At 60.3% G+C, this 57671-nt stretch carries 45 protein-coding genes and 1 pseudogene (2 of these 46 cut by a window edge); 14 read left to right on the top strand and 32 right to left on the bottom strand.

What is annotated here, in order from left to right:
• Positions 1-776 carry the 3' portion of a uroporphyrinogen decarboxylase gene (gene hemE, locus BLL42_RS12040; RefSeq protein ID WP_071552296.1) on the top strand. It extends 292 nt beyond the left edge of the window, so the window shows 776 of its 1068 coding nt (coding positions 293-1068); its start codon lies beyond the left edge, outside the window; it ends in the stop codon at positions 774-776.
• Between the two features lie 67 nt (positions 777-843).
• Here the strand turns inward: hemE and BLL42_RS12035 are convergent, their stop codons facing one another.
• Positions 844-2085, bottom strand: a complete 1242-nt coding sequence (locus tag BLL42_RS12035) for an MFS transporter (protein ID WP_408004027.1) — start codon at positions 2083-2085, stop codon at positions 844-846.
• Positions 2086-2237: 152 nt separating this feature from the next.
• Between BLL42_RS12035 and BLL42_RS12030 the strand changes: the two genes are divergently transcribed.
• Complete coding sequence (locus BLL42_RS12030) at positions 2238-3134, top strand: LysR family transcriptional regulator (RefSeq protein ID WP_071552294.1); 897 nt, start codon at positions 2238-2240, stop codon at positions 3132-3134.
• A gap of 134 nt (positions 3135-3268) precedes the next feature.
• Here the strand turns inward: BLL42_RS12030 and BLL42_RS12025 are convergent, their stop codons facing one another.
• From BLL42_RS12025 to BLL42_RS11930, 20 genes are all read right to left on the bottom strand, one after another.
• Positions 3269-4495, bottom strand: a complete 1227-nt coding sequence (locus tag BLL42_RS12025; RefSeq protein ID WP_071552293.1) for a beta-ketoacyl-ACP synthase — start codon at positions 4493-4495, stop codon at positions 3269-3271.
• Complete coding sequence (gene fabG, locus BLL42_RS12020; RefSeq protein WP_071552292.1) at positions 4495-5223, bottom strand: 3-oxoacyl-ACP reductase FabG; 729 nt, start codon at positions 5221-5223, stop codon at positions 4495-4497. The genes BLL42_RS12025 and fabG overlap by 1 nt, the downstream gene beginning before the upstream one ends.
• On the bottom strand, positions 5220-5699 hold the full coding sequence (locus BLL42_RS12015; RefSeq protein ID WP_071552291.1) for a hotdog family protein: 480 nt from the start codon (positions 5697-5699) through the stop codon (positions 5220-5222). Before BLL42_RS12015 ends, fabG begins: the two co-directional genes overlap by 4 nt.
• On the bottom strand, positions 5696-6892 hold the full coding sequence (locus tag BLL42_RS12010) for a beta-ketoacyl-[acyl-carrier-protein] synthase family protein (RefSeq protein WP_071552290.1): 1197 nt from the start codon (positions 6890-6892) through the stop codon (positions 5696-5698). The genes BLL42_RS12015 and BLL42_RS12010 overlap by 4 nt, the downstream gene beginning before the upstream one ends.
• Positions 6889-7374 (bottom strand): hypothetical protein, encoded by a 486-nt coding sequence (locus BLL42_RS12005; protein ID WP_071555747.1) that lies wholly within the window; start codon positions 7372-7374, stop codon positions 6889-6891. Before BLL42_RS12005 ends, BLL42_RS12010 begins: the two co-directional genes overlap by 4 nt.
• Entirely contained in the window at positions 7374-8114 is a 741-nt protein-coding gene (locus BLL42_RS12000; protein WP_071552289.1) for a class I SAM-dependent methyltransferase, read from the bottom strand. The genes BLL42_RS12005 and BLL42_RS12000 overlap by 1 nt, the downstream gene beginning before the upstream one ends.
• The gene (locus BLL42_RS11995; protein ID WP_071552288.1) at positions 8111-9358 is read right to left on the bottom strand and encodes an NAD(P)/FAD-dependent oxidoreductase; all 1248 of its coding nucleotides are present in this window, start codon (positions 9356-9358) and stop codon (positions 8111-8113) included. The genes BLL42_RS12000 and BLL42_RS11995 overlap by 4 nt, the downstream gene beginning before the upstream one ends.
• The gene (locus BLL42_RS11990; RefSeq protein WP_071552287.1) at positions 9345-10505 is read right to left on the bottom strand and encodes a cation:proton antiporter; all 1161 of its coding nucleotides are present in this window, start codon (positions 10503-10505) and stop codon (positions 9345-9347) included. Before BLL42_RS11990 ends, BLL42_RS11995 begins: the two co-directional genes overlap by 14 nt.
• Positions 10502-12841: an MMPL family transporter gene (locus BLL42_RS11985; RefSeq protein ID WP_071552286.1), complete on the bottom strand. Its 2340-nt coding sequence runs from the start codon at positions 12839-12841 to the stop codon at positions 10502-10504. The genes BLL42_RS11990 and BLL42_RS11985 overlap by 4 nt, the downstream gene beginning before the upstream one ends.
• Positions 12825-13409, bottom strand: coding sequence for an outer membrane lipoprotein carrier protein LolA (locus BLL42_RS11980; protein WP_071555746.1), 585 nt, complete (start codon positions 13407-13409; stop codon positions 12825-12827). The genes BLL42_RS11985 and BLL42_RS11980 overlap by 17 nt, the downstream gene beginning before the upstream one ends.
• A gap of 161 nt (positions 13410-13570) precedes the next feature.
• Positions 13571-13996: an acyl-CoA thioesterase gene (locus tag BLL42_RS11975; RefSeq protein ID WP_071552285.1), complete on the bottom strand. Its 426-nt coding sequence runs from the start codon at positions 13994-13996 to the stop codon at positions 13571-13573.
• Complete coding sequence (locus BLL42_RS11970; protein WP_071552284.1) at positions 13989-15533, bottom strand: HAL/PAL/TAL family ammonia-lyase; 1545 nt, start codon at positions 15531-15533, stop codon at positions 13989-13991. Before BLL42_RS11970 ends, BLL42_RS11975 begins: the two co-directional genes overlap by 8 nt.
• Positions 15514-16461: a lysophospholipid acyltransferase family protein gene (locus BLL42_RS11965; RefSeq protein ID WP_071552283.1), complete on the bottom strand. Its 948-nt coding sequence runs from the start codon at positions 16459-16461 to the stop codon at positions 15514-15516. Before BLL42_RS11965 ends, BLL42_RS11970 begins: the two co-directional genes overlap by 20 nt.
• Positions 16458-17192, bottom strand: a complete 735-nt coding sequence (locus tag BLL42_RS11960; protein ID WP_071552282.1) for a glycosyltransferase family 2 protein — start codon at positions 17190-17192, stop codon at positions 16458-16460. The genes BLL42_RS11965 and BLL42_RS11960 overlap by 4 nt, the downstream gene beginning before the upstream one ends.
• A 164-nt stretch (positions 17193-17356) precedes the next feature.
• The gene (locus BLL42_RS11955) at positions 17357-19036 is read right to left on the bottom strand and encodes an acyl-CoA synthetase family protein (protein ID WP_071552281.1); all 1680 of its coding nucleotides are present in this window, start codon (positions 19034-19036) and stop codon (positions 17357-17359) included.
• Positions 19033-19578, bottom strand: coding sequence for a COG4648 family protein (locus BLL42_RS11950; RefSeq protein ID WP_071552280.1), 546 nt, complete (start codon positions 19576-19578; stop codon positions 19033-19035). Before BLL42_RS11950 ends, BLL42_RS11955 begins: the two co-directional genes overlap by 4 nt.
• Positions 19575-19829: an acyl carrier protein gene (locus BLL42_RS11945; protein WP_071552279.1), complete on the bottom strand. Its 255-nt coding sequence runs from the start codon at positions 19827-19829 to the stop codon at positions 19575-19577. The genes BLL42_RS11950 and BLL42_RS11945 overlap by 4 nt, the downstream gene beginning before the upstream one ends.
• Positions 19830-19838: 9 nt before the next feature.
• Positions 19839-20099 (bottom strand): phosphopantetheine-binding protein, encoded by a 261-nt coding sequence (locus BLL42_RS11940; protein WP_071552278.1) that lies wholly within the window; start codon positions 20097-20099, stop codon positions 19839-19841.
• Positions 20080-20889, bottom strand: a complete 810-nt coding sequence (locus BLL42_RS11935; protein WP_071552277.1) for a lysophospholipid acyltransferase family protein — start codon at positions 20887-20889, stop codon at positions 20080-20082. Before BLL42_RS11935 ends, BLL42_RS11940 begins: the two co-directional genes overlap by 20 nt.
• A complete protein-coding gene (locus BLL42_RS11930) occupies positions 20865-21584 on the bottom strand; it encodes a beta-ketoacyl synthase chain length factor (protein ID WP_071552276.1) in 720 nt (239 codons plus the stop codon). Before BLL42_RS11930 ends, BLL42_RS11935 begins: the two co-directional genes overlap by 25 nt.
• Positions 21585-21944: 360 nt before the next feature.
• Between BLL42_RS11930 and BLL42_RS11925 the strand changes: the two genes are divergently transcribed.
• On the top strand, positions 21945-22715 hold the full coding sequence (locus BLL42_RS11925; RefSeq protein ID WP_071552275.1) for a ParA family protein: 771 nt from the start codon (positions 21945-21947) through the stop codon (positions 22713-22715).
• A gap of 161 nt (positions 22716-22876) precedes the next feature.
• Here the strand turns inward: BLL42_RS11925 and trxC are convergent, their stop codons facing one another.
• On the bottom strand, positions 22877-23311 hold the full coding sequence (gene trxC / locus BLL42_RS11920; protein WP_071552274.1) for a thioredoxin TrxC: 435 nt from the start codon (positions 23309-23311) through the stop codon (positions 22877-22879).
• Between the two features lie 161 nt (positions 23312-23472).
• Positions 23473-23991, bottom strand: a complete 519-nt coding sequence (locus BLL42_RS11915; protein ID WP_071552273.1) for an Hcp family type VI secretion system effector — start codon at positions 23989-23991, stop codon at positions 23473-23475.
• 517 nt (positions 23992-24508) lie between these two features.
• On the opposite strand from BLL42_RS11915, the gene BLL42_RS11910 reads away from it, so the two are divergent.
• Positions 24509-24910 (top strand): helix-turn-helix domain-containing protein, encoded by a 402-nt coding sequence (locus tag BLL42_RS11910; RefSeq protein WP_071552272.1) that lies wholly within the window; start codon positions 24509-24511, stop codon positions 24908-24910.
• Between the two features lie 6 nt (positions 24911-24916).
• On the opposite strand, the gene selO is transcribed toward BLL42_RS11910, so the two are convergent.
• From selO to BLL42_RS31245, 4 genes are all read right to left on the bottom strand, one after another.
• Positions 24917-26380 (bottom strand): protein adenylyltransferase SelO, encoded by a 1464-nt coding sequence (gene selO / locus BLL42_RS11905; protein WP_071552271.1) that lies wholly within the window; start codon positions 26378-26380, stop codon positions 24917-24919.
• A gap of 58 nt (positions 26381-26438) precedes the next feature.
• A complete protein-coding gene (mscK, locus tag BLL42_RS11900) occupies positions 26439-29786 on the bottom strand; it encodes a mechanosensitive channel MscK (RefSeq protein ID WP_071552270.1) in 3348 nt (1115 codons plus the stop codon).
• A 34-nt stretch (positions 29787-29820) separates the two neighbouring features.
• Entirely contained in the window at positions 29821-31563 is a 1743-nt protein-coding gene (locus BLL42_RS11895; RefSeq protein ID WP_071552269.1) for a potassium/proton antiporter, read from the bottom strand.
• Positions 31564-31756: 193 nt separating this feature from the next.
• Positions 31757-33382 carry a methyl-accepting chemotaxis protein gene (locus tag BLL42_RS31245; RefSeq protein ID WP_071552268.1) on the bottom strand — a complete coding sequence of 542 codons (1626 nt, stop codon included), beginning with the start codon at positions 33380-33382 and terminating at the stop codon, positions 31757-31759.
• A gap of 279 nt (positions 33383-33661) precedes the next feature.
• Between BLL42_RS31245 and BLL42_RS11885 the strand changes: the two genes are divergently transcribed.
• From BLL42_RS11885 to BLL42_RS31020, 4 genes and pseudogenes are all read left to right on the top strand, one after another.
• Entirely contained in the window at positions 33662-33892 is a 231-nt protein-coding gene (locus tag BLL42_RS11885) for a hypothetical protein (RefSeq protein WP_019691434.1), read from the top strand.
• Entirely contained in the window at positions 33889-34191 is a 303-nt protein-coding gene (locus BLL42_RS11880) for a cell division protein ZapA (protein ID WP_071552267.1), read from the top strand. The genes BLL42_RS11885 and BLL42_RS11880 overlap by 4 nt, the downstream gene beginning before the upstream one ends.
• Before the next feature lie 99 nt (positions 34192-34290).
• A pseudogene (locus BLL42_RS31025) lies at positions 34291-35361 on the top strand (HAMP domain-containing protein); the annotation flags it as partial.
• A gap of 21 nt (positions 35362-35382) precedes the next feature.
• Positions 35383-36228 (top strand): methyl-accepting chemotaxis protein, encoded by an 846-nt coding sequence (locus tag BLL42_RS31020; RefSeq protein ID WP_408004025.1) that lies wholly within the window; start codon positions 35383-35385, stop codon positions 36226-36228.
• Between the two features lie 51 nt (positions 36229-36279).
• Here the strand turns inward: BLL42_RS31020 and BLL42_RS11870 are convergent, their stop codons facing one another.
• Together BLL42_RS11870 and putA are read right to left on the bottom strand one after the other, a co-directional pair.
• Entirely contained in the window at positions 36280-38082 is a 1803-nt protein-coding gene (locus BLL42_RS11870; protein ID WP_071552265.1) for an acyl-CoA dehydrogenase, read from the bottom strand.
• A 140-nt stretch (positions 38083-38222) separates the two neighbouring features.
• Positions 38223-42176: a trifunctional transcriptional regulator/proline dehydrogenase/L-glutamate gamma-semialdehyde dehydrogenase gene (gene putA / locus BLL42_RS11865; RefSeq protein ID WP_071552264.1), complete on the bottom strand. Its 3954-nt coding sequence runs from the start codon at positions 42174-42176 to the stop codon at positions 38223-38225.
• 460 nt (positions 42177-42636) lie between these two features.
• Here putA and putP point away from each other — a divergent pair, with 460 nt between their 5' ends.
• The 6 genes from putP to BLL42_RS11835 all read left to right on the top strand — a co-directional run bounded on the left by putP (position 42637) and on the right by BLL42_RS11835 (position 53404).
• A complete protein-coding gene (gene putP, locus BLL42_RS11860) occupies positions 42637-44121 on the top strand; it encodes a sodium/proline symporter PutP (protein WP_071552263.1) in 1485 nt (494 codons plus the stop codon).
• A 257-nt stretch (positions 44122-44378) separates the two neighbouring features.
• On the top strand, positions 44379-46388 hold the full coding sequence (locus tag BLL42_RS11855; protein WP_071552262.1) for a type VI secretion system Vgr family protein: 2010 nt from the start codon (positions 44379-44381) through the stop codon (positions 46386-46388).
• Entirely contained in the window at positions 46378-47115 is a 738-nt protein-coding gene (locus BLL42_RS11850) for a DUF4123 domain-containing protein (RefSeq protein ID WP_071552261.1), read from the top strand. Before BLL42_RS11855 ends, BLL42_RS11850 begins: the two co-directional genes overlap by 11 nt.
• Positions 47115-51905, top strand: coding sequence for an RHS repeat-associated core domain-containing protein (locus tag BLL42_RS30870; protein WP_071552260.1), 4791 nt, complete (start codon positions 47115-47117; stop codon positions 51903-51905). Before BLL42_RS11850 ends, BLL42_RS30870 begins: the two co-directional genes overlap by 1 nt.
• Before the next feature lie 10 nt (positions 51906-51915).
• Positions 51916-52332 (top strand): hypothetical protein, encoded by a 417-nt coding sequence (locus BLL42_RS11840; protein WP_071552259.1) that lies wholly within the window; start codon positions 51916-51918, stop codon positions 52330-52332.
• A 235-nt stretch (positions 52333-52567) separates the two neighbouring features.
• Positions 52568-53404: a 23S rRNA (adenine(2030)-N(6))-methyltransferase RlmJ gene (locus BLL42_RS11835; protein WP_071552258.1), complete on the top strand. Its 837-nt coding sequence runs from the start codon at positions 52568-52570 to the stop codon at positions 53402-53404.
• A 104-nt stretch (positions 53405-53508) separates the two neighbouring features.
• Here BLL42_RS11835 and msrA read toward each other — a convergent pair whose 3' ends face one another.
• From msrA to BLL42_RS11820, 3 genes are all read right to left on the bottom strand, one after another.
• Positions 53509-54156 carry a peptide-methionine (S)-S-oxide reductase MsrA gene (msrA, locus tag BLL42_RS11830; protein ID WP_071552257.1) on the bottom strand — a complete coding sequence of 216 codons (648 nt, stop codon included), beginning with the start codon at positions 54154-54156 and terminating at the stop codon, positions 53509-53511.
• 77 nt (positions 54157-54233) lie between these two features.
• Positions 54234-56927, bottom strand: coding sequence for a sensor domain-containing phosphodiesterase (locus BLL42_RS11825; protein WP_071552256.1), 2694 nt, complete (start codon positions 56925-56927; stop codon positions 54234-54236).
• Positions 56928-57197: 270 nt separating this feature from the next.
• Positions 57198-57671 carry the end of an alkaline phosphatase D family protein gene (locus BLL42_RS11820; RefSeq protein WP_071552255.1) on the bottom strand. Its footprint extends 921 nt past the window's final position, so 474 of the gene's 1395 nt are visible here — the last part of the coding sequence; its start codon lies beyond the right edge, outside the window; its stop codon occupies positions 57198-57200.

Here is a 57671-nt window from a genome sequence, read left to right as displayed (position 1 = left end):
CGCGCTTCAAAAAAGTCATCAGCACGATGGCGGACATCGAAGCCCTGCCGATTCCTGACCCACACAAAGACCTCGGCTACGTCATGGACGCGGTCAGCACCATTCGCCGCGAGCTGAACGGCCGCGTGCCGCTGATCGGCTTCTCCGGCAGCCCATGGACCCTGGCCACCTACATGGTTGAAGGCGGCTCGTCGAAAGACTTCCGCAAGACCAAGGCCATGCTCTACGACAACCCGCAAGCCATGCACCTGCTGCTGGATAAGCTCGCGCAGTCGGTCACCTCATACCTCAATGGCCAGATCATGGCCGGCGCGCAAGCGGTGCAGATCTTCGATACGTGGGGCGGTAACCTCTCGGCTGCGGCGTACCAGGAGTTCTCCCTGGCCTACATGCGCAAAATCGTCAGCGGTCTGATCCGCGAACACGAGGGCCGCAAAGTGCCGGTCATCCTGTTCACCAAAAACGGCGGGCTGTGGCTGGAAAGCATCGCCGATGCCGGTGCAGATGCCCTGGGTCTGGACTGGACCTGTGACATTGGCGAAGCCCGCCAACGTGTCGGCAACAAAGTCGCCCTGCAAGGCAACATGGACCCTACCGTGCTCTACGCCAAGCCAGAAGCCATTCGTGCCGAAGTCGGCCGGATCCTCGCCAGCTACGGCAAAGGCAGCGGCCACGTGTTCAACCTCGGCCATGGCATCACCCCGGAAGTCGACCCGGAACACGCCGGCGCCTTCCTGCGCGCGGTGCATGAGTTGTCGGCGCAGTATCACGAATAACGTTCGCGCTTAAACAAAAACGCCCGGCTTATGCCGGGCGTTTTTGCATCAGGAAGATCTTTTGCTTCTAAGCTTCCACATTCTCCAACGGCGGTAACTTCGCCAGTTTCAATGCCACCAGCAGCGCAATCACCAGCAATCCGCCGATGAACAGGCCGATCCCGTTCCAGCCGCCCAGGTGCCAGAACACCCCGCCCGCCGTGCCGGCGATACTCGATCCGGCGTAGTAGCTGAACAGATAAAGCGACGAGGCCTGGCCCTTGGCCTTGGTCGCGCGGCGGCCGATCCAGCTGCTGGCCACCGAGTGCGCGCCGAAGAAGCCAAAGGTGAAGATCAGCATACCGATAATCACCAGCGGAAACGGCGTGAGCAGGGTCAGCGCCAGGCCTGCAAGCATCAGCACGATGGTCGCCCAGAGGACTTTGCGGCGGCCGAGTTTGTCGGCCAATGCGCCGATTTTTGCCGAACTGTAGATACCCGACAGGTAGACCACCGAGAGCAAGCCTACGAAGGCCTGATCCATGTGGTAGGGCTCGGCCAGCAGGCGATAGCCGATGTAGTTGAACAGCGTGACGAATGCGCCCATCAGCACGAACGCTTCGAGGAACAACCACGGCAGGCCGGCGTCGCGAAAGTGCATGGTGAAACCGTCGAGCAAGCTGCGCGGATGCATCGAGCGGGAGCGGAAGTTGCGCGACTCGGGGAGGATTTTCCAGAACACCGTTGCGGCAATCAGCGCCAGACCACCGATCACCAGCATCGCCGTATGCCAGTTAATGAAATCGATCAATACGCCGACGATCAGCCGACCGCACATCCCGCCAATCGCGTTGCCACCGATGTACAGCCCCATCGCCAGGCCAATGTGCTGCGGATGAATCTCTTCGCTCAAGTAAGTCATGGCCACCGCCGCCAGCCCGCTGAGAGACAGCCCGACCAGCGCACGCGTCACCAGCACCCCCTGCCAGCTCGGCATCATCGCACTCGCAATCGTGCACAACGCTGCCGCGAACAGCGCCGCAACCATCACCGGTTTGCGGCCGATGCGGTCGGAGATCGGGCCGGTGATCAGCAAGCCAATGGCGAGCATCCCGGTGGCCACCGACAGGATCAGGCTGCTCTGCGCCGCGTTGATCGAAAACTCACGGGAGAACAACGGCATCATCGGCTGCACGCAGTAGAGCAGGGCGAAAGTCGCGAAACCGCCCGAGAACAGCGCCAGCACCGTGCGCATGAACATTGGCGTGCCTTTTTCGATGTACACGTCATTCAGTTGAGCGACCACATCGTCCAGCGCGGTAGGCGGCAATTCATGGGCGAGCGGGGCGACAGCAGTTTTCACGGGGGACCTCGGGAGAGCACGGCCAGGCAGGCAATGGAAAAATCATATAGCTGGCTAATGTTTCTATCCAATATATTGTTCGACCTGTTTGATAGGTTTAACGACCTAATGGAGTTTTCATGGAATTGCGCCATCTGCGTTACTTCATCGCCGTCGCCGAAGAACTGCACTTCGGCCGCGCCGCACAGGTGCTGGGCATCTCCCAACCGCCGCTGAGCCAACAGATTCAGGTGCTGGAACAGGAAGTCGGGGCACGCTTGTTCGAACGTACCAATCGTCGGGTCGAGCTCAGTGAAGCCGGTCGGCTGTTCCTCGAAGAGGCTCGGCTGGTGCTGGCCCAGGTCGACAAAGCCGCCGACGTCGCCCGTCGCGCCCAACTCGGCGAGCTGGGGGAGTTGAAGATCGGCTTCACTTCATCGGCGCCGTTCAACTCGACCATCCCGCAGGCGATCTTCTCGTTTCGTCAGCGCTTCCCTGCCGTGCATTTGAACCTGCGGGAGATGAGCAGCACCCAGGTCGCCGAGGCACTGGTGGATGAGTCGATTCAGGTCGGAATCATGCGGCCATTACCGCTGCCGGATTCGCTTGAGGTGGTTGAGTTGACGCGTGAGCCGTTGGTGGCGGTGCTCAGCTCCAAGGATCCGCTGGTGGTGGGCAGCGAGGACGGGTTGTTTCTGTCAGCGCTGGCCCACGAGCCCTTCGTGTTCTTTCCGCGCAGCTACGGCAGCGGTCTATACGCGCAACTGCTGAGTCTGGCGCGCGACGCGGGGTTCAGCCCGCACTTCGCCCAAGAGGCTGGCGAGGCCATGACCATCATCGGCCTGGTGGCGGCAGGGCTCGGGGTCTCGGTGTTGCCAGCGTCCTATCAGCGGATGCGCATCGACGGCGTGGTCTATCGCCCTTTGCTCGACCCGCTGGCGATGTCAGCCGTGTGGCTGGTGCAGCGCAAGGATCAGAAATCGCCGATGGCCAAGGCGTTTGTCGAGTTGCTGACGCGTAAGGTTGAGGCGACTTAGCAGATACGGCGCGATGACAAGCCGACATGTTAGTCAAGCGTTGGCGGCCCCAAAGATCGCAGCCTGCGGCAGCTCCTACGCCGATCTTTGTAGGAGCTGCCGCAGGCTGCGATCTTTTGATCTTGATGTGGCGCTTACGACCAGCGGCGGAAAATCAGCGAAGTATTAACCCCACCAAAAGCAAAATTGTTGTTCATCACGTACTGGTTGCTCATCCGGCGGAACTCGCCGCGCAGGTAATCCAGTTCGCCGCAGTGCGGGTCGACGTTGTCGAGGTTGAAGGTGTGCGCGTACTGGTCGCTGTTCATCATTTCTATGCTGAACCAGGACTCCAGTGCACCGCAGGCGCCCAGGGTATGACCGAGAAAGCTCTTCTGCGAGCTGATCGGCATGTGGCTGCCGAACAGGCTGCTGGTGGCCAGGGTTTCCGCGATGTCGCCTTGTTCGGTGGCGGTGCCGTGACCGTTCACGTAGCCAATAGCCGAAGGCTCCAGACCTGCATCTTCCAGCGCCAGTTCCATGGCCCGACGCATGGTGGTTTGCTCCGGGCGGGTGGCGTGCTGGCCGTCGGCGTTACTGCCGAAACCAACGATTTCGGCGTGAATGTGTGCACCACGGGCCAGCGCGTGTTCGAGTTCTTCGAGCACCAGCATGCCGCCGCCTTCACCAATCACCAGGCCATCGCGCGCACTGTCATAAGGCCGTGGGCTGGTTTGCGGCGCGTCGTTTTTCAGGCTGGTGGCGTAGAGCGCGTCGAACACCATGGCTTCGGTCGGGCACAGTTCTTCGGCACCGCCGGCGAGCATCAGCGGCAGGCGGCCGAACTTGATCGCCTCGTAGGCATAACCGATGCCCTGGCTGCCACTGGTGCAGGCGCTGGAGGTCGGGATCAGCCGCCCGGTGAGGCCAAAGAAAATGCTGATGTTGGCGGCAGTGGTGTGCGGCATCATTCGCACGTAGGAGTTGGCGTTCAGGCCTTCAGCCACAGAATTGAGCAGCATCTTGCCAAAGGCTTTGATCTCGTCGGTGCTGCCGGTGGATGAGCCGCAAGACACGCCCATGCGGCCGTCTTTGATCGACTCGTCACCGAGCAGTCCGGCATCGGCCAGCGCCCGTTCTGCCGCGCCGACCGCCAGCCGGGAAACCCGGCCCATGCTGCGCAACTGCTTGCGGGTCCAGTGGCTCGGGACGCTGAAGTCGTCGATGGGACCTGCCAGGCGTGTGTTCAGCTCGGTGAAGCGATCCCACTCATCCATGCGGCGGATGCCACTGCGATTGGCCTTGAAGTTAGCGCAGATGGTCTTCCAGTCGCTGCCCAACGAGGTGATGCCGGCCATGCCGGTGACGACGACGCGCTTCATCAGCACAGGCCTCCGTTGACGGCCAGAACCTGCCGAGTGATATAGCCTGCCTCTGCGGACATCAGGAAGTTCACTGCACTGGCCACCTCTTCAGGGGTGCCCATGCGTTGTGCGGGGATCATTTTCAGCAGTTCTTCCACGGGTACGTTTTCGTCGAGCATCGCGGTGTCGATCAGACCCGGAGCGACGCAGTTGACGGTGATCTTGCGTTTGCCGAGTTCGATCGCCAGGGCCTTGGCGGCGCCAATCAGCCCGGCCTTGGAGGCGCTGTAGTTGACCTGCCCACGGTTGCCGATCAACCCGGACACCGAGGTGATGCAAACGATCCGTCCGGCGGCGCGACGACGAATCATTGGCATCATGACCGGGTGCAATACGTTATAAAAACCGTCGAGGTTGGTGCGCATCACCACATCCCAGTCGTCCTCGCTCAGGGCCGGGAAGGCACCGTCGCGCGTCAGGCCGGCGTTGAGCACCACGCCGTAATAGGCGCCGAGGGTTTCCACGTCAGCTTCAAGGATCGCCTTGCAGCTGGCGCGATCCGATACGTCGAATTGCAGGATGCGCGCGCGGCGTCCCAATGCTTCGATTTCGGCCTGAACGGCTTCGGCGTCGCTGCGACCGCTACGGCAATGCAGCACCAGATCAAAGCCGGCCTGGGCCAGGCGTAGTGCGATGGCGCGGCCGATACCGCGGCTGGAACCGGTGACCAGTACGGATTCAGTCAAGACTGGGCTCCAGTAGTGCTAGAAGAAGAGTGGGATTCGTGTAGATAGTGAGCCGCCTGAGGTGGGCAGAACACATTCAGACGGGCCATGGCATGGATGCCGGGACCTGTCAGATGGCACTCGAAGACGCCCATGCCGTTGTCGTCTTCGAGCGAACGCAGGGCGTGGATCGTCAGTTCGCTGCCGACCGGAAAGTGTTCCACATTACATTCAAATTTACGCGTGCCGAGCAGGAATCCAAGCTCAACTGCATTGCCTCGCTCACGTGCGCGACAGCCGGCGTACGCTGCCACACTTTGTGCCATCAGCTCGATGCCGACCCAGGCCGGCAAACTGCCGTCGGGCTGGTTGAACAGGCCACCGGGTTTGACGGTGAGGCGGGTGTGAATCTGTTCTTCGTCGAACGACAGCACATGATCGATAAGGATCATGTCACCCGCATGGGGCAGCAGTTCGGCGAGAGGCCAATCAATCATTGGGCGTCTCCGATAATCAGGCTGACGTTGTTGCCACCAAAGGCAAAAGAGTTACTCATCAGGCAACGTGTAGCGCTCTGTTCCAGGCGATCAGCGGTGGTCACAAAACTCAGCGCTGGCAGCTGCGGGTCGGGCTGGCCGTCCCAGACTTGGGGTGGCAGCGCGTGTCGGGTATTTTCGCGGCTCAGGCTCAACCAGCAGAACGCCGCTTCCAGTGCCCCGGCCGCGCCGAGGGTGTGGCCGGTCATGGGTTTGGTCGACGAGCAGGGCACGCCTGCCGGGAACAGTGTGTTGACCGCCAGGCTTTCCATGGCGTCGTTGTGTTGGGTGGCGGTGCCGTGCAGGTTCAGGTAGTTGATTCGCTCAGGCGCTAAACCGGCGTTGTGCAGGGCCTTGTTCATCGCTTGCAGGGCGCCGCGCCCGCTGGGCTCCGGGGCGGAAATATGGTGTGCATCGGAGCTGGCGCCACTGCCCAGGAGCGCAATCGGTTGGCTGCTGCCGAGGTGTTTGCTCATCAAGAAAAGTACCGCCGCTTCACCGATGTTGATGCCGTTGCGATTGATCGAAAACGGATTGCAGCGCTGTTCGGAAACCGCATCCAGCGCCGAAAAACCGTTGAGGGTCAGTTTGCACAAACTGTCGACGCCGCCGCACAGGACGACATCACACACGCCGAGGTCGAGTAATCGCTGAGCACTCAACAATGCACGGGCGCTGGAGGTGCAGGCCGTGGAAATCACGTAGGCCGGACCGCTCAGTTGCAGCCAGTCAGCGAGGAAATTCGCCGGGGCACCGAGTTCCTGTTGTTGGTAGTCGTAGCCCGGTGGGAACTGACCGTTGCGAATGTACTGGGCAATCCCGCGACTGGCTTCGTCGATGCCCGAAGTGCTGGTGCCCAGGACGATGCCGATGCGTCCACGGCCATAGGTTTGAATGGCGTGTTCGATGTCTTCGCGGATTTGCAGCGCGGCTTCCAGCAGCAACTGATTGTTGCGGGTGTTGTGCTGGTTCAGTGCCGCCGGGATCACGGCCAACTCACCGTGTACCGCCGCGACCGGTAGCGAACGCTCAGGCACCCAGCCGGCCTCGACGCGCATTCCCGAGCAATCGCCGGCAAACAGCTTGCGGGCCACTTCGTGTTTGTTGCGGCCCAGGCTGCAGATCAACCCGAGGGTGTTCAGGTAGGCCGTCATGGTGCAATCTCGGCGGTCAGCGGGGTAACGTGATAGTACAACTGTTCGGGCAGTGTCAGAACGAAGTCCGACGGGGTTCGATACAGCACCTGCCAATGCGGCGTCAGTGAGCGTAAGGCGGCGTGATGCCGGGCCGCAGGATAATTATCGAGCAACTCGGCCTCCGGTGTCAGGGCGAACAGCAACGCCGCAAACAACTGGCGTGCTTCGGGATTGGGCGGTAGCAAGCCGTCGGCCTGCCACTGGTTGTCGACCAGACGCTGGCGAGCCACAGGAATACCCAGAGGGTCAATCAACGACCAGCGAATGCCGGCTCCTTCGCGCTGGATCACCAGCAGCCAGTCCTGACGCTGATCGGCCCGTTGCCGTTCGACATGCAATTGCAATGGCAAGGCCAGCGTCGGGTTGCGCTCGGGCAGCGGCGGCTGGCTGGCGCAAGCGCTCAGCAGCAGGGCACAGCACACGAGCAGGAGGCGAATCATCAGCACTGACCTTCGAGCGGTTTACGGGCAACCACGTTGACCAGGGTTTCTTCCCGTTGGCCAACCGGTTTTGGGCGGCGCAGTCCAAAGCGTTCGAGCAGACCGAAATCCTTCGCGCGACTCCACCACAGATAAGGGTAAGACACGTTTTGCGGGCCGAATTCAAACCCCTGCTGACGAATCATCTGCAAATAACCGTCGGCGCTCTTTTGCACGTGCATCGGGTGGCGAAACAACCAGCGAATCACCCAGGTGTCGATGTAGGCTTCGGTGGACTCGGCAAACAGCAAATAGCCGCCCGGCTTGAGCACCCGATAGAACTCGGCGAGGGCTTTCTCCTGTTCCACCAGGTGGTGGAAGGTCTGGTGGCAGAACAGCAGGTCGACGCTGGCGTCCGGCACCGTGAGGGTCGCGCAGTCGCTGGCGATCAGCTCGACATCGATGTTCTGGCGCTGCGCCTCTTCGCCGCTGAGCATGAGGCTGTGCGGGTCAGCGTCCAGACCGATCAGCCGTTGCGGGGCAAACACTCGATGCAAGTACTGGAACGACTTGCCCTGACCGCAACCGGCATCCAGCAGCACTGGATGGCTCGGCAGCGCTTCGCTGAACACGTGGCGCAGGTCATTGATTGCCACCCGCAGCACGTGGTGCTGCCAGGTGTAGCTGCGCAGGAACCAGAAACCGAAGCGGGTTTCCTCGACGTAGCTATCGCTGAGGTACTGTTGTCCGGTGCCACTCACGTTGCATCACTCGCACAAATCTCCGACAGCATGCGCAACCGGCGCTTGGGTTCGCTGACGAACGGATTGCGTTCGTCCCAAGCGTAACCGGCGAGGATCGCGCTGATCATCCGACGGATCTCCGGTGTGCCACCCTGATGGTAGATCACATCCTGAAAGGTCCCGGTGTACCAGCCTTCAACGTAGCAGCGGAACGTGTCGACGCCACGCTTCAGAGGCTCGGCAAACTCGCGCTGCCAGTCCACACTTTCGCCTTGCAGTTGGCGATGCAGAACGCCGGCGGCCATACTCGCCGAACGCATGGCGATGGTCACACCGGAGGAAAATACCGGATCGAGGAATTCTGCCGCATTGCCGAGCAAGGCGAAGCCTGGACCGTGCAAGGTTTTGACGTTGGCCGAGTAGCCGCCGATGGTTCGCGCGGGCGTGTCCCAATGGGCGCTTTTCAGCACCTTGGCCAAGCTCGGCGTTTCGGCGATGAAGCCGCGCAGGCACGCGTCGAGATCGTCGCCGCGGCCTTCGAAGTGTTCGGCCGCGGCGACCACGCCCACCGAGCAGCGACCATTGCTGAAGGGGATGGTCCAGAACCAGATATCGCGCTGGGTCGGGTGAGTGGTGATGAGGATCTTTTCACGGTCGAAGTGCGGGCTGTCAATGTGGTCTTCGACGTGGGTGAACACCGCTTGGCGCATCGGGAAATTCGACGGTGCTTCAAGGTCGAGCAGGCGCGGCAACACGCGGCCGTAGCCGCTGGCATCGAGCACAAAGTCGGCTTCGATAGAGTATTCGCTGCCGTCTTCACGGCGAGCACTGAGCTGGGGCTTCGCCAGCTCGAAGTTGGCACTGATGATCGTCTCGCCGTAACGGATTTCCACTCCTTGCAGCGCCGCCTGATCGGCCAGCAGTTTGTCGAAATCAGCGCGCTGGACCTGGAAAGTGGTCGGTTTGCCGTGGCTGAAGGTGTCACCGAAATCGAACGTGCTGTAGCGCTCGCCCCAGGCGAACGCCGCGCCGTTCTTCAGCTGAAAACCGGCGGCTTGTACCGCTTCAAGCATGCCGGCTTCTTCGACGAAATCCAGGCAGTGCGAGAGCAGGCTTTCACCGATGGAAAACCGTGGGAAGTGCTGACGTTCAATGATCAACACGTCATGGCCGTTACGCTTGAGCAGCGCGGCGGCGATGGCGCCCGATGGGCCGGCACCGATAACGATGACCTGGCGACGTTCCGTATCAACTGTTGGCACTGGAGCTCCTTGCCGGGGCGGCGACCTGTGAGGGAATTCGGTGCACACCGGCGAGTGCCGGCAGCAGCGTTGCGATCAAACCCATCAACATCAGCGCGAAGTACAGCGCCGGGCTGATCAGCTGTTGTTGCAGTAGCAGGTTGAGAAAGACGATCTCGCTCAAGCCACGAATGTTCAACAGCAGACTTTCGCGCCAGCGGCTGGCGCCGATAAACGATGCGCCGGCCCAACCGAGGCCGAGCCAGTTACCCAACAGTTTGCTGGCGATGGGAAACACCAGCAGCGCACCGAGTTGCGCCCAGCTAAGGCTGTCCATGACGCTGTGCACGTTGATCTGCACTATGCCGAAGGTCAGGATCAGCGGTATCGCGATGCCGTTCTGCAAGTGGCTCATCCAGGCGGCCTGTAACGGTAGCACCAGCGGCAGCTTGAGGGCGGCCATGCACAACAGATAACCGATGCCGAAAATCAGCGCATTGAGTTTGAAGTGTTCCGCCACCACCAGCAGCGCGAAGAAGCCCAGGCTGTGCAGCAGCGGTTGACGCAGCCCGAGCACGCGCAGCAGCAACGGCAGGCAGGCGCCGGCCAGCGGCAGCAACAGGCTGCTCAGGTGCAGGCTGCCTTGGGCGAAGGCGAACAGGCTCCAGCAGGTCAGGTCGATGAGGATCGCGGTCTGCACCAGTCGGCGAGTAGCGGCGGGTGGATAGTTGATGTGCCGCAAGTACAGATACAACACCGGAATCGCCGTGATCGCGAACAACAGGCCGACCGCCAGCGAGCTCAACCATGGCTGATCCGGCAGCAGCCAAATGGCTGTCGCCAGACCGCAGACGAACGGAATGCCGAAACTCGGCAGGGCGATTTTCAGGCTCTGGCGATCCAGCTTCAGGTCGATCACGTCGCTGAGGATATGCCCCAGCAGCAGTGCAAAACTCAGGCTGTAGAGGTTTTTCAGCCAGCTCGGCGAGACCAGCTCGGCGCCGCTCAACTGCCAGTACGGTTCAATCCAGACATACATCAACAGCGGCAGGCCAAAGGTCGCCAGCAGCAACTGGCTGACAATCGGGATCAACCCAAAATGACGCCCGATGCGAGTCGCCACGGCGAACAGCACCACGGCCAGCAGCCAGAACAGCACGATCATCATGCTGCCGGCTCCGCAACGGGCGCGGTGTGCGCCGAAGGTTTGGCCCACGGTGCGAGGATGAAGCTGAAGGCCAGCCCAAGGCTCACCGAAAGGCCGAAGTTGCTCACCGCCGGGGTGCTGGAAATCGCCAGCAGACCAAACGACAGCCATGTAGTCGCTGCTGCCAGCAGCGTGCCCAGCAGGCTCACGGCAGCACCGCCGATCTGCTCGCGCATGAGGATCGCGTAATCGACACTGATCGCTGTCACCAGCAGCAACCCGAACACGCTGAACAGTGTCAGCGGCTGCCCCAGCCAACCGAGGCTGGCCAGGCTGCACAATGCCGCCAGTAATGGCAGCGCGACGAGCCGCAGGGCGCCGCCAAAACCGAAGGGCAGAATCAGCAGCAACACGATCAATACGCAGGACATCAGTTTCAGTTCAGCGGCGCTGATCTGGGTAGCGGCGAAGACTTTGTTCAGGTCGTCCAGACGATCCACCAACTGCACACCCGGCAAGTCCAGCGCTTGCACCCGCAGTAACGCGGCATCATTCAAGCCTTGCAGGCTGACCATGGCCGCCACGCCGTCATCCGAGGCGCCCAGCCACAGCGGGCGCCACGGTTCGGCCAAGGGGCCGACCAGCGCTGCGTCAACGTCTTCGACCGGCAATGCCTGCAACTGCGCCAGTTCGGTTTGCAGTGCGGTGACCGGGATACCGAGGTTGAGCAACGGTTGCCAGAATGCCGGGAGTTTGTTCAGGGCTTCGCGAACCTGTTGCTGCTCGGAAGGCAGGCTGACCAGTTGGCTCAGCGCCAGGTAGCCTTTGAGCTTGTCCAGATTGACCAACTGTTCGAGCCGTTCGCTGAGGGCTTTCTGACGTTCGAACAGTTGCTGCTGATTGGCCGCACGTACCAGGAAAAACTGGCTGGTGGGTTGATAGCCGGTGATCCGTGCAATGGTCTGCGCTTCATCCATCAACTGCGGCGGCGCACTGACCCACTGACGGATGTCGTTTTTCGTGGTCAGGTGCCACAGGCCTCCGGCACAAAAGGCCAGGACCAACACCAGCAGGACCGAACTGCGCACGCGTTTGAGCAGCGCTACACGCATGCTCACTAAAAACTCGGCCACCTGCAGCGGCCACTGTGCTGGTCGCAGATCCGTGCCCTTGAGCAGCGCCGGCAACCAGCAAACCGCCGACAGGTACGCGCCGAGCAAGCCGGCGGCGGAGAACACGGCAATCTGGGTCAGCGCCGGGAACGGCGTCCAGGCCAGTGCCAGATAGCCGATGCAACTGGTGGCCAGGCTCAGGGTCAGTCCCGGCAAGGTCAGACGCAGCGCAGGCCAGCTGTGCCAGGGTTTCAGGCTCCAGCTCTTGGACAGGTAATGCAGCGGGTAATCGACGGCGACGCCGATCAGGCTCGACCCCAGTACCAGGGTCATCACGTGCATATGGCCAAACAGCGCAACGCAGGCCACCGAGCCAAACAGCATGCCGACCAAAACGGGGATGAAGGCCAGTAACACCCGAAGCCTGCGGAACGCCAACAACAGCAGCAACAGGATACCGACGGTTGCACCACCGCCGACCCAGGTGATTTCGCGGGTCGCCTGCTGTTGACCGTTGGCGGCGTACAGCAGGCCGCTGGCGGCGAGTAGTTGCACATCGGCCTGCGCCGCTTCTTCACGACTGTGCTTGAGCAGTTCGGCGACTCTCAGTGGCAGGCGCATGTCGAACGCGTTACCGCTGGTGCGGGCTCGCAGCAATACCCAGCTTTTGCCGTCGGCGTCGGCGACCAATGCGCCGCTGCCAATGTCCAGTTGCACTGAACCGTGCTGCGGCTGGCTGTTTTGAATGCGTCCGGTCAGGCCCAGCCAGTCATCCTGGCTCGGCACCAGGCTGAAACCGGTAAAGGGGTCGAACAGCGCTTGCACGCGCTGCTGGATAAAGGCTTGCGGTTGTTCGATCAGTTGTTGCCGATCCGTCGCCGAGAGCATCGCCAGCCGACCCTGCAGCAGCTGTGTGCGCAGCGCCGGCAGGTCGGCTTGCAGGTTCCATTGGACCTTTTCGAACACGCCGCTGGCCAGCCACTGTTCGCCGAGTTTCTGTGTCATGGCGATGGCTTGCTGGCGATCGGTGTGGCCGACCAGCACCAGCATTTCGCGGTTCAGCGGTTCTTGCATGCGCTGTTCGGCCTTGAGCTCCAGCGCATCTGGCGCGGTGCCCGGTACCAGATCCATCAGGTTGGCCGACAGCGGTGCGCCGTCGTGCCATTGCCAGCCGGCAAGTGCGAGCACTGCCAGCAGCAGGGTCAGAAATAGCCGTGGGAGCCTCCGTTCACTCGGCAAAGTCATGTTGCTCCGCATCGCTCAGTGGGTTGGCGCTGGTGGTGTCCTGCATGCGCAAAACGGTGCTGTCGCCCTGGGTTTCCAGCAACTCGATGCGCTGCACCAGTTCGCCGCCGTCGATGTTGATCTGGTTGAACACTTGCTTGAGCAGCATCGAACGCGGGGTCAGCGTGAGCGTCCAGTGCTGCGCTTCGCCGCTCAGCGACAGCTCGAAATCCCGTTGCAGTCCGCTGCTGTCACCTTGCAGTACCGCGAGGAAGATACGGTTCTGCTCGGCACCGGCGCTTTTGCCCGGCAGCATTTGCCACGCGCTGCCATCACGCCGGGCAATACCTTTGGCGCTGATCCGGTAATCCTGTTGCAGCGGAGTCTTGAGCAACCACAGCAAACCGTGATCCCTGGCCAGCACGAACGTGCCCTTGCTGGTCAGCGGTTGTGGCAGGGCACGCAGGTGTTTTTCCTGAATGAAGTTGCCGTGGATCACGCTCGGCTTGGCCAGTTGATCGCTCAGTTGTTGCAGGTCGAAAGCGTTTGCCAGCGATGAAAAGCCAAGCAACACGAGGCTTGCGACCATCGCGTAGCAGCTGGCGAAGCCTGCGTTCGGCCGCGAAGCGGTCGTAATCCGGGCTACTCGGTTTTCCTGCAAGATCGCGGTTTCAGGTTTTACGACCGCTTCGCGGCCGAACGCAGCCTGGCGGCAGCTGCTACGAAGGCACGGCGTCAGCCTCCAGAAACTCATGGCAACATCCTCTCGACCGCATCGACAAACACCTTCGGCGACGCCAGCTGCATCTCGCGGCTGGCGACGTGCACGGCGACCTGCACCGAGCTGGCGCGGGTCAGGCGTTCACCGGTGGCGAGATCGCTGATCAGGTAGCTGATCTTCAGACGGTTTTCCCATTCCACCAGGCTGGCGCGTACGTTGAGCGTCTGGCCGAACACCGCGCCACGCACGTAACGCAGTTGCAGGTCGATCACTGGCCACGCATAGCCGGATTCCAGCATGGCGGTGTAGTTGTGGCCGAGCATGTCGAGCAGGGTGCAGCGGGCGACTTCCAGGTATTTCACGTAATGGCCGTGCCAGACCACGTTCATGGAGTCGACGTCAAAGAACGGCACGAGAATTTGCGTATCGGCGTGAAGCACTCCCTTGCTACGCATGCAGCCTCCAGTGTTGTTCGGCAATGCGTTGCAGACACAGACGTAATTCACCTTCCAGGGCGCGGTCCTCGATGACCGGCGCGAAGTCCTTGGCGAGCTCTTCGTGCATCGCCGCCAACGCTGGCGGCAATGGTCGGGCGTCTTCGGCCTGGCCGCGCAACCAGACACCTTGATTGGCCGCCAGCAGCGTCGCGGCAGCAACTTGTTCGGTCAGCTCCAGCACGCGGATCGCATCGCGGGCGGCGATGGTGCCCATGCTCACTTTGTCCTGGTTGTGGCATTCGGTGGAGCGCGAGAACACGCTGGCCGGCATGGTGTTTTTCAGCGCTTCGGCAGTCCAGGCGCTGGTGCCGATCTGCACCGCTTTAAAGCCGTGGTTGAGCATTGCTCGCTCGGCGCTGGCGCCCGACAGGTTGCTTGGCAAGCCGTGGTTGTAGCGTTCGTCCACCAGCAGCGCGAGCTGACGGTCGAGCAGGTCGGCGACGTTGGCCACGAGGTTCTTCAAACTGTCCATGGCGAAGGCGATATGGCCGCCGTAGAAGTGCCCGCCGTGCAGCACGCGTTCGGCTTCGGCGTCGATGATCGGGTTGTCGTTGGCGCTGTTGAGTTCGATCTCAATGAACGAACGCAGCCAGTTCAGGCTGTCGGCCAACACGCCGAGCACATGCGGTGCGCAGCGCAGCGAGTAGCGGTCTTGCAGGCGATGCAGTGGCGCGGTCGGTGCGTCGATCGCCAGATCCTTGCGCAACCACGCGGCAACCTGCATTTGCCCCGGATGCGGCTTGGTGGCGAACAGGCGTTCGTCGAAGTGCTCCGGGTTGCCTTGCAGGGCGACCACGTTCAGCGCGGTGATGCGCGTGGCCAGTTGCAGCAGGTAGTCAGCACGGGCGAAGGCCAGGCAGGCGAGGCCGGTCATGACCGCCGTACCATTCATCAACGCCAGCGCTTCCTTGGGTCGCAGCACCAGCGGCTCCCAGCCGAGTTCGCGGTGTACGTCGGCAGCCTGCCGGCGTTCGCCCTTGAACAGCACTTCGCGCTCGCCGGACAAGGTTGCAGCCACGTAAGACAGCGGCGTCAGATCACCGCTGGCGCCCACCGAACCTTCTTCCGGGATCAGCGGCAGAATGTCGTGTTCGAGGAAGGCGTGCAGGCGTTCCAGCAGCTCCACACGAACCCCGGACACGCCGTGGCACAGCGACTGCAAACGCGCCGCGAGGACCGCGCGGGTGGCCTGGGCATCGAGCAGTTTGCCCAAGCCGCAACCGTGGAAGGTGTAGAGATGACGGGGCAGCGCTTCGACGTGATGCAGCGGCACCGCAACCACGCAGGAATCGCCGTAACCGGTGGTCACGCCGTAGATCACGCCTTCCTTGTCCAGCAACGAATCCAGAAACCGTGCGCCTTTGGCGATGCGCTCACGGTATTCACTGTCGTTTTGCAGTTGCACGGGCGCCTGACGATTGGCCAGGGCCAGCACGTCTTCGATGCGCAAAGGGAGTTCGCCGAAGGTTACCGGCTCAAGCAGATGCGTTGTCATCGGTCTTCCAGAATGGGTAGAAATTGAACCATTGTTGAGGCGCCTCGAGACAGCATTGAGCGAGGCGTTCGGCGTAGCGCGTGGCCCATTGGTGAATCACTTGCTCGCGGTCGCTGCGCTTCCACACCACCGCGTCGGTGAAGGGCTCGATGATCAGTCGATAGTCGCCCGTTTGTTTCTTCAGGCACAGCAGAAAATTGACCGGACACTTCAACAGGCCGGCCAGCAGCCACGGGCCTTGGGGAAACGCAGCCGGATGACCGAGGAAGTCCACCGTCACGCTGCGCCCGCCATGCAGCGGCACGCGGTCGCCGGCAATCGCCAGCCACTCGCCACGCTCCAGGCGCTCGTGCAGTTGCAGCATGATCACCGGGTCCAGTTCGCTGACCTGGATCAGCCGCAGATTGGTCGCACCGGCTTCGCCCAGCAGGCGATTGAAACGCTCGGCGTGCTTGGTGTGTACCAGCACGTTCATGGTGACCCTTTCACCGAGTTCGGCGAGGGCTCGGCAGACTTCGAGGTTGCCCAGGTGAGCGCCCACCAGCATCTGCCCGCGTTCGCCGCGCAACTGATTGCGCAACAGTGCCGGGTCGATGATTTCTATTTGCTCGATGCTCAGCTTGCCGTTCCACACGTCGAGCTTGTCGAGCATGGAGTCGGCGAAAGCCATGAACTGACCAAACACCCGCCAATGGGTCGGACGCAATTCGTTGCGGCCGCTCCAGTCGGCGAGGCGCTGCTGGTACTGCCAGGCACTGTGGCGGGCGCTGCGACCGAACATGAAAAAATACAAAACGATGCCATACAGCAGCGGGCTCAACAGCCGACGTCCCAGCACTTTTGCGCAGAGTGCGGTGAATTTCATCAGCCAGAAACTGCCGCGTTCCTTGTGATCGGCCCAGTGCTCTTTGTCTGCATTGATGCTCATGCTCGCCACCGTCGCCAGAGAATGACCGGTGCCCGAAGCAGCATGCCGAAGAATAAGCGGGTGTGCATACTCGATATCAGCACGTTGTCGTGGAACAGGCGAAAATGTGAGACGCCATCCAGGGGGTAGTGAACCTTGGTGTGCAGCCAGCGCATCGGCAGATTGCGCCAGGCCAGGCGCACAATGATGTCTGTGTCGAAGTCCATGCGAATGCCGATCTTCACCGAGTTGATCAGCGCCAGTGTCGGCGGCAATGGATAGAGGCGAAAACCGCACATGGAATCGCGAATCTGCAACGAAAGGGTGTTGATCCAGACCATGACGTGAGTCAGATAGCGGGCGTACAAACGGCCCTTCGGCACGCTGGCGTCGTAGAGCGGGTAGCCGCAGATCAATGCGTCGGGGTGGGCGCGTGACTGCTCAATGAAGGTCCGAACGTCACTCAGATCGTGCTGGCCATCGGCGTCCACCTGCAAAGCATGGCTGAACCCCAGCCGCGAAGCTTCGCGAAACCCGGTCATGACGGCGCCGCCCTTGCCCTGATTGACGGCGAGTTTGATCAGGAAAACCTGGTCACGTCGGGCCAGTAGTTCAAGCACCGCCGCACAAGTCGGGCTACTGGCGTCATCCACCAGAATGCACGGCAAGCCGCTTGCGAGCAGCGCGTCGACCACGTGGGTGATGGCGGTTTCGTGGTTGTAGACCGGGATCACGGCGCAGGGGTTATGCATGTTGGCAGTTCTCCCGAACCCGTAGCAGCTGGCGAAGCCTGCGTTCGGCCGCGAAGCGGTCGTAAAACCGGTGATCGCGGTTTTCCAGGTGTATTGAGGTCATCAAACTGCGAGCGCTGCGCACTCGAACGCAGCCTTCGGCAGCTGCTACGGGGAACGTCGAGTTATCCACAGGCGCTCTCCAGGAGTATTCGTCCACTGGAGCAGGTAGCCATCTCATTGCGGTAGGTGAAATACAACTTGTTGCGCAGTGGGTCGAAGCGCAGGTGCAGCTGGATTTCGTCGCCGGGGCGTACCAGTTGCTGGAACTTCAGCACTTCCATGCCGGCAAATTTTACCGGCAGTTCCATCAATTGTTGGCCCAGGTTCAGCGCCCACTCGACTTGCACCACTCCCGGCAACACGGGGGTTTGCGGGAAGTGGCCGCTGAAATAAGCCAGGTCCGGCGGCACCGCCAGTTGCAGGCTCCACTCGCCGTTGGCTTCGGCCTGTTCCAACACGTGCGGCGCCTTTGGGCGGGGCGCCAGCAGCAGGGCTTCAACTTCGGCTTGCGGCAGCTTGCCCTGGGCGTTCAGCGGCAGTTGGCGCAGCAATCGCCAGCGGCGCGGCAGGGCCAGGGTTTCGCAATGTTGGCTCAAGTGCTGACGCAGTTCCTGGGTCAGCGTACGCCGGCCCTGATTGCGCAACGCATGCAGACCTTGTTCGCTCAGCACCAGCAAGGCACCCAGCGACGCACGATTTTCCTGAACCACGCCCAGGCGCGCGTCGGCGACCCAGTCGTGGGCCATCAGCGCCTGTTCCAGCATGGGCAGCGAGATACGCTTTTCTTCCAGTTTGACGATCCGGTCCAGCCGTCCGAGCAGCTCGAAACGACCGTCAGCGGCAATCCGGGCGGCGTCGGCCGTATGTTCGATGTGGTCGATCGGCAAGTACGGCGAGGCGATGAGCAGGGCTCCGTCACTGTCTTGGCTCAGCATGACATCGGCGAAGGGCTGCCAGAGATCGTCGTCCTGACGCCAGGCAATGCCACCGGTTTCCGAGCTGCCGAGAATCTCCGTTGGCCATTGTTGCAGGCGTTCGTGCAAGCTTTTCGCGGCCTCGGCCGGCAAGGCGCCACCGGAGGAAAACACCTGGCGGACCGCGCTCAAGGCCGGCCAGTCGAGGTTGTCGCCCATGCGCTTGAGCAGCGCTGGGCTGGCGACCCAGGCAAAGGCCGGGTGTTCGCGGCTGGCGCGCTGCAAGTCTTCCGGGAAAGCCAATTGTCGGCGAACGAACGGACGCCCGGCGCACAGCGGCCACAGCACCCGGAACAGCAAGCCGTAAATGTGCTGGGTGCCGACGCTGCCGATGATGCAGGCGTTGCCCAGGTCCGCGCCCCACAAGTGCTCCAGCGCCTGAACTTCATTGGCCAATTGCCGCAGGGTTTTCTCGATGCGCTTGGGTTCGCCGCTGGAGCCGGAAGTGCACAGGCTCAGGTGACAGTGATCGAGATCCAGTTCGGTGGCAGACAACGGCGCCTGCTGGAAATCGGCCAGGTGTGCGTCGTCCGCCAGATCGGTCAGCCACAGATCGACTGCCGTCGACCAGCGCAGGCGGGTCTGGGGTTGCAAATCGGCGGGCAGCAGCACGCTGACCCCGGCACGCCAGGCGCCGAGCAGGGCGATGGCCAGTTCAGCAGCGTCTTCCAGGTGCACGGCGATACGCGTGACACCGTGTGCTTGCAGACCAGCGGCGAGGCGCAGGGCCTGCTCACACAGGTCGGCGTGATTAAGCGCCGGAGCCGCCGTAACGGCGCGTTCCGGTTGAGCCTTGAGCAGCAGCTGCTCAAGTTTTATCCAATTCATGGGTGGCCTCGTACCCGTTGTCGTATGAGCCATTCAATGGCAAACAGCAAACCCATCAACCCGTAGGAGATCAGGCCGGTGTACAACATCCACCAACTCAGCGGCGCCCAGAGGGTCAGGGCGGCGGCGAGCAAACCGTTACAGAGGAAAAACACACTCCAGGCGATCGTCACCTGGCGGGTATAAACAATCGCCTTGTCCGGCAGATGCGGTTCGCGCAAACGCGCCAGCCGCTCGATTATCGGCTGCCCGAACTTCAGGCTCAGGCCAAACAGCGCCAGCATGAAGCCGCTCATCAGCACCGGATACCAGCGCAGCAGCAAGGGGCTATCGAACAGCGCCAGCAGCAGGCAAAAAACAATGGCGACCACCGCCATCCAGACGCTGCCTGGACGCCGCTCGCCCAGCAGTGCGCGGGCCAGCCACAGTCCGCCCAGCAACAAACCGAACTGCCATGGCGCGAAGTGCTCCATGCCGAAATACACCGCAAAGGGGTACAGCAGGCCCGCCAGCAGCAGGCCGAGGCCGATCAGTCGGCTCATGCGGCCGGTTGAACCAGGCGGAAGACCGCCTCGACCACGTCGCTGACGGTACGCACCGACTTGAACTCTTCAGCGGCGATTTTCTTGCCGGTCTGGCGCTTGATGTGATCGATCAGGTCGACGGCATCAATGCTGTCGATTTCCAGGTCCTGATACAGGTTGGCGTCCAGGGTCACGCGTTCGGGTTCCAGCTCAAAGAGTTCGACCAGGGCATCGCGCAGGGTGTTGAAAATGTCGTCACGAGTTTGCATGGTCCGGTCTCAAGCTGCCTTTTTTGCAGTGACGAACGCCGCAAGGCTCGCCACATTGGTGAAGTGACCGCGGGTGTCATTGGCTTCGGCGTCAATCTTGATGCCGTACTTTTTCTGAATCGCCAGGCCAAGCTCCAGAGCGTCGACCGAGTCCAGGCCCAGGCCTTCGCCGAACAGCGTCTGGTCGTCGCCGATGTCGTCCACGCCGATGTCTTCGAGGCCCAGGGCGTCGATGATCAGCAGTTTTATCTCACGCTTCAGATCGCTCATCTTCGGCGAGCTCCTTAATAAAGTAATGGTGGAAATAATCGTTGAGCTTGCGCGAGGCCTGAGGTGCCGGGCCTAGCGCCGCAAAGGCTTGTGGGTCTATATCGGCCCCTACACGGAAACTGAAGTGCACGCGGCGTTTCGGGATCCGATACCAAGGCTCGGCCTTGGTCAGGGTAGTCGGGCTGACCTTGATGATCACCGGGGTGACAATTCTCGCACCGCGCAGGGCGATTGCCGCAGCACCCCGATGAAAGGCCGGCGGTTGGCCGGGTTGGGTGCGGGTGCCTTCGGGAAAGATGATCAGGGTCTGACCGCTGTTCAGCGCGTCGGCAGCGGCATCGAGCATGTCCATGCTGCCATCGTTGCTGATGTACCCGGTGCGGCGCAGCGGGCCGCGGGTGAAGGGATTCTCCCAGAGGCTTTTCTTGACCACGCAATTGGCGTGGGGCACCAGACCGATCAGGAACACCACATCGATCAACGATGGATGATTGGCGATGATCATCTGCCCCGGGCGCCCGAGTTTTTCCGCACCCTGGATGTCGTAGGTCAGCACGCCTGTGCGGGCCATGAAGCGGACAAAAAACCAGAATATCCGGCTGACAATATACCGCGTCCGTTGCCGGTGGGCCTGGGCATCGCCCGGCAGGCAACTCAATAGCGGTAAAACCACCAATCGCAGGCACAGCCCGCCCAACCCGAAGAGGGTGAAGCTCAAGGCAGTGGCCAGCAGGCGCCAGTAGTAGGCGTCGCGGTTTTTATCGGTTACAGGTTGCGTTGCCAAGTCCATACACGATTTTTCCAGGCATGTTGGCAGGTGGTCTGCTGGCCGAGCAGCGTACTCAACAGATTCAGCGCATGGGGCCAGTGGGGTTTGGACAACGTATCCGAGGTGCTGTTCAGAGACAGCTGCCACTGATTTCCGGGCGTGATCAACAGGCCGACCGCGTATGGAAACGGCACATCGTCGATCCAGGTCGAGTAGGCTTCGGGCGGCTGCTCTTCGGTAATCACCAGCAACACCGCAGGCGCGCCTTCCTCAAGCAGTGCGGCAGCCTCTAGCATGCCGTGTTCGAGACCATCGCCAGCCGCCGCGAGTGCGGTCATTTCGCTGGTTTCACCCCGCATGATCGACCACAGGCCGATAACGGCGTTGTGCACCGACAGACTGAACTGGGTTGGCGACAGCGGCTGATCGGCTGCCAGATCGTTGAGAATCTCGAAGGTACGCGGGGTTTCGCCGTGACGAGAAATAAAGACCAACGGCAGCTGTTCGCGCCCCTCGGCCAACGGCCAGCCAACACTAAAGGCCATCCGCGCCAGACGACTGAGTCGCCGACGCTGCATGGCCGGCAAAAACGATACGTCGGGGGCGGCATCGCTGCTCTCGAGCACAACCGGTTGTCGGCTCCAGGCTTGCCAATCGTCCACGCTTTCGAGCCCAGGAGCCCAGGCGCGCCATTGGGCGATATTGAATTTGATCACTGAAAATTCATCCCGCCCCTGCGGGCTTCCTTGACGCGGTGAGTCGATTGACCAGCGACTGACCCGACATGGCGCTACGGCCGAGTGGCGCGCATTATCCCGGTGCAGCTGGCTTGTAGCAAATACTGGCTACATTTTGTTCGGCGTGCCATGTCGTTCATCGGCAAAAAAAGCTGTCATTTGGCCATTATTCGGTTTTTTACAGATGTGTCTGCCAGATGATTCATCGATCAAAGAGTGAAGCCGGTCGGTTTTTTGCAGAGATTGCAGCTGACTGCGTAGTCCGATTGCCAGCGAGGTAGCGAAGCAGCGGTGTCGGCTACTACACTCGGTCATTCTTTGATACACGGAGGTTTTGACATGCGGCGCGTGGTGTTCAATCAGAAAGGTGGCGTGGGCAAATCCAGTATTGCCTGCAATCTGGCGGCGGTCAGCGCCAGCGAGGGCTATCGCACGCTGCTGGTGGATCTCGATGCTCAGGCCAACTCGACTCAGTACCTGACGGGCCTGACCGGCAACGACATCCCGATGGGTATCGCCGACTTCTTCAAGCAGACCCTGTCGTCGGGACCGTTCTCGAAGAAAAACCAGGTCGATATCTACGAAACCCCATTCGACAACCTGCATGTGGTCACGGCCACGGCCGAGCTGGCCGACCTGCAGCCCAAGCTTGAGGCCAAACACAAGATCAATAAACTGCGCAAACTGCTCGACGAGCTGGCCGAAGACTACGACCGGATCTACCTCGACACCCCGCCAGCGTTGAACTTCTACGCGGTATCCGCGTTGATCGCCGCCGATCGCGTGCTGATTCCCTTCGACTGCGACAGCTTCTCCCGTCAGGCGCTGTACGGACTGCTGGCAGAAATCGAAGAGTTGAAGGAAGACCACAACGAAGACCTGCAAGTCGAAGGCATCGTGGTCAACCAGTTCCAGGCCCGCGCGAGCCTGCCGCAGCAGATGCTCGACGAGTTGATCGCCGAAGGCCTGCCGGTGCTACCGGTGTACCTGGGCAGCTCGGTGCGCATGCGCGAATCCCACCAGGCCAACATGCCGCTGATCCACCTCGACCCCCGGCACAAACTGACCCAACAATTCGTCGAACTGCACAACCTGCTGGAAAATGCCTGACAGCCCAGGCTGATGCAGGGCGTAGGAGCTGCCGAAGGTTGCGATCGTTTGATCTTGATTTTCGGCATTCCCGGCACCGCCAAAAGATCGCAGGCTGCGCCAACTCCTACAGGCCCAGCTCAGACCACCGCGTTTAAGGCGCAAGGGTTAAAGCGCTAGCCTCAAACCCCCTGACTGCGTAACCAGTTCATCAACTGCGGCAGCGGAAACGCCCCGCTCTGACGCGCCACTTCCCGGCCGTTCTTGAACAGAATCAAACTCGGAATCGAGCGAATCCCCAGTTGCGCCGACAACTGCTGATTCGCCTCACTGTCGAGCTTGGCCAACCGACACTTGCCCGCCAACTGCGCCGCCGCCTGCTCGAACACCGGCGCAAACGACTTGCACGGCCCACACCAATCCGCCCACACATCCACCAGCAACGGCAGATCGCCTTTGATCTGACTGGCGTAATCGCCTTGCGTCAGCTCAAAGGGTTTGCTCAGCAGGACTTCGGATTTGCAGCGACCGCACTTGGGGTGATCGCCCAAGCGCTCGGCGGGGATGCGGTTGAGGCCGTTGCAGTGGGGGCAGGGGATCAACAGGGGTTCAGACATGGAGGGGCTCCGGACATTGGGCAATGAAACCAATCTGGAGCCGAGGGCGTGGATTATCAAGGTGTGCAGAGGTGACCCAAGGTCCTTATGACGAAAACTTCGTGGGCGTAAACAACATCGACCAGCATAGCTGGCCGATGTTTTGTAACGGTCGGCCAGACTTAGCCAGCGACCGGGGAGCGCCAGTCATCGGAACCCGAAGTACCGCATACTTCGTGGGTCCAGGTGATTTTTCGGTAGGTGAACTCGACGTCTTCCAGATGAGTGAAGTGCGAGTTCGCGGGGTCCTGGCAGTTGTGCATGTAGTCTTTGATGTCGACGATGATCGCGTCTTCAAGCTTGGTGGTGAAGTAGTGCTCCTGGGTGCCGGCAGCCGAAGTGCGGTACCACTGGATTTCGATAGAAGTCAGACGCTCGCCGGAAGTCAGAGCTGCCAGCAGCAGTGGCGAGGACTTGTCGAACACTTTGGTGATTTTTACTGGCTTGTGTACGCGCTGGCCGGTGGGTTGGCCGGACTGCGGGTCACGCGGGATGATCACTTCGTGTTGGAAACCCTGAACCATGACCTGGTTTTCGTGACCTTCCTGGTAGGTGTTGCCAACCGAATCAGCGGTGAATGCATCGGCAGTGATCAGGCCTTGTTTGGTGCCGGTGATGGACATATACGCGGGTGTAGCCATGGATGCTCTCCTTGCTGAATAAATGAGGGTGCCCGGGAGGCGAAATCGCTCGGTGGGTACCTGAGTGTTATCAAGGCGCGTGCCAGGTTGTATCAGGCCCTTTAAAATCAGTGGGTTGGCTATTTTTCGAGGAGAGGCAAGGGGGTATTCAGGGAGGATTCAAGGAAAAGGTGCGCAAGAAGTTGCGCAGTGCTGCGCAACTTCTTGCGCGCTTGGCTACAGGCCTTGTGTGACATGGCCTGTAGCAGAATAGGGCAGTGTTTTCAGGGTAGTGAGCGCGCAACTTCTTGCGCATCATGGCCATGTGACTGCTTGTGGTGCATGGCTTCAGAGCTGTCGTGAGCGACAGGGTGGAAAAGAATGCTCACATTTTCGCCAATGCCAAAGGGGCGCGCGTATCTAGGCTGATAGAACGCATCGAACTGTGTACCGCCGGTCTATCCGCGTGTATAGCAAGTTGCGATATCAAGGGTGTGGGTTTAACCTCCATAGCAAGATGCGATATGGAGGAGCGTCGATGAGCGTTCTGATCAAGCAAGCCGCTGAGCATTGGCACTTTGTGTCGCCGTTGCTGCGCAAACCGAAAAACCAGGCTGATTACGATGTGCTGGTAAAGGCGCTCGATGAGTTGCTGGACCTGATTGGCGAAGATGAATCAAGCCCGTTGATGAGTCTGGTGGACATCATCAGTGACTGGATCGAGGCTTACGACCAGCAACACCGGCCAATGCCTGTAGCCAGTGGTGTTGATGTGCTGCGCTACATGATGCGCGAACACGGCTTGAGTCAGAGCGACCTGCCGGGTGTGGGCGCGCAATCGGTGGTATCGGAAATCCTGAGTGGCAAGCGTCAGCTCAACCTGCGGCAGATCCGCTGGTTGGCCGAGCGCTTCGCCGTGTCTGTGGAAACCTTCATCTGACTGTCCTCACGACGAACAGCTGATCTCCAGATGCTTGCCCCACTCAGGCGGGCGCTCGGCGTAGCTGTCCATGCCAGGCTGTTCTTCGAACGGTTTGCTCAGTACCGCGTGCAGGCGGCGAACCTCTGCATAGTCACCGTTTTCTGCCGCATCGATGGCTTTCTGCGCCAGGTAGTTGCGCAGGATGTAGAGCGGATTGATCGCGTGCATGCGGGTGCGGCGCTGTGCTTGATCATTGTTGCCGTCGCGTGCGACGCGTGCGCAATAGAGCTCGGCCCAGGCATCGAAACCCTTGATGTCGACGAAGTCGTCACGCAAGCGAGCGACGGCGAGCTCGGCAGTTTCATCGCCCAAGCGGCGGAAAAACAGGCTGTAGTCGACGCTGCTGTTCTGCATCAGTTGCAGCAGTTTTTCGACCAGTTTCTGGTCGTCTTCTTCGCCAGTGGTCAAGCCTAGGCGACGGCGCATCAGGTCCAGGTAATGAGCCTGATACAGCGGGAAGTACAAGCCGAGGGTTTCGCGCAGGGCGTCGACGCTGATAAACGGTGTCAGGGCCTGGGCCAGTGCGCTGAGGTTCCATTGGCCGATCGGCACTTGATTGCTGAACGAGTAGCGACCTTGATCATCGGAATGGTTGCAGATGAAGTTGGCGTCAAAGTCGTCGAGGAAGGCAAACGGGCCGAAGTCGAAAGTGACGCCGAGGATCGACATGTTGTCGGTGTTCATCACCCCGTGGCAGAAGCCATAGGCCTGCCATTTGGCGATCAGCTCGGCATTGCGCTCGACGACTTCGCGGAACATTGCCAAGTACGGTTCCGGCTGTTCCAGGCACTCGGGGAAGTGCATCGCCAATACGTGCTCGCCGAGGGCTTTCTGCTGTTCGGGCCGCTGGGTGTAGTAGAAATATTCGAAGTGCCCGAAGCGCACATGGCTCGCCGCCAGACGCAGGACCATTGCCGCTCGTTCCTGTTTTTCGCGCCAGACCGGAGTGTTTGAACCAATAACGCACAATGCGCGGGTGGTCGGGATGCCCAGTGCGTGCAACGCTTCAGACGCCAGAAACTCACGAATCGACGAACGCAGCACCGCGCGGCCATCGCCCATGCGCGAGTACGGCGTTTGCCCGGCACCTTTGAGGTGCAAGTCCCAGTGTTCGCCGGCCTCGTTGTAGACCTCGCCCAGCAGCAGCCCGCGACCATCGCCCAATTGCGGGTTGTAGGAGCCGAACTGGTGCCCGGAATAGACCATCGCCCGCGGCTCGGCTTCTGCCCACAGCTTGTGACCGCCGAACAGTTCGGCGAACAGCGGCGTCTCGGCAACGCTCGGGTCGAGGTCCAGCAGGGCCATGGCCGCAGGGCTGGCAACCACCAGTCGTGGTTCGCCGATGGGCTCAGGCAATACATGAGTTGAGAGCGCGTCGCCCAGGCGGGCAAAGCGGTTGTCGAAGGTCAGTTCGTCGAGGGCTTTCAACGGCCATCTCCAGCAGAATGTCCGAGCATTCTGCTGGGGAATGGCGCGTGGCGTCCAGTCAGTCGAGTCGCACCGATGGCGGCTCGGGTGGGGCCTTGCCTGCATCGGGAGATGTGGCGGGTTTGACCGCATCGCTGGCCAGCACCAGCTGTTCCTGGCCTGTCAGGTTTTTCAGGTGTATATCCACCTGACGGAAAGCAATGCTGATGTTGTGCGCCTTGAACTCGCTGTTGATGAACCGGTTGATTTCATCGAGTGCCGGGTTACGGTCGCCGAGGTCACGGACATGAATACGCAGCTCGTGTTCCAGGGTGCTTTCACCAAAGTTCAGGAAGAACACCGAGGGCGAAGGGTCTTTAAGCACGCGGGGGTTTTCCATGGCGGCTCTGAGCAGCAGAGTTCGCACCAGCTCCAGATCCGAGTCGTAGCCGACGCCCAGCTTGAGGGTCACCCGGGTCACGGTGTCGGTCAGCGACCAGTTGATCAGTTGCCCGGTGATGAACGTCTTGTTCGGGACAATGATGTCCTTGCGGTCGAAGTCGGTGATGGTGGTGGCGCGGATACGGATCTTGCTCACCGTGCCCGATAAGGTGCCAATGGTGATGGTGTCGCCGATTCGTACCGGACGTTCGAACAGGATCATGATCCCGGAGATGAAGTTGGCGAAGATCTCCTGCATGCCGAAACCCAGGCCGACCGAGAGCGCGGCCACCAGCCATTGCAGTTTGTCCCAGCTCACACCGAGGGTCGACAGAGTGGAAACAAAACCCACACCGGCAATCGCATAGGTCAGCAGGGTGGTTGTGGCGTAGGCGCTGCCCTGGGCCAGGTCGAGCTTGGACAGCACCAGCACCTCGAGCAACCCCGGCAGGTTTCGCGCCAGGGCTACGGTAATTCCGATGATGATCAGTGCGCCGAGCATGTCACCGATGCTGATCGGTACCATGCTCATGTTGGCGCCGGTGCCGCTGGTGTATTCGTACAGGGTGACGTTGTCGAGGTACGAGAACACCGTGATCAAGTCTTTCCAGACCCAATACAGCGCAGCGATGAAGCCGCCGAGCAGGGCCAGGCGGATCAGGCGCAGGGACTGTTCGTTGACCTTCTCGATGTCCAGCGTCGGCTCTTCGACGATCGCTTCACCGTCTCCTGCCTCTTTGGCGGCCTGGCGTTTGCTCAGGGCGCGCTGGTAGGCCAGGCGCCGCGCCGCAACGGCCAGGCCGCGGACGAAGGTGGCTTCGATCACCAGCCAGAACATCAGCAGGTAAAGGGTGTTGATTAACCGGTCGCTGAGTTTCAGTGCGGTATAGAAGTAGCCAAAGCACACGGCGATAAACAAAGCGATCGGCAGCACAGTGAATAGAACGCCGACAGCTTTGCGAAACAGTGAGGCGCTGTTGTGCGTCGGGCTATTGATCAGCAGGCGGCTGAGTAACCAGGCCATCAAGGCGTAGCAGGTCAGCACCACGGCGATGCCGAGTACATCGTCTGCCAGGGCCGCCGGTTGCAATTCGGCAACCGCCACCACGGCGACCAGCGCCAGTACGACCAGGCCAAGACGACGGATCCAGCCGCGGAGGAACTCCACCTGGGGTCTTTCCCAGCGAAAGTGCAGCTCCGCCACGCCACCCGGCGCAAGGATCCGGTACGCGGTATAGAACACCAGCCACGCCTGGGCGATTTGCAACAGGGCAGCGCCGAGGTTGGCGTTTTGCCCGCGGGCGTCGATTTGCAAGGCGAAGCCGCACAGGGCCAGCGCCAGTGACACCGGCATCGCCAGCAACACATTGATCAGAATCGCCTGCGGCGTGTGCCACTGGCTGTCCCGTTTGAAGTGCCCGATGTCCTGGTGCACCTTGTTCAATCGCGCATAGAGGTATTTGCGGCGCCACACCAGGAAGCCGATCAGCAGCACCAACGGCAGGAACAGCAGGGGCCGCTGGGTCAGGCCATCGGCCAGCTCACTCACGCTTGAAGCCCACGGCAGGGTGGTGACCTGTTTCACCAGGCGGTCCGGCACGCCGCGCATCCACTCGAAATCCAGCGGCTTGTTGCTGGGAATCCAGAACATCTGTTCGTCGAGGGTCGCGCGCAGGTTCTGAGCGGTGGTGAGCAGTTGCTTCTGGTTCAGTTGCAGAGTGATGGATTCGTTGAGCAGCGCACTCAGTTCGCGGCTCAGGCGCTCCAGCAGGTCGGCGCGAGTGACGGCCAGGTCCAGCAGGGTTTTGCGCAGTTGCGGGGTGACCTGATCGGGCGGCTGGCTCGCCAGCAAGTTATCCACATAGGCCCCGGGGGTGCTGATCAGTTCGCGTTGTTGATTGACCTCGAACTGGTACAGGCGAATGTCGGCGATGTCATTGGCCAGGTCCCGATCAAGCTTGAGGCGTGGCAGGGCCTGCTTTTGTTTGTAGAGGATCTTGGACAGCAACAGACTGCCCTTGAGCACGCTGATCTGCTCGTCCAGCGCGGCGTCGCTTTGGGTCACGCTGTCAAGTTGCTGCTTGGTTTGCAGGTTCTGCTGGGTCAGTTCGTTGAGACGGTCGGTGCTTTTGAGCAAGTAGTCGGAGAGCTTGAGATTGGCAGCGCTTTCCGTGGCCAGCAGATTGCTGCCGCCAGCCTTTTGCGCTTCGATCGATTGCTGAGTCACCGTCTGTTGAGACTGGGCCAGGCGCTTCTGGTTGATCAGGGTTTGCAGGTCCTGGATCTCCCGTTCCATGCGCGCGGTTTTTTCCTGCAGCAAGTCGTGTTGGCTGCTGCCCAGGTCCTGCAGTTGGCTGTTGCCGGCCAGTTCCTGACGGCGCAGCGGGATCAGCGCGTTCAATGCGGCCAGTTCGGCGTTGAGTGCGTCGCGTTGCTCGTTCGTCAGGGCTTTGCCGTTGTCTTTGCCCAGCTTGAGGGTGCCGTTGATTTGCAGGATGCGTGTCTGGCTGGCGCTGATCTCGGCCTGGGCGCGCTCGGGGCGGGTCTGGGCGGTGATGGTCAGACTGTTGGCATCGGCCAGGGCTTTTTGCAGATCGCTTTGCTGGGTACTGCGTTCAGTCAGCATCTGCTCGAGTTGTGGCACCGACAGGTTGGCGTAACGTTGTTCGATCGGTACGACTTTACTGGCCTTGAGGCGCTCCAGCTCGCGCTGGTTTTCAATGTTTTGCTTGGGCGCAGTGCTCAGTTGCTGCTTGAGGTCGTCCAGGCGCTTTTCGTAATCGTCCCTGTTGGACAGTTGGGTCAGCGTCTGTTGCAGCACCATTTGCAGGGCTTTTTGATCGGCCTCGGGCAGTTTGCGCTCGGCGATCTTGTCCAGACTCTTCTGGACGGTCTCGGCGGACGGCGGTTCGGCCGCTTGCAGAGTGCCGACGGAGAGACTGAGCCCGAGCAGGGCAATTGCAAAAAATGAGCGCAGAGTTGGCATAGAGACCGATCGAAAACGTAACGAAAAAAGGAGTTTAGAGGAACAACCCGGGGCCCGGGCGACTTCCTTCGGGGAATCTGACGCCCACTTTGGCAATCTTGTTCCCGTCCATGACCGCGACTGTCCAAATGGTGTTGTTCCATTCCACCTGGTCACCGACCACCGGAGCGCCACCGACTTTCTGGGTAATGAAGCGACCGAGCGGCATGTCCGGATCGACGCCTTCGAGTTGCAGCCCATACAGCGCTGAAACCGCCCCCAGCTGGGCGTCGCCTTCCAGAACGAAGTCGCCGAAGAAGCGCAGATCGAGGCCGCGTTGGGGTGCCTGACTGAAGAGTTTTCCGAGCGCCGGCAGGTTGTGTTCATGGCCGATAACGCAGAGCAAATCGCCGACTTCGAGCACCGTACTACCCGACGGATGGAGCAGTTGCTGGCCGCGAAACAGCGCCGCGATACGCGTGCCTTCGGGCATTTTCAGCTCGCGAAGAGCGGCGCCGATGCACCATTTCTCCGCGCCAAGACGATAAACGAACAACTCCCACTCGCTGGTGACATGCACTTCGAGGGCGGCCCGGGAGATCGGCGCGGGTTCTGGCGGGACGGTCACCTTCAGCAGCTTGGCGACCCACGGCAGGCTGGTGCCCTGCACCAGCAGCGAAACCAGAACGATAAAGAACGCAAGGTTGAAATACAGCTGGGCATTCGGCAGCCCGGCCATCAACGGGAACACCGCCAGAATGATCGGTACCGCACCGCGCAGGCCAACCCAGGAGATAAAGGCCTTTTCGCGCCCATGGAAGGCCTTGAACGGCAGCAGGCCAACCATCACCGAGAGCGGTCGCGCAAACAGAATCATCCACAGCGCCAGACCGAGGGCGGGCAGGGCAATGGGCAGCAAATCATGGGGTGTCACCAGCAGCCCCAACACCAGGAACATGCCGATCTGCGCCAGCCAGGCCATGCCGTCGAGCATGTGCAGAATGCCGTGGCGGCTGCGCACCGGACGGTTGCCGATCACCAGGCCGCACAGGTACACCGCGAGAAAACCGCTGCCATGCAGGGCGTTGGTCAGGGCGAACACCACCAGACCGCCGGCGATCACCAGAATCGGATACAGGCCGGCGGCCAGGTGGATTCGATTGACCATTTGCAGCATCAGCCAGCCGCCACCCAGACCGATGATCGCGCCGATGCCGAACTCACGAAACAGGTGCCCGAGCAGGCTCCAGTGCAGACCGGTCTGGCCGCTGGCGAGCATGTCGATCAGGGTGACGGTGAGAAACACCGCCATCGGGTCGTTACTGCCGGATTCGATTTCCAGGCTGGCGGTCACCCGCTCGTTCAGGCCTTTGCCACCCAGCAGCGAGAACACCGCCGCGGCGTCGGTGGAGCCGACGATGGCGCCGATCAGCAGGCACTGGATCAGGTTCAGGTTGAACAGCCAGGCGGCGGCCATGCCAGTCAGCCCGGTGGTGATCAGCACTCCGACCGTGGCCAGCGACAGCGCCGGCCACAACGCCACGCGGAAACTCGCAACCCGGGTGCGCAACCCGCCGTCGAGCAGGATCACGGCCAGCGCGAGGTTGCCGACCAGGTAGGCGGTTGGGTAGTTATCGAAGATGATGCCGCCGCCGTCGACGCCGGCAGACATGCCCACGGCGAGGATGATCACCAGAATCGGGATCCCGAGGCGGGACGAAAGTGAGCTCACCAGAATGCTCGCACCTACCAGCAACGCGCCGATCAAGAACAGGCTGTTGATGGTCGTCGCATTCAATGGCAGTACTCCGGAAAGCTTAAAGACGGGCGCAAACTGACCATGCAGTCTGCGTGCCAGCGATTCTAACCTGTTGAAATGTGATGCTGTCAAAAAGCTTTTGAAGATCAAAAGATCGCAGCCTGCGGCAGCTCCTACACCAATCCTCCGTAGGCGCTGCCGCAGGCTGCGATCTTTTCCGGGTTACGCGTAATTAAAGGCTAAACCGTCCAACCATATTGTTCAGGTCCAGCGCCAAACGCGACAGCTCATTGCTGGCGGCGCTGGTCTGGTTGGCACCGGTGGCCGATTGCACCGACAGGTCGCGGATGTTCACCAGGTTGCGGTCGACTTCACGGGCCACCTGGGCCTGCTCTTCGGCGGCGCTGGCGATCACCAGGTTGCGCTCGTTGATTTCGACGATGGCGCTGTTGATGGTGTCCAGCGACAGGCCGGCACCACGGGCGATGTTCAGAGTCGATTCAGCGCGTTCGGTGCTGTTGCGCATCGAGTCGACGGCGTGTTCGGTACCGCTCTGGATGCTGCCGATCATGCGCTCGATTTCGCTGGTCGATTGCTGTGTGCGATGCGCCAGGGCGCGAACTTCGTCGGCCACCACGGCAAAACCGCGACCGGCTTCACCGGCACGCGCAGCCTCGATGGCGGCGTTCAGTGCCAGCAGGTTGGTCTGGTCAGCCAGGCCGCGAATCACGTCCAGCACCTTGCCGATGTCTCGCGACTCGTTGGCCAGGTCGCCGATCAGCGTGGCAGTGCTCTGCACATCGGCACTCATGCGTTCGATGGCGCTGACGGTTTCCTGCACCAGGTCGCGGCCGTCACCGGCAGAAGTGGTCGCATTTTTCGAGGCTTCGGAGGTGCTCACTGCGTTGCGCGCAACTTCTTCCACGGCGCTGGTCATTTCATTGACCGCCGTCGCGGCTTGCTCGATTTCGTTGTTTTGCTGAGTAAGGCCACGGGCGCTTTCGTCGGTGACGCTGTTCAGCTCTTCGGCGGCTGAGGCCAGCTGAGTCGCCGAACCCGAGATCCGTTGCAGGGTGTCGCGCAGTTTCTCCTGCATCTTCAACATGGCCTGCAACAGGCGTCCAGCTTCGTCGCTGCCGTCGACGATGATCGGCCGGGTCAGATTACCCTCGGCGATTTCTTCAGCGGCGCTCAGTGCCTTGGCGATTGGCTGAGTGATGCTGTTGGTCAGCAACCAGGCGAAGAGCAGGGTCAGGCCAGTGGCGATCACCAGCAACGTCACCACCAGGTCGAAGGCCGAGGAGTACTGGTCAGCGGCTTTCTGGTTGGAGTCGGTGGCTTGATCGTTGTTGATCTGCATCAGCCGGTTGAGCACGCTGTTGATCGCCTCGGAGTTGGTCAGCAGCTCGGTGTTGAGCAGCGTGCGCAACTCATCGACCTGGTTGTTGCGCGACAGGCTCTTAATGCGGTCTTCCAGCTGACGGTATTGTCCCTGCAGCTGCACGTACTCATCATAGGCCGCACGTTCTTGCGGGCTGTTGATGACTTTTTCGTAATCGGACTGGGCTGCGCGAGTTTGCTGGCTGCGTTGATCGAACAGCGCGAGGGTCTTTTGCTGTACGTCCGGCTCACGGTTGGTCAGCAAGCGGTAAGACAGCACCCGCTGGCGCAAGGCGAGCTGGGTGAATTCGTCCAGGGCCTTGATGCTCGGTACGCTGTTTTGAACGATGTCTTCACCGGAAGCGCGAATTTTGCTCATTTGGTTCAAGGCGAACACACCCAGAATCAACATCAGTGCGCCAATCAGGGTGAAACCGGTGAACGCCCTGGGGGCGATATTCATATTACGAAGGGACATGGTGTCTACCTGGGAGAAGAGCGCGATCCGTGCGACTTTGAGACTGGGTATGCATGACTTATCGGTCGTACAACTAAAGTCTTGAGCCGTTGTGCGCTTTTGCCGCAGATCAGTCGTACTGACGAGCTGTCAGGAACCAGAGCGGACAATCGCAGTCTTTAAAACTCGCAAGCAAGGTCGCCGCCAGGTAAATCAAGGCTCTGCGCCCGAATATCCCTGGCGCCTGTGGTGACTTTTCTTTATCGTACGCGCCCTTTGAAAATGCCCGGAAAATCAAAAATGTTGGAAGCATCCCTAAGCCAATTGGAACAACTGGTCAGCGACCTGGTGCAACAGAACCAGGAACTGCTCGGCACGAACGCAACATTGAGCGCAGAACTGGCCCAGGCCAAGGATGAGAACGAAAGCCTGCAACTGAGCCTGATGGAACAGGAAGAGAAGCAGGGCGCCACTGTCGCGCGCATTCAAGCGCTGGTTGAGCGCGTGAGCGCAGGACCTGTGAACGCATGAGACACGGTGCCGACGGGATAAAAGTCGTCTCGATTCTCGGGGAAGACTATTCGATCAAGGCGCCGGCCGGGGAAGAGCAGACCCTGCTGGACGCCGCATTAATGTTGAAAGCGGTGCTGGCCGAGACCAAAAAGAAATACCCGACCCTGATCGGGGACAAACTGCTGGTGCTGACAGCGATGAACCTGTGTTCGCAGCAGCTCGACATGCAGAAGCGTCATCAGCAGGAACTCAACCGTTACCAAGAGCAAGTCAGCGCCACGGTTGAAGTGATTTCGAAGACGATCAATCAGGCCTGATCAGCTTGCGCACAACCAAAGAGTAGATTGTCGATTTAGTTGTATACAATCGGCACGGCTGTTGCAGTAGTTTTGCCTCTTACTCTTTGGGGGTGCTTCATGCAGTTCTGGCGACGCAGTATTCAATGGCAGTTGATCCTGAGCATGGGCACCGCCCTGCTGGTCAGTATTCTGATCGTGGTCGGCATTTATACCTTGGTGGTCAACCGTCTCGCCCAGCGCTATCTGGTCGAGCAAGCGCTGCCGTCAAGCATCGAAGCGATGCGCAACGACATCGAACGGATTCTGGTCCAGCCGCTCACTGCGGCCAAGGACATCGCCAGCAACAGCATGGTGCGCGAGTGGTTGGCCGACGGTGAAAACGCTGACCGGGCCAACGGCTTCGTCAGCTACCTGGAAGGCATCCGCGCCGAGCACAAAGCCTTTACCGCGCTGATCGCAGGCACTGAGTCAGGCCATTACTACACCGAAAAAGGGCTTGATCGGACCCTCAGCCGATCCAGTCCTGCAGACGCCTGGTTCTACGCCTTCCTCGACAGCAACCAGCCGCGCACCCTCAATATCGACAAAGATACGGCGACCGGCGAGTTGGCCTTGTTCATCGACCTCAAGGTCTCGCAGGGTGGCAAAGTTGTGGGCATTGCCGGGTTGGGCCTGAGCATGAGGGAGCTCTCGGAGCTGATTCACAATTTCAGCTTCGGTGAGCGCGGGAAGGTCTATCTGGTGCGCTCCGACGGATTGATCCAGGTTCATCCCGAAGCCGAGTTCAGCAACAAACGCCAGTTGGCCGAGCAGATCGGTGGCCCGGCGGCGCAAGCGGTGATGGGCCATCAAGGCCCGACCAGCAGCGGTTTTGTGCGCGATGGCGAAGACTACCTGGCCCTGAGCCTGCCATTGCGCGATCTGGGCTGGACCCTGGTGGCCGAAGTGCCGCAATCGCAAATTTACGCCGAGGCCCGACACGCGATGTGGCTGACCAGCGCCATCGGTTTGGGCGTTGCGCTGGTGTGCCTGTTATTGGTGGTGTTGCTGGCCCGCGGCCTGGTTCGGCCGATCCGGCAGGTAACAGCGGCACTGGTAGCGATTGGTAGCGGTGGTGGCGATTTGACCCACAGGTTAGATTCCAGTCGTGCCGATGAGCTGGGCGACCTGGCTCGAGGCTTCAACCGTTTCCTTGAAAATCAACGCAACATGATCGGCGAAGTGCTGGCCACCAGCGAGCGTTTGCGCACTGCCGTCGGGCAGGTTGCGCGAGTGGTGGAGAACACCGCCGAGCGTTCCGGTCGACAGCAGGAAATGACCGACATGGTCGCCACCGCCGTGCACGAGATGGGCCTCACGGTGCAGGAAATCGCGCAGAACGCCGGCAACGCGGCGGTCGCCTCGCAAACGGCCCGCGATGAAGCGTTGCAGGCGCGTGAGGTGGTCGGCGGTTCAATCCGGCATATCGAAAGCATGTCCGATGAAATCGGTATTGCTGCCAGTGCCGTCGGCGAGCTGGCGACTCAGGTAGCGTCCATCGATCAGGTGCTGGCGGTGATTCGCGGGATCTCCGAGCAGACCAATTTGCTGGCATTGAACGCAGCAATTGAAGCCGCGCGCGCCGGAGACATGGGCCGGGGCTTTGCGGTGGTGGCGGATGAAGTGCGGACACTGGCGCGCCGTACGCAATCGTCCACCGATGAAATCCAGCAGATGATCGGCAGCCTCAAGCAGGGCGCGGAAAACGCGGTGTCGTCGATGCACTCCGGGCAAGCGGCAACCGGTACAGGCGTCGAGTCGAGCCAGCGCACCGGGGCGTCGTTGACGGCGATTACCGGTCAGGTCGAACGCATCAGCGACATGAACCATCAAGTGGCAACGGCGACCGAAGAGCAGTCGGCAGTGACTGAAGAAATCAACCGCAACGTGCAGGGGATTTCCGATCTGGCGCGGGCCACGGCGGGCGAGGTGAGGGCGTGTCGTGAGGATTGCCAGACGTTGCAGCGGTTGGCCGATGACCTGGCGCGCCAGATGGGTGGGTTTCGGTTGAAGTAGCAGGAATCAAAAGATCGCAGCCTGCCGCAGGCTGCGATCTTTTTTTATCGGTCAGAACCACTCATCCTGCATGTTCAGGCATGTATCATCCCGCGCTTCAAGAATCGTCAGTTCATGATGGCAACCCGGCACTTCCCACGTCAGGAAATACCGCGCCGCTTGCAGCTTGCCTTTATAGAAGCCGACATCCGCCGCATTGCCCTTGGCCAACCCTTCTTCAGCGCGGATCGCTTGCTCCAGCCAGCGCCAGCCGATCACCGTGTGACCGAATGCCTTGAGATACAGCGCCGAGTTGGCGAGGCTGCTGTTGACCTTGCCTTGGGCCAAGTCGGTGAGCAGGCCGATGGTCACGGTTTGCAGCCGCGCTACCAGGGCCTCCAGTGGTTGGCGCAATGGAGTGAGCGCCTCAAACGCTTGCGCACGTTCGGCAGTCTCGGCGATCAAGCGAATCAACTGTTTGAGCCCGGCGCCACCGTTTTGTGCCAGTTTGCGGCCCAGCAGGTCCAGCGATTGAATGCCGTGGGTGCCTTCGTGGATCGGGTTCAGGCGGTTGTCGCGGTAATACTGCTCCACCGGGTATTCGCGGGTGTAACCGTGGCCGCCGAGGATCTGGATCGCCAGTTCGTTGGCCTTCAAACAGAATTCCGACGGCCAGGATTTGACGATCGGCGTCAGCAAGTCGAGCAGTTCATGAGCCTGTTTGCGCGCCGCTTCGGTCTCAAGGGTGGTGGTGTCGTCGAACAGTCGCGCCGCATACAAACCGAGGTCGAAGGCGCCTTCGACGTAAGCCTTCTGGGTCAGCAGCATGCGTTTGACGTCAGCGTGCTGAATGATCGAGACCGGCGCAGTGTTCGGGTCCTTGCTGTCTGGCAGGCGACCTTGCGGACGCTCGCGAGCGTACTCCAGCGAGTACAGGTAACCGGCGTAACCGAGCATCACCGCGCCCATGCCCACACCGATCCGCGCTTCGTTCATCATCTGGAACATGCAGCTCAGGCCTTGGTGCGGCTTGCCCACCAGATAGCCGACACACTCGCCGTTATCGCCGAAGTTCAGTGCCGTGGAGGTGGTGCCGCGCCAGCCCATCTTGTGGAACAACCCGGCCAGCAGCACGTCGTTGCGCTTGCCCAGGCTGCCGTCATCGTTGACCAGGAATTTAGGCACGATAAACAGCGAAATGCCTTTCACGCCCGCAGGCGCGTCCGGCAGTTTGGCCAGCACCATGTGCACGATGTTTTCCGAGAGCGGATGGTCGCCGCCGGAGATGAAGATCTTGTTGCCCTTGAGTCGATACGTGCCATCGGCGGCGGGCTCGGCGCGGGTGCGGATGTCCGACAGCGAGGAGCCGGCGTGAGGCTCAGTCAACGCCATGGTGCCGAAGAAGCGGCCGTCGATCATCGGTTGCAGGAAGCGCCGCTTCTGATCGTCGGTGCCGAAACTTTCAATCAGGTTGGCCGCGCCCATGGTCAGGAACGGGTAGGACGTCGTCGCGGCGTTGGCGGACTGGAAGTGCGCAAAACAAGCTTGTGACAGCAGGGTCGGCAACTGCATGCCGCCGGCCTCGAAACTGCGTGCGGCGTTGAGAAAGCCTGCTTCGAGGAATGCATCCACCGCAGGTTTTACTTCCGGAATCAGGATTGCCTTGCCGTCTTCATAACGTGGTTCGTTCTCGTCACCTTTGCGGTTGTGCGGGGCAAAGAACTTCTCGGCAATGCTGCGCGCGGTACCAATGGCGGCGTCGAACGTCTCGCGGTTGTGCTCGGCGAAACGTTCGCGCTGAGTCAGGCCCTCGGCATCAAGAACTTCGTACAGCTCGAAAGCCAGATTGCGGGAACTGAGCAACGTCTCGGACATGGCGGCCTACCTTTATTGGAATGGACCGAGTCTAGGCGCAGGGAGGGCGGGCTGAACAGGATGATTGATGAGCGTGATGGAGAAGCAAAAGATCTTGAATCAACCAGGCACCCATTGCAGGCGCCTGGTGTTTTCGCCGTTTAACCGATAGTCATCAGACTGGCATTACCCCCCGCCGCAGCGGTGTTGACGCTCAGCGCGCGCTCAATCACCAGGCGTTCCAGCGCAATGCCGGTTTCGCCTTGCGACAGACCGTGAACCCCGACGATGGCACCGGCGCGTTTGGCCACTTGCTGGCAGACCGCACGCAACTGGTCGGAGTGGCCGTGATGCAGGACCGCATCGAAGACCACTTCGTCCTTGTTCCAGTCGGCTACCAGCTTGATGCGCGCTTGCACTTCTTTCGGCAGACGAGCCAACAGCGCTTTGCTCAGCTCACCTTCCGGCAACACCGCTGAGCCACCCACGGCCAGTACTGCGGCCAGTTGGCTCAGCAGATCACTTTCGACGTCCGCCAGGCACAGCACGTGTTCACGCGGCAGGATGGCGTAGCTGTTGCGCTCGCCCGTCGGGCCGTTCAGCGTGCGGGTGATGCCGCTTTGCGATTGCGCCGCGAACTGCACGCACAGTGCACTCAACTCGGTCTGCTTGTGGCTGTCAGCCCAGGTTTTCAGAGCGGTCAGCGGTTTGCTCATGGCGTCACGCAGACGAACATCCGGCGCACTCAGGGCATCGCCGCGAGCGAAGGATTGTTCGATCGCGTCGGTAGGGCGAGTCGACAGCAAGCGGTACAGGTACAACGGACCACCGGCTTTCGGGCCAGTCCCCGACAGGCCTTCGCCACCGAACGGCTGCACACCGACCACGGCACCGACGATGTTGCGGTTGACGTAGACGTTACCGGCGTTGACGTTGTCGATCACCTTGGCGATGGTTTCGTCGATACGGGTGTGCACACCCAGTGTCAGACCGTAGCCGGAAGCGTTGATCTGCTCGATCAGTTGATCGATGTCTTTGCGCTTGTAGCGCACCACGTGCAGCACCGGGCCAAAGATCTCCCGCTGCAGCTCGTCGAAGCTTTCCAGTTCGATCAGGGTAGGCATGACGAACGTGCCGCGCTTGCATTCTTCCATGTCCGCGATGGCGACCTGGTAGACGTTGCGACCTTTTTCACGCATGCCCTGGATGTGTTTCTCGATGCCCGCCTTGGCTTCGGCGTCAATCACCGGGCCGATGTCCACGGACAGACGCTCAGGGTTGCCAAGGCGGCATTCAGCCATGGCGCCTTTGAGCATTTCGATCACGCGGTCTGCGGAATCTTCCTGCAAGCACAGGACGCGCAGAGCCGAGCAGCGTTGACCGGCGCTGTCGAAGGCCGAGGACACCACGTCAATGACCACTTGCTCGGTCAGTGCCGAGGAGTCGACGATCATCGCGTTCTGGCCGCCGGTTTCGGCGATCAGCGGGATCGGGCGACCCTGAGCATCCAGGCGACCGGCAACGTTGCGTTGCAGCAAACGCGCGACGTCAGTGGAGCCGGTGAACATCACGCCTTTGACCCGATCATCGCCAACCAGACGGGCGCCGACCGTTTCACCACGGCCCGGCAGCAGTTGCAGCACACCTTCGGGAATCCCGGCGTCGAGCAGCAAACGTACGGCTTGAGCGGCGATCAGTGGTGTCTGTTCGGCCGGTTTGGCCAGTACCGGGTTACCGGCGGCCAGTGCGGCAGCGACTTGACCGCTGAAGATCGCCAGTGGGAAGTTCCACGGGCTGATGCACACCACCGGACCTAATGGACGGTGGGCGTCGTTGGTGAAGTCGTTGCGCGCCTGCACCGCGTAGTAACGCAGGAAATCCACGGCTTCGCGCACTTCGGCGATAGCGTTGGCGAAGGTCTTGCCGGCTTCGCGAGCCAGCAGTCCCATCAGCGGCTGAATTTCGCCCTCCATCAAATCGGCGGCACGTTCGAGGATCGCGGCGCGTTCGGCGGGCGGAGTGGCCTGCCAGATCGGTGCGGCGTTCAGTGCACACTGGATGGCGTTGTCGACGTCGGTGACGGTGGCTTCTTGCACATGACCGACCACGTCACGCAGATCCGACGGATTCAACACCAGTGCCGGCGTTTCAGCGCTTGCGGCGCAACCCAGCATCGGCGCAGCTTTCCAGTGGTTGTGAGCGGTGGCCAACAAGGCGCAGGACAGCGATGCCAAGCGATGTTCGTTGGCCAGGTCGATACCGCTGGAGTTGGCGCGCTCGCTGCCATAGAGGTCCCGCGGCAGCGGGATACGCGGGTGCGGCAGGCCGAAGCCGCCTTCCAGCGTCGCCATCTGCTCGATGCTGCTTACCGGATCGGCTACCAGCTCCTGTATCGAGATCGACTGATCGGCGATACGGTTGACGAACGAAGTGTTCGCACCGTTTTCCAGCAGGCGACGTACCAGGTACGCCAGCAGTGTTTCGTGAGTGCCGACCGGTGCGTACACACGGCACGGACGGTTCAGCTTGCCTTCGGAAACCTTGCCTACAACCTGTTCGTACAGCGGTTCGCCCATGCCGTGCAGGCATTGGAACTCGTACTGGCCCGGGTAGTAGTTCTGGCCGGCAATGTGATAAATCGCCGACAGAGTGTGCGCGTTGTGCGTGGCGAACTGCGGGTAGATGACTTCCGGCACCGACAGCAGTTTGCGTGCACAGGCGATGTAGGAAACGTCGGTGTACACCTTGCGGGTGTACACCGGGTAGCCTTCCAGGCCTTCGACCTGGGCGCGTTTGATTTCGCTGTCCCAGTAGGCGCCTTTCACCAGGCGGATCATCAGGCGATGACGGCTGCGGCGAGCCAGGTCGATCACGTAGTCGATCACGTACGGGCAGCGCTTCTGGTAGGCCTGGATCACGAAACCGATACCGTTCCAGCCGGTCAGTTGCGGCTCGAAGCACAGGCGCTCTAGCAGATCCAGCGACAGCTCAAGGCGGTCGGCCTCTTCGGCATCGATGTTCAGACCGATGTCGTACTGCTTGGCCAGCAGGGTCAGCGACAGCAGGCGCGGGTACAGTTCGTCCATCACGCGCTCGTACTGGGCACGGCTGTAACGCGGGTGCAGGGCCGAGAGCTTGATCGAGATGCCCGGGCCTTCATAAATGCCACGACCGTGGGAAGCCTTGCCGATCGAATGAATGGCTTGCTCGTAGGACGCGAGGTATTTCTGGGCGTCATGTTCGGTGAGTGCAGCTTCGCCGAGCATGTCGTAGGAGTAGCGAAAGCCCTTGGCTTCAAAGCGGCTGGCGTTGGCCAGGGCTTCGGCGATGGTTTCGCCAGTGACGAACTGCTCGCCCATCAGCCGCATGGCCATGTCGACGCCCTTGCGGATCATCGGTTCGCCACTTTTGCCAATGATACGGCTCAGGGATGAGGTCAGGCCTGTTTCGTTGTGGGTGGCGACCAGTTTGCCGGTCAGCAACAGACCCCACGTGGCGGCGTTGACGAACAGCGACGGGCTGTTGCCCAGGTGTGGCTGCCAGTTACCGGTGCTGATCTTGTCGCGGATCAGCGCATCGCGAGTGCCTTTGTCCGGGATGCGCAGCAGCGCTTCGGCCAGACACATCAGTGCCACGCCTTCCTGGGACGACAGGGAGAATTCCTGCAGCAGGCCCTGAACAATGCCTGCACGACCGCCGGCGCTCTTCTGATTGCGCAGTTTTTCGGCAATCGAGGCGGCGAGTTTGTTAGTGGCTTCGGCCATCGCAGCTGGCAGGCGAGCCTGTTCCAGCAACATCGGTACCACTTCCGGCTCCGGACGACGGTAGGCGGCAGTGATCGAGGCGCGCAGCACTGATTGCGGGAGGATGCTTTCAGCGAATTCGAGGAAGCACTGATGGGCGTGATCGCCGTGGACGTCAGCGCCTTCATCGGCTTCGGAGCGGGTCAAGCCGCTCAGCTCGGTCAGGGTTGCACCACCCTCGAGTTTTTCCAGGTAATTGAAAATCGCCTGTTTGATCAGCCAATGCGGCGTGCGATCAATCGAGGTCGCGGCAGCTTTGAGGCGCTCGCGGGTCGGGTCATCGAGTTTGACCCCAAGGGTGGTGGTAGCCATATTTTTATCCTCATGTTTGCCACGACTGCGTGGCATCAGCTGGCGGCAAGATTAGCCGTGCGCCGGAAGAGGTGCAACCGGGTGCAACCCTTTTTTGTCGGAATAATCGGCAGCTTGTCAGGAAATAAATTCTGGTAGGGGAGCCCTACTCCTGCTTGGTGCTTTTTGTAGCAGTCGCCAAAGGTTCTTGCTTCGAAAAGGAGCAAAAAACGGGGTTTAAAAGAAAATTCGTATCAGGTGCAACTTATTCCCAAAAACTGGTTGCACCTTATTTACTTTGTTGAATAGCATTCGCGCACCAAGGTGCAACCGTCAACGCTGGCGGCTCATCGGCTGGTGGCTTTCCTGGGGAAACACCAGTCATAAATGCGCGGATTACCCGGTCGTCTCTCAAACGCAAGCGTTTGGCGGCGATTCGACAGACCGCTGCTACATAAAAACAAAGCCAGGGCGTAACTCAATGAGTGCAAGCAATCCAACCTTGATCACGTTCGTGATCTATATCGCAGCGATGGTGCTGATCGGCTTCATGGCCTATCGCTCCACCAACAACCTTTCTGACTACATTCTGGGTGGCCGTAGCCTGGGCAGCGTCGTGACCGCGCTTTCCGCTGGCGCCTCCGACATGAGCGGCTGGTTGCTGATGGGCCTGCCGGGCGCCATCTACATGTCGGGTCTGTCGGAAAGCTGGATCGCCATCGGCCTGATCGTCGGTGCGTACCTGAACTGGCTGTTCGTGGCCGGTCGTCTGCGCGTGCAGACCGAACACAACGGCGACGCGCTGACGCTGCCGGATTACTTCTCCAGCCGTTTTGAAGACAAGAGCGGCTTGCTGCGCATCATCTCTGCCGTGGTGATCCTGGTGTTCTTCACCATCTATTGCGCCTCCGGCATCGTGGCCGGCGCCCGTCTGTTTGAAAGCACCTTCGGCATGTCCTACGAGACTGCGTTGTGGGCCGGTGCTGCGGCGACGATTGCCTACACCTTCGTCGGTGGTTTCCTGGCGGTGAGCTGGACTGACACCGTACAAGCCACGCTGATGATCTTCGCCCTGTTGCTGACGCCCATCATCGTGCTGCTGGCTACCGGCGGCATCGACACCACGTTCCTGGCCATCGAAGCGCAAGATCCAGGCAACTTCGACATGCTGAAAAACACCAGCTTTATCGGTATCATTTCGCTGATGGGGTGGGGTCTGGGCTACTTCGGTCAGCCGCACATCCTGGCGCGCTTCATGGCGGCGGATTCGGTCAAGTCGATTGCCAACGCCCGTCGCATCTCCATGACCTGGATGATCCTGTGCCTGGGCGGCACCGTGGCGGTGGGCTTCTTCGGTATTGCTTACTTCTCGGCGAACCCGGCCGTGGCGATGCCAGTGAGTGAAAACCACGAGCGCGTGTTCATCGAACTGGCCAAGATCCTGTTCAACCCGTGGATCGCCGGTGTGCTGCTGTCGGCCATTCTGGCTGCCGTGATGAGCACCCTGAGCTGCCAGTTGCTGGTGTGCTCGAGCGCCCTGACCGAAGACTTCTACAAATCCTTCCTGCGTAAAAACGCTTCCCAGGTTGAACTGGTCTGGGTCGGTCGCGCCATGGTGCTGGCCGTTGCCCTGATTGCCATCGCCATGGCTGCCAACCCGGAAAACCGCGTGCTGGGTCTGGTCAGCTACGCCTGGGCCGGCTTCGGTGCCGCGTTCGGTCCGGTGGTACTGATCTCGGTACTCTGGAAAGGCATGACCCGTAACGGCGCACTGGCCGGTATCGTGGTTGGCGCACTCACCGTGATTGTCTGGAAACACTTCAGCCTGTTGGGCTTGTACGAAATCATCCCGGGCTTCATCTTCGCCAGCCTAGCCATTGTGCTGGTCAGCAAAATGGGTGCGCCGTCGGCGGGTATGCTGCAGCGTTTCGCAGCGGCGGAAAAAGATTTCCACCTGAACAAGTGATGGGATGAGCTGATGCGCTGATCCTTCGCTGAATAAAAAACGGCCCGCTTCCTGTTGGAGGCGGGCCGTTTTTTTTCGTCCGTGGCGTCAGAACATTCAGCGCAGTCCGTCCGACAGGAATGTCTGTAGTAGTTAATCCTAATATCTGAAGGAAGAATCTCTAAAAAGTCAGGATAAATCTGACTTTTCTGACCGTCGATCACCCCCCTTGTCACTCATGCAGAATCGCCCGCCTTTATTCAGCAGAGAGACATCGGATGCTCGCGCCTGCCCATCAACCGCGTTTCACGTTGACCCTCGACGGCGTCCAGAATGAGCTCAAAGTGCTTGAGTTCACGGGCAAGGAAGCCATCAGCCAACCCTATCGTTTTGACCTGGAACTGGTCAGTGAACGCCCGGATCTCGATCTTGAAAGCCTGCTGCATCGACAGGCCTTTCTCGGTTTCGATACACAAGGCTCAGGCGTGCACGGCCAGGTCTATCGAGTGGCCCAAGGTGACGCCGGCAAGCGTCTGACTCGCTACCAAGTCAGCCTGGTGCCGCGGCTGGCTTATCTTGATCGGCGCATTAATCAGCGCATCTTCCAGCACAAGAACGTCCCGGCGATCATTGCGCAGGTTCTCAAAGGTCATGGTATCCAGCGTGATGCTTTCGAGTTTTGCCTTAGTAGTGATTACCCAGAGCGCGAGTACTGCGTGCAATACGCCGAGAGCGATCTGGCGTTTATCCAGCGGTTGTGCGCCGAGATCGGCATTCACTACCACTTCCAGCACAACCCGAACGGCCATCTGCTGGTGTTCGGTGACGATCAGACAGTTTTCCGCCGGCTTGCGGAGTCGACCCTTTACTTGCCAGGCAGCGGAATGGCCGCCGATCAGCCTGCGATCAAGCGTTTCAACGTACGGCTGGAAACCCGCACCACTGCCGTGACCCGTCGAGACTACGACTTCCACAAGCCCGGTCTGTTGCTGCAAAGCACTGTCGACCGCGAACAGCGCCCGGTGCTGGAGGATTACCACTACCCCGGTCAGTTCACTGATCGCGACCACGGCAAATACTTGGCGCAACGGGCTCTGGAGCGTCATGGCGCGGATTACCGTCAGGCTGAAGGTCGCAGTGATCAATCGGCGTTGCTCACCGGCCATTTTCTGAAGATCGCCGAGCACCCGCGCGCAGAATGGAATGACCTGTGGCTACTGACAGAAGTCGAGCACCACGGTCGGCAACCGCAAGTGCTGGAAGAGTCTGCTGACAGCGGTGATTTTCAGGGCTATCGCAATACCTTTCTGGTGACGCCGTGGGACGTACCCTTTCGTCCGCCATTGGTTGAAAACAAACCGCGAGTGCCGGGCTATCAGAATGCAGTCGTCACGGGGCCGAGCGACAGCGAAATTCATTGCGACGAGTTCGGGCGGGTCAAGGTGCAATTCGCCTGGGACCGCGAGGGGCAACTCAACGAGCATTCCAGTTGCTGGCTACGAGTAGCCAGTGGCTGGGCACATGACGGTTACGGCAGTGCGCTGATCCCGCGGGTGGGAATGGAAGTGCTGGTGGGGTTTGTCGATGCCGACCCGGACAAACCATTGGTCATGGCCTGCCTGCCGAATGGGGCCAACTTGGTGCCGCTCGACCTGCCAGCGGACAAAACCCGCAGCATTTTTCGCAGCCAGAGCAGTCCCGGTGGCGGTGGTTACAACGAGCTGCGCATCGAAGACCGCAAGGGCGCCGAGGAGATTTATCTGCGTGCCCAGCGCGACTGGACCCAGCACGTGTTGCGCGATTCACACCTGCAAGTGGGTAACCAGCGAAGTGTGGTAGTCGCGGGTCTCGATCGCCATGAACTGAAGGCTGACGAACAGCGCATCACTCATGGTCAGCGCCAAACCGAAGTAAAGCGGGACGATCATCTGGTGGTGGTTGGCGACCGGCACATTCGGGTGACCAGTCAGGCGCTCAATGCCAGTCAGCAGTTCCATGTCAGCGCCGGCCAGCAAGTGGTCATCGACGGCGGTGCCAGCGTGACCCTTCAGGCGGGCGGGCAGTGGATCAACATCGGCCCCGGAGGGATTTACAGCAGCGTACCGATTCAGGTGGGGGGGGCGCCGATGCCGACGATGGCTGCTGCGCCGGCCTTGCCCGATGCACCGTTGAAACGCGTAGCCGCCGCGGCAGCGCTGCTGAGTGCCGCACAGATTCTGAGCCTGAAAAGCGATGCGCCGTTCTGCGAAGAGTGCGAGCGCTGCAAGGAGGGTGTCTGTGCAGCCTGATGCCTTGTCACCTCGTGCCTGGCTGGAGCGCCATCCGCTGACACCTTCCGAGCAGCTGTTTGCGGTGTTCGGCAATGCCAGCTCCGCAGAACCCCTTAAAGCCTGGCAGCGCTCGATCACTGCGCTAGCACCGAGCCCAATCTGGGCCGACACCGCTTACGCCGAGTGGGGACCGGTGATGCCCTATGTCGGAATCGTCGCTGCTGGCAGTGAGTTTCTGGACTGGGTCGCTACCACAGAGTCTCGCGACTGGGGTTGGCTAGCGGTTTCTTCTGCCTCTCGAGAAGTGGTGGTCGACCATCTGCGCAGCCTTACGCAAGCCCTGTTACCCAACGGCAATGCGGTGTTTTTCCGCTTCTGGGACGGACGTTATTTACTGCCGATTCTTCAGTCTGCGCAGGTTGATGTTGTTCAACTGATGCCGCTGATCGGGCGCTGCCTGATCAATGGTCAGGCCTTGGAAATCGGTGGCCGCGCACTGAAAACCGCCAGGGTTTTTCCATGGTGGGAGATTCCCGATGCGCTATTGGAACACCTCGCGGCCCAGTCTGCCGCCACCCTAATCAACAACCTGCTGAAGTGGCTGAGCGAGGATCGCCCTGATCTGTACGAGGCGTTTTCCGAAAGCGTTTTGCGGCACAAAGTCGCAATCTTTCTTGAAGCGCCGGACCTGCCTCAAGCACCGAAAACTGCCTTGGCGGAGTTCCTGATGGCGGAGCTGAACTGATGGAGCAGGTCGTGCGTATCGAGCAGGAACTCGACAGCTTCAAAGACACCCTCAGTCTCTACCGCGAACAACTTAACCACTGGTTCATCAAGGCCGCCGACAAGGTTAGCCACGCTGCTGACATGCCATCGCTGATGGGCATGGAGCGGCTGATCAAATTCGGCAGCACGACCACAGCGGTGAGCACCGGTGATGACGATTTCATCTCCAGTATGGCGCAGTGTCCGGCCGACGGTTTTTTGCAAATCGAGAGCAAGTTCGAGTCGGTCTACGACATTCCGTTGGGGAATATTCAGGTCGAGGTGATCCCGGCGGAGGGTGGGCCGAGTACGCCGATTGATCTCGATAAGTTCGGCAAGGGGCGCTTCAAGGGGGATCCCGGAAAGTTCTATCAAGTGCGGGTTCACGGCGCGGTCACGTCGAAGCAAATCGATGAGCTGTTTGGCGCGTATGACGGGTTGACCGAGTCGCTGGAAACCTGGCTGCGCAGCGAGTGGAAGGGCTTCAAGCCGCAGTGGTCGCAACAGTCAGCCTCGGCCTCTCTGCTGGCGGTGGGTAACGGCTTGCTCGCCGGCAGTTGGGCGGCCATCGAGGGCGTTTGGGACAGCATTGGTCTGATTGGCGAGATTCTCAAGAACCCCGGCAAATTTCCTGAACTGCTCGGCAGCAGCGCTACGGCTCTGGCCGATCTGGCGCAAAAATCGCCGGCGGTGATGGAAAAAGCCCAACTGCTGGCCAGTGACGAAGCGGCGCTGTGTTTGTTGTTGCGTACCGCGAGCCTGTGGCTGGAAGCGTTGCCGCCGAGCCAGATCGCCGGGGCCACGGCGCAGACGGTTTCGAAGCTGGTGGTCGAGTTGGTGATCGATCTGCTGATCGGGATCGTGCTGAGCTTTTTCGGGGTGGGCGTCGCCTATCTCTCGGTGCGGCTGCTCCGGTATGGCCAATACATTGTCGATGCCGGTCTGCGCTTCGTTGCGGCGATCTTCAAGATCATCGACAGCTTCATGGGCTACGTCGACCACTACAAAAAGGTCGCTGCCCGAGGTGTCGCTGCCGGCCTGAAAAAAGGTGTGATGCAACTGCGCTGGGATGGGCGCCGCAATACCACGCTCAAGCCCAACCAACACCACGACAACGTCCCCGGTCAGGCGAAGAACCCTAACGGCGCCAGCGCCGATTCGGCAGATAAAACCGCTACCAACAAGTGCCCGGTGTCGATGGTCACTGGCGAAGAACTGCTGACCTTGATCGATGGTTCTCTGGACGGGATTCTGCCGTTCGATTTCACCCGGCTCTATCGCACCAGCGCAGCGGAGATCGATTGCGGTCTCGGCTACGGCTGGAGTCACAGCCTCGCGCATCGACTGGAAATCGACGGCGACAACGTCATCTGGATCGACCACGAAAACTGTCGTACCCCTTTTCCATTACCGAGCGTCGAGCGCCCGGCGATCCACAACAGCCTCTCGCGGGCGGCGATTTATCTGGGTGATGAGCCAGAAGAGCTGATCCTCTCCCAGTCTGGGGACGACGTACGTTTCTATCACTTTCATAACGGTCGGCTGACGACGATCAGCGACGGTTACGATAACCGCCTGCGCATTACCCGCGACCGCCAGGAACGCATCAAACGCCTCGACAACGGCGCCGGTCGTGCCTTGCTGTTGCGTTATGACCGCAGTCATTTGATTGCCGTCGATTACCAGTGCTTTGTTCCGGCCCAGAGTCTCGACGAGGCGTGGCACACCGAGCAGACGCTGGTCAGTTATCGCTATGACGAACGCGATCAACTGATCGAAGCGACCAACGCCGCTGCCAAAAGCGAGCGCTACAACTACGACGGTCAGCACGTCATTTTGCAGCGGCAACTCGCCGGTGGCGCGAGCTTTTTCTGGGAGTGGGAAAGGTCCGGCAAGGCTGCCAGATGCATTCGACATTGGGCGTCGTTTTCGCAGATGGACGCGCGGTATGTCTGGGATGACCAGGGCAGTGTCACCGTCCTGAATATTGATGGCAGCGAAGAGGTTTACGTCCATGACGATCGGGCGCGGCTGGTGCGCAAGGTCGAGCTGGGGGGAGGCGAGCGTCTCAAGGCCTACGATGACAATGGCCGGCTGATTGCCGAACAGGATCCGCTTGGGGCCGTCACGGAATACCGTTATGACGAGGTCGGACGGCTTGTCGCGCTGATTCCACCGGAAGACGAGCCGACGGCTTACGAATACCGCGACGGTTTCCTGCATGCGCGGTACCGCGGCAAGGCCGTGTGGAAATACCAACGTAATGCTCAGGGTGACGTCACTGAAGCGACCGATCCCGACGGGCATGTCACCCATTACCACTACGACGTTCAGGGGCGGCTGCTGTCGATCCGTTATCCGGACACCAGTCGGCATGTGTTCGTCTGGAACGGCTTGGGACAGCTGATCGAAGAAACGCTGCCAGACGGCGGCCAGCGTCGGTTTGCCTACGATGTTTTGGGTCGGCAGATTACCCGCCAAGACGAACACGGTGCCGTCACCCATTACCAGTGGGATGCCGTCGGACGACTGATACAGACAACGCTTCCCACAGGTGCCAGCCGCGCCTTCAGCTACAACGCCTACGGAAAAATCATCGCCGAACGCGATGAACTGGGCCGCGTCACGCGTTACGAATACGCCGATGACTTGCACCTGGTCAGCCGCCGGATCAATGCCGACGGCACCCAGCTGCGTTACCGCTACGACAACGCGCAGCTTTTGCTGACAGAAATCGAGAACGAGTCTGGCGAAAAGTATCAGCTGGACTACACGCCTAATGGCCTGATCCGACAGGAAACCGGTTTCGACGGCCGCCGCACCGCCTACGTCTACGACCTCAACGGCCACCTGCTGGAGAAAACCGAGTTCGGCGATGACGGGTCGCAACTGGTTAGCGCCTACCAACGGGATGCTGCCGGACGGCTGCTGGTCAAGACCCTGCCCGATGGCGTCAATGTCGAGTATGGCTACGACCGCCTCGGCCGACTGGTCAGCGTCGATGACGCTCACGACCACCCGTTGGAGTTCGAGTACGACCAGCAAGGCCGGCTGATCACCGAGCATCAAGGCTGGGGCACCTTGCTCTATGGCTACGACGCCTGCGGCCAGCTCAATCGCCTGCGCCTGCCGGACAACAGCACCCTCGATTACCACCACGCCAAGGGCGGTGCGCTGACCGCCATCGACCTCAACGGCACGCGGCTGACCACGCACGTCTTTGCTGCGGGGCGCGAACAACAACGCCAGCAAGGCCAACTGCTTAGCCAGTACCACTATGACGAGCAGGGCCGGTTGCAAGCCCACGCGGTCAACCAGCCAAACCAACCGCTGTACATGCGCCACTACAGCTATGCGGTCAACGGCAATCTGGCCGCCATCGCTGACAGCCGCCACGGCCAGTGCAGCTATTACTACGACGCGCTCAACCGCCTGGCCCGCGTGCGCCACGCTCGCGGCGAGCCGCCAGAAAGTTTCGGTCACGACCCGGCTGGCAATCTGCAGATGCACGATCGACCGGGCCTGGCGACAATCAAAGGTAACCGCCTGCTGCTGCAAGGCGACCGCCATTACGACTACGACGCCTTCGGCAACCTGATCCGTGAGCACCGGGGCACCGCGCAGAAACTCGTCACCGAATACCGCTACGACTGCCAGCACCGGTTGATCGGCATCACGCGGCCGGACGGCAGAACCGCCAGCTACCGCTATGACGCCTTTGGTCGTCGCATCGCCAAAACCGTCGACGGCCACACCACCGGGTTCTTCTGGCAAGGCGACAACCTCGTCGCCGAAAGCAGCAAAGCACACTACCGCAGCTATGTTTACGAGCCCGACAGCTTCCGCCCCCTGGCGATGCTCGACGGCAAAGGCCCGCGCAAGGCCTGCCCGTTCTACTACCAACTCGACCACCTCGGCACCCCGCAGGAACTGACGGATTACAGTGGCGAAATCGTCTGGTCGGCGAAGTACAACGCCTACGGCAAAGTCAGCCACCTGAGCCACGGCACCGACGAACAACTCGACCAGCCACTGCGTTTCCAGGGGCAGTACTTCGACGCTGAAAGCGGCCTGCACTACAACCGGCATCGCTACTACAATCCAGACATTGGCCGGTATCTGACACCAGACCCGATCAAATTGGCAGGTGGGTTAAACGGATATCAGTACACCCCGAATCCGACGGGCTGGGTTGATCCGTTGGGGCTGAGCGGAAATTGTCCGCCACCGAACAAGCCAGGCTGTGCGGCGCCGGATAATGTGGGTGGCGCTAAGGTTGATGAGGGTGAGCCACCGCTGCCGAAAATGACGGCTGAGCAGCGGAGGGCGAGGATTGATGAGTTGACGGAGGCGAATGCTAAGCGGCGGGTCCTAGAGTTTGAGGACAAATACAAGATGCACACTGTTGCAAAACACAATCCTGAGATACCCGACAATGCGCTGAAGCAGAGATCGATTGATGGTAGTCACCCAACAAAGAAAGGGAGAAAGGAAGGGGTGAACTCTAGCTCTCAGTTCAAAAGCTGGCTGTTACAATTTAATGCGATAAATGATGCTGTTTCTAGGATGAGTCGAAATCCTCCTGCGCCTACAGGTTTTACCAAAACTAAAGATCCTGTTGTCAGGAAAGAAATGCCGGGCGGCGGTAGAGGCTATAAACCCAATAAGAAAGATAGGGATAATCCAAGATATATAGATGAGTTGGATTATTCAGAGGTTAGGTTTCGTCAGAGTGGTGCTGTGAAGCCTTATACTGCATTCCCAGATTAGGATAAATATAATGTTGAAGTGGCCTATGTATGACCTCCCGTTTGAACCGACACTTCTGTATTGGTTGGGAGGTATTTCTATATTTGATCGTGAGGAAACTCTTGGAGAGGCTTTGTGGGAATACAACCCGAATGACAAGCTCGACAGAGAGAAAATCATAAGGTTTTTTTTGTTAACTGATCTTGAATATCTACCTTATAGACATCGATTTCTGATGTTCAGAATTCTTGAGGATGCTCTGAAATTGTCGGATTTTGATTTTTCTACTCAGTTCGAAAGTGATTACGATGCAAATACGTCTATGGCGTGGGACGAAACAGAAATAGACGACCCTCGTGGATTTTTTGAGGACATATATCGACTGGCAAGCGAAGAGTGGAAAGACGACCTCCATAAGGCCAGCCTCGAAGATCCGTCCACTTGGTAACAGTTGGCGAAAGATTTTACGACCGCTTCGCGCTCGATCGCGGGCAGCCTTGCTCTTACGGACAGCACGCGGACCTGTAGGAGCAAGGCTTGCCCGCGAAGACGTAGAGTAATAGGCGACGATATTGAGATTAAAAGATCGTCCGAACGCGGCCCGAACCTTCGGTAGCTCCTACAGGCGGTCCTGACGCTGGGCGCGGTACAAGGTAAACTTCGCCTCCTTCGCAGGAGCAGCCATGAATTATCGTCACGCCTTCCACGCCGGCAATCACGCCGATGTGTTCAAACACCTGACCTTGACCCGCCTCATCGCCTTGATGGCGCGCAAGGAGCAGCCGTTTGCCTATCTCGACACCCACGCCGGCATTGGTCTGTATGACCTGCAGGGCGATCAGGCGAGCCGTACCGGTGAATACCTGGAAGGCATCGCACGCTTGTGGGGCGAGCAGGATCTGCCGCCGCTGACCGCCGATTACATGCGCGTCTTGCATGAGATGAATCCGGATGGCGAGTTGCGCTACTACCCAGGTTCGCCAGAGCTGGCGCGGCGTTTGACCCGTCCGCAGGACCGGGTGTTGCTTAACGAGAAACACCCGGAAGACGGGTTGCTGCTCAAGGACAACATGAAGGGCGATCGCCGGGTGAAAGTGCACCTGGGCGAAGGCTGGCACGTGCCGCGAGCATTGTTGCCGGTGCCGGAGAAGCGTGGATTGATGCTGATTGATCCGCCGTTTGAGAAGCTCGACGAGATGCAACGTTGCGCCGCGTCGCTGAAAGAGGCGATTGGCCGGATGCGCCAAACCGTGGCGGCGATCTGGTACCCGGTGAAGGATCAGCGCATGTTGCGTCGTTTCTACCAGGACCTGGCTGGCACCGGTGCGCCGAAGCTGTTGCGCGTGGAATTGTTGGTGCATCCGCTGGATACGCCGAACAGCCTGAACGGTTCCGGGCTGGCGATTGCCAATCCGCCGTGGGGGCTTGAGGAAGAATTGCGCGAGTTGTTGCCGTGGCTGTCGAAGAAGCTCGGCCAGACCCAGGGCGGGTGGCAAATGGATTGGTTGATTGCCGAGTAATGCTCGGCCCGTAGGAGCCGGCTCGCTGGCGATAGCGTCAGTTTGGTCAGCGGTGACCTCTGGACTGCCATCGCCAGCAAGCCGGCTCCTACAAATGATCCACCTCAGATCGGGCACGTCACGCCCGTACCGCCAATCCCGCAATACCCCTCAGGGTTCTTGGCCAGGTACTGCTGGTGGTAAGCCTCGGCGAAGTAGAACGTCGGCGCTTCTTCGATTTCGGTGGTGATGGTGCCTTTACCGGCCTTGGTCAGTTCGGCCTGGAACACCTGCTCGCTGTGCTTTGCGGCGGCCAGCTGAGTTGGGTTGGTGGCGTAGACGACCGAGCGATACTGAGTGCCGATGTCATTGCCCTGACGCATGCCTTGGGTCGGGTTGTGCAATTCCCAGAACATCTTCAGCAGCTCTTCATAGCTGACTTTTGCCGGCTCGTAGACCACCAGTACCACTTCGCTGTGACCGGTCAGGCCCGAGCAGACTTCTTCGTAAGTCGGGTTCGGGGTGAAGCCGCCAGCGTAACCCACTGCCGTACTGACCACGCCTTCACGCTGCCAGAACTTGCGTTCCGCGCCCCAGAAGCAGCCAAGGCCGAAGATCGCGAAATCCACATCGGTGACAAACGGACCCAGCAGCGGGGCGTCGTGGACGAAGTGTTTTTCCGGCACGGTCATCGGGGTTTCGCGGCCAGGCAGAGCTTGTTCTTTGGTAGGGAGCACGTTTTTGTTCACCAGAATTTCCGAGCGCAGAACCATGATCAGTCCTCTCAGTCAGGTTGGGATGAGCGATATACGCAATAAGACCAACAGTGTGCCCGAGTGTTACAGCGCTGTCAGGCGATTGGGCCACGCGGGTAGCGTTTGAGCTTCTCGATCAGTTCGGCGCCCGGGATAGGCCGGTCGAACAGGTAACCCTGGCCGACGTCGCAGCGGTGGCGACGGAGGAACGCCAGTTGTTCGGAGGTTTCGATACCTTCGGCAACCACTTTGAGCTTGAGGTTGTGGGCCATGGCGATCACGGCCGAGGTGATTTCCATGTCGTCCTGGTTGTCCGGGATTTCATGGATGAAGCTACGATCGATCTTGATGATGTCGATCGGGAATTTCTTCAGGTAACTGAGCGACGAGTAACCGGTGCCGAAGTCGTCCATGGCCAGGGTCAGGCCCAGGCGCTTGAGTTGATCGAGCTGCAAGTGAGTGTCTTCGGTGGCTTCCAGCAGCAGACCTTCGGTCAGCTCCAGCTCCAGCAGGTGCGCGGGAAGCTGTTCTTCCTTGAGAATGTTGGCAATCGATGACACCAGGTCCGGGTCGGAGAACTGCTTGGGCGACAGGTTGATCGCCACCTGCAAATTGCCCAGCCCGGCGGCGGTCAGCTTTTTGCTCATGTGGCACGCCTGGCGGGCGATCCATTTGCCGATGGGAATGATCAGGCCGGTTTCTTCGGCGACGCTGATGAACTGATCCGGGCGGATCATGCCTTTTTCCGGATGGTTCCAGCGCAGCAGGGCTTCCATCCCCAGCAAGCGCCCGGAGCGCAGGCACAGCTTGGGCTGGTAGAACACGTCCAGCTCGTTCTGGGTCAGGGCGCGACGCAGGTTGTTTTCCACGAACAGCTTGTAGCTGGCCTCGGCGTTCAGCGCTTCGGTAAACACCTGGACCTGATGTTTGCCATTGGCCTTGGCCTTGTGCAGCGCGAGCCCGGCGTTGCGCATCAATGTCTGCGGGTCACGACCATGCAGCGGCGCGCAGGCCAGACCCACGGAGCCGGTGACACTGATCAGCTGGTTGTCGACGAACATCGGTTTATCCAGCGTCATCAACAATTGGCTGGCGGTGTGTTGGCCGGCTTCAAGATGAGTATCGTCCAGCAGTACCGCGAACTCGTTACTGGCGAAACGCGCCAGGCTGCCACTCGGGCTCAGACTGTTGCGCAGCCGTCGGGCCAGGCTGATCAGCAGTTTGTCACCGGTCTGGTGGCCGAGGCTGTCATTGATTCGCTTGAAGTTGTCGATGTCCACCAGCAGCAGGCAGATCGGGCTGTCGCTGTCGCGGGCGAAACGCTCATCAAGGTTGCGGATGAACGCCGGACGGTTGCCCAGGTTGGTCAGGTTGTCGGTGTAGGCCAGGCGCTCGATACGTTGCTGGGCGAGCTTGGTCTGGGTGATGTCTTCGTAGATGCCGATGTAGTGGGTCAGTTCACGGTTGTCGCCGTAGACCTTGGAGATCGACAGCTGGCCCCAGTACGGTTCGAGGTTTTTGCGCCGGCTCTTGAACTCGCCCTGCCAGCTGTTGCTCTTGGCCAGGCTTGAGGGCGCGTCGAATAGCAGTTCGCTGAGGTTTTCCAGCGCCGGCAGTTCCGACAGCCGATGGCCGTGGACTTCTTCGGTGCTGTACTGGGTGATCGCGGTGAAGCTCGGGTTGACGTACTCGACCACGCCGTCGCAGTTGACCAGCAAAAAGGCGTTGGCGCTTTGCTCGACCGCGCGCTGGAACAGGTGCAGGGCGCTGGTGGCGGTGCGGCGGTTGTGGTTGTTGATGACCTGGGCGAACTGGTCGGCCAGCTCGCCGGCGAAGGCAATCTCATCCGACTGCCAGGCGCGGGTCATGCCGGTTTGTTCAAGGCACAACACGCCGACTACCTGACCGTCGACACGGATGCTGGCATCGAGCATGGCGTTGATATCGCGCGGTCGCAGGCTCTCGGCCATGCCTCGGGTACGCGGGTCACGCATGGCGTTGTGGGCGTCGATCGCGCGGCTGGTATGCAAGGCTTCCAGGTAATCCGGGAAGCGGCTGGCGTCGATCACGTCCGGTAACCAGTACTCTTGAGTAGCGCGAAGGTAGGCGGAAATCGGCACCAGCTTCTGACCTTCGAGGTTCCACAGGCTCGCGCAGTCGATTTCGTAGATGTCGCAGGCGCTGCGGGTGATCAGTTCGGCGGCTTCTTGCAAGGATTTGCCGGTGCTGTAGCGCTGGCGGGCGAGCAGCAGGATCAGGTCTTGCTGGGCGCGAACGCGATCCAGGTGCAGCAGTTGTTCCTGCTGGGCGCGTTGGTTGAGTTCCAGGGCAATCTGCAGGCGCGAGTTCTGGGTTTCCAGGTCCAGCGCCGGTAGCAGCGGATCATCCGTAAACAAACCGTCGACCACCAGCAGATAGCCGCGTAGCAGGTGCCGATTATGTTGTTTGTAGGCTTCGCCCAATTCGAGCAGGCTGAGGGAGCCTTGGGCGGTGTGCAGCGTGTAGCGGATCAGGTAATGCGGGCTTGCGGTCAATTGCTGCTGGATCGCATCGTGCAGTTGATAGCGCGCTTCGGGCTCCATCAGGCTCGCGTAGGGGGAGCCGACCAGAGCGCAAAGCTCGACCGCGGGCAAACCGAACTGGCGTTCGCAATTAGGGTCAAGGAACAGCAGCGCCCAGCTTGCTTCATTCAGCCGTTCGAAGCGCAGCATGCCGAGCCGCGAGGGCACAGGCAATTGCGTCACTACCTCGGCCACCATACGGCTGGCGGCATCGGGATGGCTTTTCATGGAAGAAACTCGCTTCGAAAATGCGGATCGCGCCGGGCTCGCGCCCTCTTTACTGTTGCCTGCGGCAAGGTTGCATCATGCGGCACTGACTGACAAGTAAGGATGAAGGCTAAGTGCTATAAGACTGTATCGGCGGGAGCGAGGTTTTCTCCAGCGAGGGTCTGAAAGTAATGTGGTAGAGCGAAAAGATCGCGGCCTGCGAGGGTGTACGCCGTTCCCTTGGAGGCGCTGCCAAAGGTTCGGGCCGCGTTCGGACGATCTTTTCCGGACCTAACGCAATTTAATGTTTGTCGATTGCACCTGGTTGCCATCCTGGTCGTGATAACTGACGCGAATCTGCTCTGTATCGACGATCACATGCGCGAAGTTGTCCTGGCTGACCACTTCACTGGTCAGTTGAGGGTGATAGTCGCCCGCGGTGGTCCGCACCAGTGGCTGGTCAAGTATGAAGGTCGAGGCGTTGGCGTAGGGCAGCAGTGCGCTATTGCACAGAGGCGATGAGACGATGGTGTGAACCTCGAAATCCGGGTCCTCGCTGTGGCTCAGGCGGCTGGTGAGTGAGCCATGAACATCACCGGAAACGAAGATGACGTTCTTGATTTTATGAGTCCGGACGGTTTCCAGCAGGCGCAGGCGCTGTTCAGGATAGGTTTTCCAGGCGTCGTCGCCATGACGCTTGCGGTCGGGGTAGAGCATCACGCTGGTGACCACGAACTTGACCCGTGCCGGGCTGTTGATCAGCCA

This window comes from Pseudomonas frederiksbergensis, from assembly GCF_001874645.1.
Taxonomy (GTDB): domain Bacteria; phylum Pseudomonadota; class Gammaproteobacteria; order Pseudomonadales; family Pseudomonadaceae; genus Aquipseudomonas; species Aquipseudomonas frederiksbergensis_B.
This window is presented reverse-complemented; position numbering and strand designations above follow the sequence as displayed.

What these genes read in the sequence shown, in the direction of transcription:
- BLL42_RS12030 (WP_071552294.1), top strand. Translation starts at nt 2,238, where the DNA reads ATGGAATTGCGCCATCTGCGTTACTTCATCGCCGTCGCCGAAGAACTG.
- BLL42_RS12025 (WP_071552293.1), bottom strand. Translation starts at nt 4,495, where the DNA reads ATGAAGCGCGTCGTCGTCACCGGCATGGCCGGCATCACCTCGTTGGGC.
- BLL42_RS12015 (WP_071552291.1), bottom strand. Translation starts at nt 5,699, where the DNA reads ATGATTGATTGGCCTCTCGCCGAACTGCTGCCCCATGCGGGTGACATG.
- BLL42_RS12010 (WP_071552290.1), bottom strand. Translation starts at nt 6,892, where the DNA reads ATGACGGCCTACCTGAACACCCTCGGGTTGATCTGCAGCCTGGGCCGC.
- BLL42_RS12005 (WP_071555747.1), bottom strand. Translation starts at nt 7,374, where the DNA reads ATGATTCGCCTCCTGCTCGTGTGCTGTGCCCTGCTGCTGAGCGCTTGC.
- BLL42_RS11990 (WP_071552287.1), bottom strand. Translation starts at nt 10,505, where the DNA reads ATGATGATCGTGCTGTTCTGGCTGCTGGCCGTGGTGCTGTTCGCCGTG.
- BLL42_RS11985 (WP_071552286.1), bottom strand. Translation starts at nt 12,841, where the DNA reads ATGACTTTGCCGAGTGAACGGAGGCTCCCACGGCTATTTCTGACCCTG.
- BLL42_RS11980 (WP_071555746.1), bottom strand. Translation starts at nt 13,409, where the DNA reads ATGGTCGCAAGCCTCGTGTTGCTTGGCTTTTCATCGCTGGCAAACGCT.
- BLL42_RS11975 (WP_071552285.1), bottom strand. Translation starts at nt 13,996, where the DNA reads ATGCGTAGCAAGGGAGTGCTTCACGCCGATACGCAAATTCTCGTGCCG.
- BLL42_RS11970 (WP_071552284.1), bottom strand. Translation starts at nt 15,533, where the DNA reads ATGACAACGCATCTGCTTGAGCCGGTAACCTTCGGCGAACTCCCTTTG.
- BLL42_RS11965 (WP_071552283.1), bottom strand. Translation starts at nt 16,461, where the DNA reads ATGAGCATCAATGCAGACAAAGAGCACTGGGCCGATCACAAGGAACGC.
- BLL42_RS11960 (WP_071552282.1), bottom strand. Translation starts at nt 17,192, where the DNA reads ATGCATAACCCCTGCGCCGTGATCCCGGTCTACAACCACGAAACCGCC.
- BLL42_RS11955 (WP_071552281.1), bottom strand. Translation starts at nt 19,036, where the DNA reads ATGAATTGGATAAAACTTGAGCAGCTGCTGCTCAAGGCTCAACCGGAA.
- BLL42_RS11950 (WP_071552280.1), bottom strand. Translation starts at nt 19,578, where the DNA reads ATGAGCCGACTGATCGGCCTCGGCCTGCTGCTGGCGGGCCTGCTGTAC.
- BLL42_RS11945 (WP_071552279.1), bottom strand. Translation starts at nt 19,829, where the DNA reads ATGCAAACTCGTGACGACATTTTCAACACCCTGCGCGATGCCCTGGTC.
- BLL42_RS11940 (WP_071552278.1), bottom strand. Translation starts at nt 20,099, where the DNA reads ATGAGCGATCTGAAGCGTGAGATAAAACTGCTGATCATCGACGCCCTG.
- BLL42_RS11935 (WP_071552277.1), bottom strand. Translation starts at nt 20,889, where the DNA reads ATGGACTTGGCAACGCAACCTGTAACCGATAAAAACCGCGACGCCTAC.
- BLL42_RS11925 (WP_071552275.1), top strand. Translation starts at nt 21,945, where the DNA reads ATGCGGCGCGTGGTGTTCAATCAGAAAGGTGGCGTGGGCAAATCCAGT.
- trxC (WP_071552274.1), bottom strand. Translation starts at nt 23,311, where the DNA reads ATGTCTGAACCCCTGTTGATCCCCTGCCCCCACTGCAACGGCCTCAAC.
- BLL42_RS11915 (WP_071552273.1), bottom strand. Translation starts at nt 23,991, where the DNA reads ATGGCTACACCCGCGTATATGTCCATCACCGGCACCAAACAAGGCCTG.
- BLL42_RS11910 (WP_071552272.1), top strand. Translation starts at nt 24,509, where the DNA reads ATGAGCGTTCTGATCAAGCAAGCCGCTGAGCATTGGCACTTTGTGTCG.
- mscK (WP_071552270.1), bottom strand. Translation starts at nt 29,786, where the DNA reads ATGCCAACTCTGCGCTCATTTTTTGCAATTGCCCTGCTCGGGCTCAGT.
- BLL42_RS31245 (WP_071552268.1), bottom strand. Translation starts at nt 33,382, where the DNA reads ATGTCCCTTCGTAATATGAATATCGCCCCCAGGGCGTTCACCGGTTTC.
- BLL42_RS11885 (WP_019691434.1), top strand. Translation starts at nt 33,662, where the DNA reads ATGTTGGAAGCATCCCTAAGCCAATTGGAACAACTGGTCAGCGACCTG.
- BLL42_RS11880 (WP_071552267.1), top strand. Translation starts at nt 33,889, where the DNA reads ATGAGACACGGTGCCGACGGGATAAAAGTCGTCTCGATTCTCGGGGAA.
- BLL42_RS31020 (WP_408004025.1), top strand. Translation starts at nt 35,383, where the DNA reads ATGATCGGCGAAGTGCTGGCCACCAGCGAGCGTTTGCGCACTGCCGTC.
- BLL42_RS11870 (WP_071552265.1), bottom strand. Translation starts at nt 38,082, where the DNA reads ATGTCCGAGACGTTGCTCAGTTCCCGCAATCTGGCTTTCGAGCTGTAC.
- putA (WP_071552264.1), bottom strand. Translation starts at nt 42,176, where the DNA reads ATGGCTACCACCACCCTTGGGGTCAAACTCGATGACCCGACCCGCGAG.
- putP (WP_071552263.1), top strand. Translation starts at nt 42,637, where the DNA reads ATGAGTGCAAGCAATCCAACCTTGATCACGTTCGTGATCTATATCGCA.
- BLL42_RS11855 (WP_071552262.1), top strand. Translation starts at nt 44,379, where the DNA reads ATGCTCGCGCCTGCCCATCAACCGCGTTTCACGTTGACCCTCGACGGC.
- BLL42_RS30870 (WP_071552260.1), top strand. Translation starts at nt 47,115, where the DNA reads ATGGAGCAGGTCGTGCGTATCGAGCAGGAACTCGACAGCTTCAAAGAC.
- BLL42_RS11840 (WP_071552259.1), top strand. Translation starts at nt 51,916, where the DNA reads ATGTTGAAGTGGCCTATGTATGACCTCCCGTTTGAACCGACACTTCTG.
- BLL42_RS11835 (WP_071552258.1), top strand. Translation starts at nt 52,568, where the DNA reads ATGAATTATCGTCACGCCTTCCACGCCGGCAATCACGCCGATGTGTTC.
- msrA (WP_071552257.1), bottom strand. Translation starts at nt 54,156, where the DNA reads ATGGTTCTGCGCTCGGAAATTCTGGTGAACAAAAACGTGCTCCCTACC.
- BLL42_RS11825 (WP_071552256.1), bottom strand. Translation starts at nt 56,927, where the DNA reads ATGAAAAGCCATCCCGATGCCGCCAGCCGTATGGTGGCCGAGGTAGTG.